General features: G+C 46.1%; 55 protein-coding genes and 1 pseudogene (2 of these 56 running past the window's edge). 16 read left to right on the forward strand and 40 right to left on the reverse strand.

Annotated elements, in window-relative coordinates:
* The 3 genes from AM1_RS35160 to AM1_RS35175 all read left to right on the forward strand — a co-directional run.
* Positions 1 to 44: the final stretch of a vWA domain-containing protein gene (locus tag AM1_RS35160; protein ID WP_012167930.1), read on the forward strand. The gene continues 1,405 nt to the left of window position 1, outside the view; 44 of the gene's 1,449 nt are visible here — the last part of the coding sequence; its start codon lies beyond the left edge, outside the window; the stop codon is at positions 42 to 44.
* Between the two features lie 693 nt (positions 45 to 737).
* Entirely contained in the window at positions 738 to 1,079 is a 342-nt protein-coding gene (locus AM1_RS35170; RefSeq protein WP_041661439.1) for a hypothetical protein, read from the forward strand.
* A gap of 72 nt (positions 1,080 to 1,151) precedes the next feature.
* A complete protein-coding gene (locus tag AM1_RS35175; RefSeq protein ID WP_012167926.1) occupies positions 1,152 to 1,565 on the forward strand; it encodes a hypothetical protein in 414 nt (137 codons plus the stop codon).
* Positions 1,566 to 1,796: 231 nt separating this feature from the next.
* Here the strand turns inward: AM1_RS35175 and AM1_RS35180 are convergent, their stop codons facing one another.
* Positions 1,797 to 2,060: a hypothetical protein gene (locus tag AM1_RS35180; protein ID WP_012167925.1), complete on the reverse strand. Its 264-nt coding sequence runs from the start codon at positions 2,058 to 2,060 to the stop codon at positions 1,797 to 1,799.
* Positions 2,061 to 2,748: 688 nt separating this feature from the next.
* Between AM1_RS35180 and AM1_RS35185 the strand changes: the two genes are divergently transcribed.
* The 3 genes from AM1_RS35185 to AM1_RS35195 all read left to right on the forward strand — a co-directional run bounded on the left by AM1_RS35185 (position 2,749) and on the right by AM1_RS35195 (position 4,733).
* Positions 2,749 to 3,141, forward strand: coding sequence for an AbrB family transcriptional regulator (locus tag AM1_RS35185; protein ID WP_012167922.1), 393 nt, complete (start codon positions 2,749 to 2,751; stop codon positions 3,139 to 3,141).
* A gap of 241 nt (positions 3,142 to 3,382) precedes the next feature.
* Positions 3,383 to 4,189 (forward strand): sigma-70 family RNA polymerase sigma factor, encoded by an 807-nt coding sequence (locus tag AM1_RS35190; protein WP_012167921.1) that lies wholly within the window; start codon positions 3,383 to 3,385, stop codon positions 4,187 to 4,189.
* A gap of 190 nt (positions 4,190 to 4,379) precedes the next feature.
* Positions 4,380 to 4,733: a hypothetical protein gene (locus AM1_RS35195; protein ID WP_012167920.1), complete on the forward strand. Its 354-nt coding sequence runs from the start codon at positions 4,380 to 4,382 to the stop codon at positions 4,731 to 4,733.
* Positions 4,734 to 4,831: 98 nt separating this feature from the next.
* On the opposite strand, the gene AM1_RS35200 is transcribed toward AM1_RS35195, so the two are convergent.
* Positions 4,832 to 5,419, reverse strand: a complete 588-nt coding sequence (locus tag AM1_RS35200; RefSeq protein ID WP_012167919.1) for a hypothetical protein — start codon at positions 5,417 to 5,419, stop codon at positions 4,832 to 4,834.
* A 341-nt stretch (positions 5,420 to 5,760) separates the two neighbouring features.
* On the opposite strand from AM1_RS35200, the gene AM1_RS41785 reads away from it, so the two are divergent.
* The 3 genes from AM1_RS41785 to AM1_RS35210 all read left to right on the forward strand — a co-directional run bounded on the left by AM1_RS41785 (position 5,761) and on the right by AM1_RS35210 (position 6,900).
* Positions 5,761 to 5,991, forward strand: coding sequence for a hypothetical protein (locus tag AM1_RS41785; RefSeq protein ID WP_238549388.1), 231 nt, complete (start codon positions 5,761 to 5,763; stop codon positions 5,989 to 5,991).
* Positions 5,984 to 6,154 (forward strand): hypothetical protein, encoded by a 171-nt coding sequence (locus AM1_RS42725; RefSeq protein ID WP_012167916.1) that lies wholly within the window; start codon positions 5,984 to 5,986, stop codon positions 6,152 to 6,154. Before AM1_RS41785 ends, AM1_RS42725 begins: the two co-directional genes overlap by 8 nt.
* Before the next feature lie 332 nt (positions 6,155 to 6,486).
* Positions 6,487 to 6,900: a hypothetical protein gene (locus AM1_RS35210; protein ID WP_012167914.1), complete on the forward strand. Its 414-nt coding sequence runs from the start codon at positions 6,487 to 6,489 to the stop codon at positions 6,898 to 6,900.
* Between the two features lie 243 nt (positions 6,901 to 7,143).
* Here the strand turns inward: AM1_RS35210 and AM1_RS35215 are convergent, their stop codons facing one another.
* From AM1_RS35215 to AM1_RS35250, 8 genes and pseudogenes are all read right to left on the reverse strand, one after another.
* Positions 7,144 to 7,323: a hypothetical protein gene (locus tag AM1_RS35215; RefSeq protein ID WP_012167429.1), complete on the reverse strand. Its 180-nt coding sequence runs from the start codon at positions 7,321 to 7,323 to the stop codon at positions 7,144 to 7,146.
* 711 nt (positions 7,324 to 8,034) lie between these two features.
* Positions 8,035 to 8,433, reverse strand: a complete 399-nt coding sequence (locus tag AM1_RS35220; protein ID WP_012166284.1) for a DUF1622 domain-containing protein — start codon at positions 8,431 to 8,433, stop codon at positions 8,035 to 8,037.
* Positions 8,434 to 9,052: 619 nt separating this feature from the next.
* Entirely contained in the window at positions 9,053 to 9,802 is a 750-nt protein-coding gene (istB, locus tag AM1_RS35225) for an IS21-like element ISAcma50 family helper ATPase IstB (protein ID WP_012167814.1), read from the reverse strand.
* A 664-nt stretch (positions 9,803 to 10,466) separates the two neighbouring features.
* Positions 10,467 to 11,288, reverse strand: a pseudogene (istA, locus tag AM1_RS43750) (IS21-like element ISAcma50 family transposase); the annotation flags it as partial.
* Positions 11,289 to 11,602: 314 nt separating this feature from the next.
* On the reverse strand, positions 11,603 to 12,169 hold the full coding sequence (locus tag AM1_RS35235) for a histidine phosphatase family protein (RefSeq protein WP_012167912.1): 567 nt from the start codon (positions 12,167 to 12,169) through the stop codon (positions 11,603 to 11,605).
* Positions 12,170 to 12,660: 491 nt separating this feature from the next.
* Positions 12,661 to 13,185 (reverse strand): hypothetical protein, encoded by a 525-nt coding sequence (locus AM1_RS35240; RefSeq protein ID WP_148216102.1) that lies wholly within the window; start codon positions 13,183 to 13,185, stop codon positions 12,661 to 12,663.
* 853 nt (positions 13,186 to 14,038) lie between these two features.
* A complete protein-coding gene (locus AM1_RS35245; protein ID WP_049783907.1) occupies positions 14,039 to 14,803 on the reverse strand; it encodes a pentapeptide repeat-containing protein in 765 nt (254 codons plus the stop codon).
* A 952-nt stretch (positions 14,804 to 15,755) separates the two neighbouring features.
* Positions 15,756 to 16,256 (reverse strand): GNAT family N-acetyltransferase, encoded by a 501-nt coding sequence (locus tag AM1_RS35250; protein ID WP_012167906.1) that lies wholly within the window; start codon positions 16,254 to 16,256, stop codon positions 15,756 to 15,758.
* 79 nt (positions 16,257 to 16,335) lie between these two features.
* Between AM1_RS35250 and AM1_RS35255 the strand changes: the two genes are divergently transcribed.
* Entirely contained in the window at positions 16,336 to 17,460 is a 1,125-nt protein-coding gene (locus AM1_RS35255; RefSeq protein WP_012167905.1) for an SMP-30/gluconolactonase/LRE family protein, read from the forward strand.
* Positions 17,461 to 17,561: 101 nt separating this feature from the next.
* Here AM1_RS35255 and AM1_RS35260 read toward each other — a convergent pair whose 3' ends face one another.
* From AM1_RS35260 to AM1_RS35275, 4 genes are all read right to left on the reverse strand, one after another.
* Positions 17,562 to 17,822 carry a hypothetical protein gene (locus AM1_RS35260; RefSeq protein WP_148216103.1) on the reverse strand — a complete coding sequence of 87 codons (261 nt, stop codon included), beginning with the start codon at positions 17,820 to 17,822 and terminating at the stop codon, positions 17,562 to 17,564.
* Positions 17,823 to 17,910: 88 nt separating this feature from the next.
* Positions 17,911 to 18,459, reverse strand: coding sequence for a hypothetical protein (locus AM1_RS35265; protein ID WP_012167903.1), 549 nt, complete (start codon positions 18,457 to 18,459; stop codon positions 17,911 to 17,913).
* Positions 18,460 to 18,462: 3 nt separating this feature from the next.
* Positions 18,463 to 18,831 carry a hypothetical protein gene (locus AM1_RS35270; protein WP_012167902.1) on the reverse strand — a complete coding sequence of 123 codons (369 nt, stop codon included), beginning with the start codon at positions 18,829 to 18,831 and terminating at the stop codon, positions 18,463 to 18,465.
* A complete protein-coding gene (locus AM1_RS35275; RefSeq protein WP_012167901.1) occupies positions 18,815 to 19,948 on the reverse strand; it encodes a hypothetical protein in 1,134 nt (377 codons plus the stop codon). Before AM1_RS35275 ends, AM1_RS35270 begins: the two co-directional genes overlap by 17 nt.
* Positions 19,949 to 20,341: 393 nt before the next feature.
* On the opposite strand from AM1_RS35275, the gene AM1_RS35280 reads away from it, so the two are divergent.
* The 3 genes from AM1_RS35280 to AM1_RS38115 all read left to right on the forward strand — a co-directional run bounded on the left by AM1_RS35280 (position 20,342) and on the right by AM1_RS38115 (position 26,624).
* Positions 20,342 to 20,623, forward strand: a complete 282-nt coding sequence (locus AM1_RS35280; RefSeq protein WP_012167900.1) for a hypothetical protein — start codon at positions 20,342 to 20,344, stop codon at positions 20,621 to 20,623.
* Entirely contained in the window at positions 20,623 to 24,657 is a 4,035-nt protein-coding gene (mobF, locus tag AM1_RS35285; protein WP_012167899.1) for a MobF family relaxase, read from the forward strand. The genes AM1_RS35280 and mobF overlap by 1 nt, the downstream gene beginning before the upstream one ends.
* A 575-nt stretch (positions 24,658 to 25,232) precedes the next feature.
* A complete protein-coding gene (locus AM1_RS38115) occupies positions 25,233 to 26,624 on the forward strand; it encodes a pentapeptide repeat-containing protein (RefSeq protein ID WP_012167897.1) in 1,392 nt (463 codons plus the stop codon).
* Between the two features lie 103 nt (positions 26,625 to 26,727).
* On the opposite strand, the gene AM1_RS35295 is transcribed toward AM1_RS38115, so the two are convergent.
* From AM1_RS35295 to AM1_RS42730, 21 genes are all read right to left on the reverse strand, one after another.
* Positions 26,728 to 28,365, reverse strand: a complete 1,638-nt coding sequence (locus AM1_RS35295; RefSeq protein WP_012167896.1) for a hypothetical protein — start codon at positions 28,363 to 28,365, stop codon at positions 26,728 to 26,730.
* Positions 28,366 to 28,407: 42 nt separating this feature from the next.
* Positions 28,408 to 28,830 (reverse strand): hypothetical protein, encoded by a 423-nt coding sequence (locus AM1_RS35300; RefSeq protein ID WP_012167895.1) that lies wholly within the window; start codon positions 28,828 to 28,830, stop codon positions 28,408 to 28,410.
* Between the two features lie 42 nt (positions 28,831 to 28,872).
* Positions 28,873 to 30,666 carry a type IV secretory system conjugative DNA transfer family protein gene (locus AM1_RS35305; protein WP_012167894.1) on the reverse strand — a complete coding sequence of 598 codons (1,794 nt, stop codon included), beginning with the start codon at positions 30,664 to 30,666 and terminating at the stop codon, positions 28,873 to 28,875.
* A gap of 68 nt (positions 30,667 to 30,734) precedes the next feature.
* On the reverse strand, positions 30,735 to 31,103 hold the full coding sequence (locus AM1_RS35310; protein WP_012167893.1) for a hypothetical protein: 369 nt from the start codon (positions 31,101 to 31,103) through the stop codon (positions 30,735 to 30,737).
* A complete protein-coding gene (locus AM1_RS35315) occupies positions 31,100 to 33,706 on the reverse strand; it encodes a hypothetical protein (protein ID WP_012167892.1) in 2,607 nt (868 codons plus the stop codon). The genes AM1_RS35310 and AM1_RS35315 overlap by 4 nt, the downstream gene beginning before the upstream one ends.
* A gap of 222 nt (positions 33,707 to 33,928) precedes the next feature.
* A complete protein-coding gene (locus AM1_RS35320; RefSeq protein ID WP_071820034.1) occupies positions 33,929 to 36,412 on the reverse strand; it encodes a tetratricopeptide repeat protein in 2,484 nt (827 codons plus the stop codon).
* Between the two features lie 48 nt (positions 36,413 to 36,460).
* Positions 36,461 to 36,889 (reverse strand): hypothetical protein, encoded by a 429-nt coding sequence (locus AM1_RS35325; RefSeq protein ID WP_012167890.1) that lies wholly within the window; start codon positions 36,887 to 36,889, stop codon positions 36,461 to 36,463.
* A gap of 549 nt (positions 36,890 to 37,438) precedes the next feature.
* Positions 37,439 to 38,254, reverse strand: a complete 816-nt coding sequence (locus tag AM1_RS35330; protein ID WP_012167888.1) for a hypothetical protein — start codon at positions 38,252 to 38,254, stop codon at positions 37,439 to 37,441.
* A gap of 353 nt (positions 38,255 to 38,607) precedes the next feature.
* The gene (locus tag AM1_RS35335) at positions 38,608 to 39,006 is read right to left on the reverse strand and encodes a hypothetical protein (protein WP_012167887.1); all 399 of its coding nucleotides are present in this window, start codon (positions 39,004 to 39,006) and stop codon (positions 38,608 to 38,610) included.
* 158 nt (positions 39,007 to 39,164) lie between these two features.
* The gene (locus AM1_RS35340; protein ID WP_012167886.1) at positions 39,165 to 39,587 is read right to left on the reverse strand and encodes a hypothetical protein; all 423 of its coding nucleotides are present in this window, start codon (positions 39,585 to 39,587) and stop codon (positions 39,165 to 39,167) included.
* Positions 39,584 to 41,020, reverse strand: a complete 1,437-nt coding sequence (locus tag AM1_RS35345) for a hypothetical protein (protein WP_012167885.1) — start codon at positions 41,018 to 41,020, stop codon at positions 39,584 to 39,586. The genes AM1_RS35340 and AM1_RS35345 overlap by 4 nt, the downstream gene beginning before the upstream one ends.
* Positions 41,021 to 41,022: 2 nt before the next feature.
* A complete protein-coding gene (locus tag AM1_RS35350) occupies positions 41,023 to 41,745 on the reverse strand; it encodes a hypothetical protein (RefSeq protein ID WP_012167884.1) in 723 nt (240 codons plus the stop codon).
* Positions 41,746 to 41,747: 2 nt separating this feature from the next.
* Positions 41,748 to 42,797 carry a hypothetical protein gene (locus AM1_RS35355; protein WP_012167883.1) on the reverse strand — a complete coding sequence of 350 codons (1,050 nt, stop codon included), beginning with the start codon at positions 42,795 to 42,797 and terminating at the stop codon, positions 41,748 to 41,750.
* Complete coding sequence (locus AM1_RS35360; protein ID WP_012167882.1) at positions 42,794 to 43,801, reverse strand: hypothetical protein; 1,008 nt, start codon at positions 43,799 to 43,801, stop codon at positions 42,794 to 42,796. Before AM1_RS35360 ends, AM1_RS35355 begins: the two co-directional genes overlap by 4 nt.
* Positions 43,794 to 46,895, reverse strand: coding sequence for a hypothetical protein (locus AM1_RS35365; protein WP_012167881.1), 3,102 nt, complete (start codon positions 46,893 to 46,895; stop codon positions 43,794 to 43,796). The genes AM1_RS35360 and AM1_RS35365 overlap by 8 nt, the downstream gene beginning before the upstream one ends.
* 10 nt (positions 46,896 to 46,905) lie before the next feature.
* On the reverse strand, positions 46,906 to 47,364 hold the full coding sequence (locus AM1_RS35370; RefSeq protein WP_012167880.1) for a hypothetical protein: 459 nt from the start codon (positions 47,362 to 47,364) through the stop codon (positions 46,906 to 46,908).
* A 42-nt stretch (positions 47,365 to 47,406) separates the two neighbouring features.
* Complete coding sequence (locus tag AM1_RS35375) at positions 47,407 to 47,685, reverse strand: hypothetical protein (protein ID WP_012167879.1); 279 nt, start codon at positions 47,683 to 47,685, stop codon at positions 47,407 to 47,409.
* 30 nt (positions 47,686 to 47,715) lie between these two features.
* Positions 47,716 to 48,618, reverse strand: a complete 903-nt coding sequence (locus AM1_RS38120; RefSeq protein WP_049783908.1) for a M23 family metallopeptidase — start codon at positions 48,616 to 48,618, stop codon at positions 47,716 to 47,718.
* Positions 48,615 to 49,577: a hypothetical protein gene (locus AM1_RS35385; RefSeq protein ID WP_012167877.1), complete on the reverse strand. Its 963-nt coding sequence runs from the start codon at positions 49,575 to 49,577 to the stop codon at positions 48,615 to 48,617. Before AM1_RS35385 ends, AM1_RS38120 begins: the two co-directional genes overlap by 4 nt.
* 128 nt (positions 49,578 to 49,705) lie before the next feature.
* A complete protein-coding gene (locus tag AM1_RS35390) occupies positions 49,706 to 51,136 on the reverse strand; it encodes a sigma-70 family RNA polymerase sigma factor (RefSeq protein WP_012167876.1) in 1,431 nt (476 codons plus the stop codon).
* A gap of 223 nt (positions 51,137 to 51,359) precedes the next feature.
* On the reverse strand, positions 51,360 to 51,530 hold the full coding sequence (locus AM1_RS42730; protein WP_012167875.1) for a hypothetical protein: 171 nt from the start codon (positions 51,528 to 51,530) through the stop codon (positions 51,360 to 51,362).
* Positions 51,531 to 51,931: 401 nt separating this feature from the next.
* On the opposite strand from AM1_RS42730, the gene AM1_RS35395 reads away from it, so the two are divergent.
* Positions 51,932 to 52,225 (forward strand): type II toxin-antitoxin system Phd/YefM family antitoxin, encoded by a 294-nt coding sequence (locus AM1_RS35395; RefSeq protein ID WP_012167874.1) that lies wholly within the window; start codon positions 51,932 to 51,934, stop codon positions 52,223 to 52,225.
* Positions 52,209 to 52,502, forward strand: a complete 294-nt coding sequence (locus AM1_RS35400) for a Txe/YoeB family addiction module toxin (RefSeq protein WP_012167873.1) — start codon at positions 52,209 to 52,211, stop codon at positions 52,500 to 52,502. The genes AM1_RS35395 and AM1_RS35400 overlap by 17 nt, the downstream gene beginning before the upstream one ends.
* Before the next feature lie 168 nt (positions 52,503 to 52,670).
* Here the strand turns inward: AM1_RS35400 and AM1_RS35405 are convergent, their stop codons facing one another.
* From AM1_RS35405 to AM1_RS35420, 5 genes are all read right to left on the reverse strand, one after another.
* Entirely contained in the window at positions 52,671 to 53,129 is a 459-nt protein-coding gene (locus AM1_RS35405) for a hypothetical protein (RefSeq protein WP_012167872.1), read from the reverse strand.
* 192 nt (positions 53,130 to 53,321) lie between these two features.
* Entirely contained in the window at positions 53,322 to 53,576 is a 255-nt protein-coding gene (locus AM1_RS39400) for a DUF1830 domain-containing protein (RefSeq protein WP_071820035.1), read from the reverse strand.
* Between the two features lie 279 nt (positions 53,577 to 53,855).
* Positions 53,856 to 54,764: an alpha/beta fold hydrolase gene (locus AM1_RS35410; protein WP_012167870.1), complete on the reverse strand. Its 909-nt coding sequence runs from the start codon at positions 54,762 to 54,764 to the stop codon at positions 53,856 to 53,858.
* A 24-nt stretch (positions 54,765 to 54,788) separates the two neighbouring features.
* Positions 54,789 to 55,835 carry a PDDEXK nuclease domain-containing protein gene (locus tag AM1_RS35415; RefSeq protein WP_012167869.1) on the reverse strand — a complete coding sequence of 349 codons (1,047 nt, stop codon included), beginning with the start codon at positions 55,833 to 55,835 and terminating at the stop codon, positions 54,789 to 54,791.
* Between the two features lie 189 nt (positions 55,836 to 56,024).
* Positions 56,025 to 56,270: a helix-turn-helix domain-containing protein gene (locus AM1_RS35420; RefSeq protein ID WP_049783909.1), complete on the reverse strand. Its 246-nt coding sequence runs from the start codon at positions 56,268 to 56,270 to the stop codon at positions 56,025 to 56,027.
* Positions 56,271 to 57,121: 851 nt separating this feature from the next.
* Here AM1_RS35420 and AM1_RS35425 point away from each other — a divergent pair.
* On the forward strand, positions 57,122 to 57,671 hold the start of the coding sequence (locus tag AM1_RS35425; protein WP_012167867.1) for a sigma-70 family RNA polymerase sigma factor. Its footprint extends 734 nt past the window's final position; only the first 550 of its 1,284 coding nucleotides appear in the window; its start codon is at positions 57,122 to 57,124; its stop codon lies off the right edge, out of view.

The raw sequence follows: 57,671 nt of genomic DNA on the forward strand, positions 1-57,671 counted from the left end.
ATGGAAATTTTGAGGAATTGGGGGCTGTGTTTACGGCTTGTTAGCGAGTGTACGGAGTCAGAAGTAGTAGGTGGTTGAGATGGCTGAGGTTTTGGGTGAGGCAGCGTAATCTTTTGATTTGCATTGGAAAGCAGATTACCAAGAGGCCGTTAGGTAATCCGCTATTCAGCTTTTTCTTGAATAGAGATAACCCTGTACATAGCACTTAGGGGTGATGATACAAGAGTTGCACAAATGGCAACCACCCAAGGGTTAATTAGGACTGCTGGCCTAATCACAATTGCGGTCAGGACATAGCCCCAACCAACTACGCTTGCTGTCCACGAGAGCCAGGTGATCCATCGAATCAGATGGCGTACTATAGTTGCCTTTCTGAGTCTGATTACGACCTTTCGTTGGACTTGCGCGTATAACATGAAAGCAAAACTTAGAAAGGCGAGAGCCCCCAACGCGAAAGCTACTTCATTGGAGCCCAAGCTATATCTTGGCATTGAGTCGTCTCCGCTAGACAAATAAAGCAGACTTTTGATAGCTATTGTTAGCCACACGGACCAAAATGGCAAAGAGTATCACCGCTAGTTTGAACAGCACGACTCTTGAAATTGTCTTGTTTAGCTTGCTCACCTCATCTAGGGAATCTTAAAAGGTAGAAATCAAGATTACACCTTCTGGCAGTTAAGGGAGATGCCTGAAAGGTGGTTTTTGACCATCACACTCTACCTCACCCGATAATTTTAATGGACGCAGATTTTGACTTAGACTCCCTATATCAGCAGCTTCAGGATGAAGATGTCATTGAGTTAACCATCCTTGACGGAGACTTGGCTCCCGGTCAAACAGCCGAAATTACCGTTGCCAGTAAGTGGCTGACCAGATATCACCTTTATCTATTTTTTGAGCATCACTCACAGAGCTTCGACTTGGCAGGGGTCAAAGAGGGAGCCAGTAAGACAAAGGTGAATTTAATCATTGACCACATGGATGCCATCAGCTCGGAGAAAGCTTATATCTTTACCTATGGCAGTGAAACGTCTTGGAGTATTCAACTGGTGCAGTGGAAGAAACTCACTAGGGCTTAAGACTTTGAGTAGAAGTTGAGTGTTGGTAAACCCCGAATCAATACACTTGGACAAGACAAGTGAGATTCAACCATGACTCAGATTCCATCCCTGACTCACCAACAGCTAGAGCTGCTGAGAATAGCCAAGAAGAATACTGTGGGAGAACTACGGCTTTCCTATGAGTATCCAGTGCTCGATGACAATGAACCTCAGATCGGCCATCCACCGTTCATCCAAGAATTGATTGATCACCATTTCATCCATGTGCAAGTCAAAGAAACTTCTCTACGTGCTTCAGAGTTTCAGCAAGAAAATTGGATAGAGCACTGTGATGGGATTGACTATCCCCACCAAGCCGATTGGGACCGATGGCGGCAGGGATTCATCACCCAATTAAGTGAAGAGATTGAGAGCCTGATGATTCCAGGGAAAAATCTAGGACAATTCACGCAGGTGTGGATCCGTGAGATTAGCGTTCGAGCAGTTCAGCCTAGTAGTTTGTGAGTTGGGGTTGTTGCTGAAAGTGCACTGCACCTAGTGAAGAATGGGTCTTCGATGGCCAAAGGTCGGTCGGAGACCTTCGTACAGGCAATCCGATATTAAACCATTGAAACTTGGCTAGATAGAAACGACCAAAAGTTAAGGTTTTAGAGATGCTGCTATGGTTGGAGACTTTGGTTGATGAAAAACACGAAACTCCTTTACTTAACTGGTGGCTACATTCGAGGACATCAGTTATCGATGGAGATGACGAACAATCGCTCCAAGTTGGTGCATTTTAGGGTTAATTTCTGTGGGAACCCCATGCGGAAGTTGCTCGCTAGTTTCAGAGTGACAGGCTTGCCAAGCCTTATACATCCCATTAACTGCAACATCTAAGGGAACTTGCCCAAGGGTCTCATGGTGGTGATGCTTAAGACTGATTACTAATTGATTACGCAACTTATGTTTCTCTTTAAATTTATCTTTTAGTAGAGGATTTCTATTGATATCTGCCATGAATGCCCTCCTCACACATTTCACTTGATGGCGATAGATTATCAAAGACTTTTATTCAATGAAAGTATCGACAACGCCAAATCATGAAGTATAAGAATATCTTCAGGATCTGCTAGAATCATAAATTCAGATAATTATCTTCAAATGAATAATATTGATTCAAACCTGGCTGGACCTGTCCATGGGTTGTTGATTGACATTTGCGATGTTCAAGTCAACCGTGTGGAATACTTGGTTATAGAGATGGCGAAGTAACTGGGAGGATATGACTATGCCCAGTAATACTGAATCGATCAAAGGCATAGCCTTAACTGAAAAACCCGCTAGCATTTCAAGGTGTGGTATGTCTTATGCGAAGTTTGCCCAACATCGAGCCTCCAAAAGGTGGTACCAACTTTCTAGCCAGGGGAAAAACCTTGGTTCACCTATCGAATTTGATTTTTATAAGCAAGATTCCCCAAACCGTCCAAATAGACGCACAAGTGTTGAGACTAGAGAATTAACAGGCGTTTAGAGTATTTTTCATAATAGTCAATATTTCCTGATTAATGCATTAAATTCCTAGATAAAGCTCCAGTATCTGACTATACACTTAGTATTTTACTGGCATTATCTATTGGTATCAAAGAATAGCAATATGCCATGATTAACCCATTCAGGTGATATTTCATGAGGAAAATATTAACTTATGCCTAGGAAGAGAAAACAGTCTAAACCCATAACAGGTAAAGATTTGGTTGCAAAAGTAAAACAATTGGGTGATTTGACCCGTGAAGAGAAGGCAAAAGCTTGTGGTTATTATTCGACGGATAAAGATGGCTCGGAACGGATCAAGCTCATGGCGTTCCTGAATGCGCTGTTGGATGCAGAAGGGATTAACTTAGATAGTCACTCCTCCAGTGGCAATGGTAATGGCAGAGGAGGGCGAAAAGCGAGCTATCGGGTCAGCGTACAATCCAATGGAAATTTGCTGTTGGGGAGCGCCTATACCAAAGAACTGGATGTTAAGCCTGGGGATGAGTTTGAAATCTCTTTAGGTCGGAAGCATATTCATTTGAACAAGGTTGCCGAACCCAGTTGAGGGAAAAGCACTGGTCTCTTAGCAGGATCAAATAAGGTCAAAACCATTTAGTGATATCGGCTTCTGGGTGGTTGATGAGAAAAGATTCAAATGCCTATTAAATAAGGGCAACGGAACTATAGATCCTCTTAAGAGATCAGCGCTGCAGAATATGCTCCATACTTTAAGAAATACGAATAAGCTATTCCATTTCTCCGGTAGGTGGGGTATTCCTCTAGCAAAGGTGTTTGGGGATTTAAATATGGCGACTCAGAACGACAGCGTTCAAGCCTATTTGAAGGAGATGGGCCGTTACCCACTCCTCTCCCATGAAGAAGAAATCAGACTGGCTCGACAGGTTAAAGCTGGTGATCTCAAAGCCAAACAACGGATGATTGAGTGTAATCTGCGCCTGGTGGTTTCCATTGCCAAGAAGCATCAGCATCTCGGTTTACCCCTAATGGACCTAATCCAAGAGGGGAGTATTGGCCTCAATACCGCCGTTGACAAGTTTGACTTAGCTCAAGGCTGTAAGTTCAGCACCTATGCCTATTGGTGGATTTCAGAGGCGATTAAGCGGGCGTTGAAATCCCAGTCCCGCACGATCTATATCCCTATTCATCAATGGGAACGCGCCCACAGGATCAAGAAGGCTGTTCGCCAATTAACGCAAGAGAAAGGGCGTACTCCCACCCTCAAAGAACTCTCAGCAGCGACTGGCATAAAGTCTTCACTGATTCGGAATACCCTGCAATCATTCCAAGCGATTTCTTCCCTCGATCAGCCCGTGGGTCCTGAACAGAAGGATGCTCTTATTGATTTAATCCAAACAGAAGACGCTGCTCTCTCGATCATGGATGGGCTAGAAATTGAAGATGCTCTAACCCGATGCATGGCCTACTTAACTGAGCGGGAGAGATTCATCGTTGATCAGCGGTATGGATTAACGGATGGTCAGCCCAAGTCAATGGGAGCCATTGGCAAACCAATTGGCATTAGCCGAGAGCGAGTCAGGCAAATCCTCAATATCGCCATGAAGAAGATGACTAGGCAAGTTCGTTCTGCTTAGGAAAATTTTTACATAACAGGATGAGTTCAACAGTAGGAGAATTCATGATCGAAAATATTAACAATTTACTCAAATTTCAGCGTTCCTACTGAGTGATTTAGTATCATTTTTGCCCACTCTAGACTTATATAAAGTCATCAATCTTGGATGATAAACCTCATTTTTGAGGTGCAAGTCGCTTAGTCTAACCATGATCGCAGATAATATCACCGATTATTATTTAGAACATTCTCAGCCCACACTAACGGCCTCAAACACGGTGTCGCTTAATGTGCCAATCATTGAATCATGGCGTTGCTACGATATCAGCAATAATGTGATTATTCGTGGACAAATCTTTAACCACTCCAAGTACCCCGCAGGGAAATCGCTTAAATCTTCCCCTATTCAAGGATGCTTGACTAAAGCAGGTCGGGTGTATGTGACCACGAAGAATTCCATGTATGAACTGGGCATTCCCCATCCTGATTTTGCAGGGGATGCTCAACTATGGATGGATGGAACAGACCATCAGCAATGGGCCAAGCTTACTTTCTGTGGGTGATCCAGCCATGGTGGCTATTATTTAATTTGCTCACTAAATCGTTTTCTAGGCCTGATTGGCCTATTTCTCAACTAAAGTGAGCTATTGAACTGCCAAGTTTATCGCGTAAAAATAACTTGGGCTAACTTCAAGGTGAATGCATTGCTTGCTTTAGGATCATGAATGTAGCTAGCTAAAGCTTCAATCAGTTTCTCAGGTTTATTCTGCTCAATTTGAGTTAGAGCATCTTCGATAAGAATTTCAGCCATTGGACCAATATGAACGGCTAACTCTGCTTTACATTGTTCGATAAATTCACTGTCAATGAGCGTAGGAGAGGCCTGATCAGCTTCGAGCTTTTCACTATACTTGGAATCCTTTGATTTTATTCCTTGCTCTGATGGTTTGGCTGAAGTTGGGGATAACTTCTCATCGGGAGGTGAAGAATCCTTAGCGTAGACTTTATGAGAAGGCGCAGCATCTTTGGGAATGAAGCGTCGCCAAGCCATGAAATAAGTTGGAAATTCAACCAGGATATATTGACGCCCTTGTGTCCGTGCATCTTTACAAAACTCGATAGCTGCCTGGCGTAACGATTTTCTGAATGATGGTCCAGGCTTAAACCATTTTCCTTGGATAGTAAGGGAGGAAGACTGATCATGCAGCAAACCTTTTGCTTCTAAATCCACTGATTGGATAATGGACACCCTATTCCCCCTGACCTATATCTTTTCCTATTCAAGATCAAAGACTTGCTCAACTTTAGTATTCCCTTCATTCGAGGCTAACCAAAGCTTTGGCATTTTACTTGCATTATCATTAATCGGTATTTCAGAGCTTTTAATTTGTGATGATTAAGATAGCTATTCAGGTGGAAAGATAGCGTGGCAAGCATACTTTACCTGCATCTGAACCATTCGCATCTACAAAAGTCCCTAGGTCGAACGACTTAGGCATTGCGTCAAACCGTACACTTAAACCTCAGTTTTTTTAGGGTGGGTTATTCTAACTGGTACCTTCTATGAAAAGTAAAAAAGGGTATAGAAAAATGTTCGATTTCGAGGTACAAAGAGAAAAGCTAGAGCATTTGTACTATTCATCACCAAGCTTTCTATCCGACGAAATGATTGAAGCTGAAATAGGGTACATCCCCTCAGAAGTCATTGAGGAGGGGGATGATCTCGACCCCCGAAACAACATTGAATCGTCTCCAACGGTCCTTGACCTGATCGGTGAAGCCGTTGAGCTATGGGTGCTTAAGCGAGGTGGGGATGACTGAGCTTCGCGAGTTTTCCTTCCTCGTCTTGCACACCAGCGGCGAAGAGACCGTTCAGACAGTCGTGAGTACTAGTAAGGATCTCGCCGAAAGTGCGCTGCATCGCTGGATCACAGATATCAAATCTCTGCAACCTATGACTTCCGGGGATGAGGAACAGCATTGACCAGCATTGACTCAAATTAACTGGACCGTATTGAAGTACTGGTATATCCCAATTGCTCAGATCATCCAGTCTACCGCCCGATCCATTGAGACGATGAGGACACAATTTAAGGAAACCAAAAGACTTGCTGATAGAGTATTTCAGCGTATGGACTCTCTAACCCAGTAGCTAACGGTCAGTATGAATAGTCGCAACGAGGATCGTGATTTACTCCGAGCAATCAAGGCTGGTATCGATAAGTTGCTGAGACGTTCTGAGTAAACATCTATCAATTCACAGATATATATTTAACGCTGGTTCAATATACATGAACTGGGCGATGGAGATAACCTATGGCCGATATCCCATCTCTTTCTCTCCCACAACTAGAACTCCTCAGACTTGCTAAAAAACATTCTGTGGAAGAACTTCGGCTTATCTATGAGTTCCCAGTGCTGGATGATAATGAACTTTCAAGCGGCCATCCACCGTTTATCCAAGAATTGATTGATCACCATTTCATTCAGGTGCAAGAGAAAGGTACTTCTTTATGTGCTTCGGAGTTTCAACAAGAAAGCTGGACTGAGTACTGTGACGAGATTGACTATCCCAAGCAAACCGATTGGGACCGATGGCGGCAGGGATTCATTGTCCAACTCAGTGAGGGCTTTGAAAGCCTGATGACTCCAGGAAAAAGCTTGGGGCAATTCTCTAAGGTATGGATCCGAGAGATTGGCCTTCGAGGGGTTCAGCCAAGTAGTCTGTGAGTGGGGCTTGGGGCTTTAATTCGGTTTAACGAAATTAAAGGCCGGAGTTGAAATTCAACGAGTGATAGGTATCTCTACGTCTATGGTTCAATAGCCATCATTCCCCTCATAGCTGTATGCAACACAGCTCAATGACATGGGGGATGGAGACAGTCTCAACCTGAATGTTTTGAGTAATTATTGGGTATAACCGACCGTTCTGTTGGGTGTTGAATATAGAATCTCCAAGCAAGTATTGAAGGGTTAAGCAGACTTGGACACTTTTCTTAATTGATAATTCAGCAAATCAGTATAAGACAACAAGGGAGAGCCATGATTCCATTGTGCAGGTAGCTCTCCGTTGTAAATAGCTTGGCGAATGTCAGTCAGGGTGAGACCGAATAGAGATGTGGCTGCTTCAGGCGAAATTCGGGAGGAAAACATGATGTCTCCACTAGATGATTGAGGAACGGATACGAGGAGAACATTCAATGCCAAAGAAATTATAAATATTTAGTTAAAAAAGTATAAAAAAATTAATGTTGTTTTTATGATTAACGGCGGCTTAAACCGATATTGGACAATCTTCCCTCCTAAATTCTAGGTGTAAGTTTTTAGTCTCGATGTTAGATCTTGAGTCCCTTTGGGCAAAATCAGTCTAATCAGCTATTACGAACCTGATTACTTCATCAAGGAAATAGGAATATCTAGCCCCTATGACGACAAAGGTAGGGGCTGTTTTCTTTCTTAATCGAAAAATGGCTCATGAAGCTTGCGCCTTAAAAGAAAAAACACCACATTCTTCCCCAAGAGCGGTGTTTTTTCTTGAATGACAATGAATGCCTCAATCAGACTTATTGTTCCCATAGAGGAGAAAAGGCAAACATCACAAGAATGCCAATGAACAAGACTTAATCATCACAGGGTTATTGGAATTGGGGTGAACGTGGTTAGGAAGCTTTATCACTTCAGATAAATGAAATTTGAAACGACGTAATTATGTTTGGGGTGAAGCCAATCATCAGGCCAAGCACTAATGTAACTTCAAGCCTACAGATACTCTTCTACCAAAGTGATAAAAGAGGGCTAAGCAGAAGTGAAGATGCTAAACCATCCTTACTCAACTAGAATTATCCAACTCACATCCAGGTCTGGTTAATTGGAGTTGGATAAATCCGTCTCGTCCTCATCAAAGCGCTTTTGCATCTCAAAGACCTCGATCAGTTCTTTGTTCAGAAAGTAGTTGAGAAAGGTACGAATGATTGCGATGGCACCCAGTTTCCCGAGTGCCTCAAACGTAGGAGCAACGGTCGTGGCTAAGACATCTGCCCCCAATTGAAACTCCAGAGCTAATGCTAACCATCGTCCAAAAGTTAACCGCAATCGTCCCAATGGGAACTGTATAGTTGAGCGACGACGGCGCAAATTAACCGAGAGCTTGATGCTCACGAGCAGGCCCAACACAATACAAAAAGCCGCTACTGCTTCCAGTACTACTTCTAAAAAAGATACGATGATTTCCAAGTTGCCTTGCAAATGGTGGACGACTTCCATCAAGCTTCAACCTTGACCAGCACAACACCCTGCCAAAGAGACTACCCTGTTGTGTACCTTTATTGAGTTATTCTTGCTGGAGGATTGGCAATTCAAGGCCATACCTCCGATTGCTCGGGTGTAGGGAAGTGACTTAATTAGGTAATACAGATTCTCAGCGGAATCTGAAAGTTTAAGTATGGGGTGCAAGCGGCCACTTTTAGGTGCAATATTGAGTATTGGTATCAGGGATGCGATCTCGGCCTAATCCCTAACCCAGCATACCTTCATTCTCTATACCGATCTGAGCCTGCTTTCTTAGTCATGCGGTTCACTCCCCTTTGCCTTGATACCTTTGAGGGAATGCATCATAGGTGTTTAATGTCAATTAGATAGGCCAAACTTTTTGGTTCTAACTTCATACTTTTAATAGCGGCTCGTGAGTCGATTTAGATCTTTGCAATATCATCTTGAGATGCCCGAAGAGCGGTCGGAGACCATCGAAAATCATGGTTTTTACCTCAGGTGATCGCGCCATGGACAAAATGACAATTATCAATAAAGCCACTATTAATAGAGTTGCTTATAAGTAAGCAACTCTATTAATAGTGGGGTACAGAGGTTTTATTCTGACTAGAGATCAGCTGTCAGTCTTTTGAGACTTGGCTGTGTGTTTGGCCGCTTCTTGTTTGCGGAAGCTTTCTGCTTGCATCTCGAAAATGGTGGCGTGGTGAATTAAGCGATCAATGGCAGCCACGGTCATCATTGAGTTAGGAAAGATGCTGTCCCATTGACTGAAAGGTTGATTAGCCGTGATGAGTAGGCTCTTTCGCTCATACCGGTGAGCAATCAACTCAAACAGTACCGAGGTTTCAACATCGGACTTTTGGACATAACCGAGATCATCAATGATAAGCAGATCATAGCGGTCAAGTTTGGACAAGAGACTCTGCAATTCCAATTGAAGTTTGGCCAGCTGTAGTTGTTGCACCAGGGTTGTGGCTGTGACAAATTTTACTCGCTTACCCAACTCAATAATAGAAGCTCCTAATGCAGAGCTGACGTGTGTTTTCCCTGTTCCGCTCGGCCCAAAAATTAGAATGTTGCTACCGGACTCTAGCCAGTGAGTCGTTTGGGCAAACTCCATGAGAGCAGCTGGATTAAGGGTGGGAACATGGGCAAACTCAAAATTGGTCCAGGACTTTCCGTAAGGCAGCTGCGCTTCGGTTAGAGCGCGTGAAATCCGATTCTGCTCCCGACGGCTGGCTTCGCCTTGAGCTAAAGCCAACAGAAACTGGGCGTAGGACCAATTCTCCTGAGTCGCTTGATGCTCGATGCTCTGCCACTCGTCGAGGAAATGCCTCAACCGCAACTGTTTTAGGGTTGTCATCAGCAACTGGTATGGGTTGTCCGGGTCTGCTGTGGAGGAGTTGATCATAGTCAGATAAATCGTGCTGTTGTGAGGTGACGTCAGGATATTGCTCAGTCGAGAGCTTGAATTCAAAGGCTTGTTTTAATCTGCTCAAGGTCAGGGTGGACTGTTCCAGTTGAGTTTGTAGGTAGTCAGCCACCTGAGATTCTTGATCTTGAGTTGCAGCGATATAGAGGGCTTCGGTGATTAATCGTGCGGCCTGGTCCTGCTCAAAATTAGCTTTGAGTGATTCCCACAGCTGATGCCACTGAAGATTGGGCAGTAGCTCTGATTGCCATTGGCAGTAGAGAAACGCGTTTGGCTTTCTCCTGAGACTTTCTGCCACATGCTTGTAATCGATGCTGCGAGCGCGTCTTTTCTTCTCAGAGCCATGGACATGGACCCGCGCCAATTCCACTACGGGAGTGGTGCCTAAGAAACCGACAAGGCGGTCATGGTATAGGTGTAATTTCAAGCGGTGGCCAATTAAGCGAGAGGGGACTGTGTAAAGGACACAGCGGACGGCAATCGTGCTATTGCAGCTGACTTTGGCACTGCGCACTTCATAATCAGGAGTTCGGTATCTGGGCAAGGGCTGTAAGGTGGGCAGCTCCAGTGCAAACTTTTTTTGGCACTTGGCATTCAGCTTGGCGATGACTTGCTCGATGAACTGCTGATACTCAGCTACCGAGTCAAAGTCAAAGCTGCCTCGACGATACAGGGCTTGGCACAGGCGTCGTTTGAAATAGCCATGAGACCCCTCTATTCCGCCATTCTCATGAGAGACACCCAGATTGTTGCGTGTTGGCTGCATCCGGTAATGGTCACACAGAGTCGAATACAACTGGGTCAGCTGGGGATTGCGGCCGCCAGTATTGCGATAAGCCGCACTCAGACTATCGGTACGATGAATCTTGGGCACGCCACCACAGGCGGTTAGAGCATTTTGTAGCCCTTGGGATAAGCCGATAAAACTTTCTCCGCCTTGAATCACCTGCACGTACTGCCAGCCGCTATAGCTCAGTCGATAGTGATACAAGATATGGTGAAAGGCTTCACCCTGAACCGTCACACTGAAACCTTTGAGCTGAGCGAAGTCTGACTGTCCCATCTCCCCAGGATGATGTTGAATTTTGAACATCACTTCTTTGGGCTTGCCATGAGCTGCCTTCCATTTAGCGGTTCGGCGTTGCACGGTTCTGATCTTGTCATCATATTGCCCAGGATGGTTCTCTTGTAAGGTCTCAAATAGAGTAGTCGCTTCTAATCGAGGCTCACGCTCTAACATCGGCTCAAGTTCTAATTCCCATAATCCATCCAGCGGATCTTCACGGGTTTTCCAGTCATGAGGGCGGCCGCGTTGGGGACGATGAGTACCACTATCAATGCGGTGGGCTGTGCGGGTAGAAATGCCAGCTTTAGCAGCTGCTGTTTCTTGAGAAGAGCCGGATTGTTTTGTCTGCATATAAAGATGAACCTGTTGAGGTTTAATAGGAGCTGGCACTAGAGGTTCCTAATTGCGTAGGAGTACAAACCCTAGTGTCTTTCCTGTATGGGGATATAAAAAATCGAAAGTGACTGATGCTCTCTCTGCAGATGTGATCTCTGGATTGAACTAGATCCTGATTCCTAGAGAAGACTATGCAATTGACAACCTCTGTCTACGTAATTGTCACTCAACTATCATAGGCGCTCATCTCTAAGCGCATGCCTATCGTTTTGGATAATTCTTCTTCAGTATTGTCCTCTCTGGGAATGGGTTTGAGATAATTTTATCAGTCAGCCCAGGCTATAACTTGTGCAACCCCAGTGTTCCATTTTCGGTATTCGGGGACCACACCATCCTCGTTTTTTTAATTCTCTAGCAATAAACAGATTGGTGATGCCATGGCCAACTAAAACAACAGAGCTAGCTTCATAAGATTGCTGTTCTAATAATTCGGCAGCTTTTTTCACTCGTTTTTTGATGTGGGCTTGAGATTGAGCATGTGATGAGCAACCCAAACTCAATAGCAACCTATCCAGAAAAAGCCATATATGAAAGGGTAAACGAATATTGATGGGACACTCAAGCCAAAAATCTACTTCACGAAAAATGGGATCACTGACAGGAGGAATGGTAGGTTCAAGGATTTGGGCAGAGTGCATCGAACGAGGAATATCGCTTGTGAACACTAGTTTTGCTGATTGAACGAGTACTTGAACATCACCTGTAGGAAAGGAGTCACTGGCAATCTTAGCTGATTGAATTCGATTAATGACCTGTGGTAACTCGTGACCACCTATCCACCCTTGTGGAGTGATGGTAGGTTTCCCATGTCTTATCAAGGATATGGTTCTGCTCATATCTCAGAAGTCTATTGTTCATCACTAAAGATAGGCTAGCTCACAATGGAAGATGCCAAATTTAGTTACCAAACTTAGTAGGTAGGCTTGGGAAGCGTTACTAGAGGGATGCAAGGCTAGTCGGAAGCGGCAGGTGGTTGAGCTACCAGCCGATCTATTGGGTGTAGCAGCTTAGCCCTTGGTCTTATTCACAAGAGTCCATATCCCCTTAGCTATGAAGCTTAAAGGGTTACTACTTTCGTATTGTCTTGCGATCGCAAAACCGCTCATTCCACATTCCCTCCATATCAGACCTTAACTAGTTAATATAAATCCCCTGTAGAATCTGAGATTTTATCGCTTCAAAAGCAGTCAACGGTATTTCACAGGTAGAATTGCAGAGCTTTCTAAGCAGCATCTCCAGCAGTCATGTGGATTGTCGCTGCATAAATCATCTCTACCAAGGGTTCGGAGTCTTTTAACTGGAGAAATTCTAAGGAATGAACCACTCATCAGTTGGCTTTAGATTCCTTAGTAGCTGCATGATAAAGAGGGGTGGCGATGGTTCCAAGTACGTTCAATACGGAAAGTATACTAATCAGCTTCCATGATGTTGAAAAATTATCTGGAGCCATAATGTTTCCCAAAAGCACCATGGAAAACATGGCAATAATGCCAAGGGTCACATATCGCACATTCTGGACAGTCTGATTGGTTGTATGGATCCTTAATAACAGAGAACAGTGAGCAAAGGCGACTGCAACAACGAGGAAAGAGAAACGAACCTGGAGCAATTCTCCCCAGTTGTTGATTTCTTGATTGGCTAAGATAGCCAGATTATTCACGAAAGCCCAAAATCCGCTAAATACTGATACTGCAATACCTATCTGACCAAATCTATGGTGTTGTGGATGACCAATTAAAGTCGAGCAACACAAACCAGTCATACTGTAGGTTCCTAGAGATACTGTCGTAAGCAAGATAGTGGCTTGGCTGGTATCAAAACTAGATGTAATCAGGGAATAGATAGCGGTCAAAGCGCCAAAAATCAAGCACCCAATTAGACTAATTAAAAATAAGCGTCGATAAACAAACCCCTGTGTCGGAAGTGAGTCAGACTTCTTAAGGTTAGCCTTCGACTTTGCAGAAAGTTCTGAAATCGGTGGAGGTGGTACCAAGATATCTGCGCTACAGCTGGGACAGGTCATCAATTGTCCAGATTGCCCATTGCTTGTTTCGATTTTGTAGCCGCAATAGGTGCAGTGAAATTTCATGTTGACCTGCTCTGAGGTGCGGTTTTCTGGATTCGTTCTTTATAAGCAGACTGAGTATAAGGATCATTCCTAGACCCAATGTGCCCACATGATTGGAATCTATGATTGTTCAAAGACATCCCATTATCATCAGCTTGCCCTAAGAATTGACATAGTTGATCGTTGGGCTAGTATTCTATATCTGCTGTTTAGACATAGAAAACCCACTAAATCCCCTTCTGAATCAAAAATCTCATCACCCTAGGCTGTTCACTGAAATGAGATTCATTGAGTACCACTGTGAAATCTTTGCCCGAAGTATTAGAGTAATAGGCCAGTTCAAACAAAAAAACTATCGTTGGTGATGCTAATTACGAGATTTACTGACCCGAAGGGTCACTCTAGATCAACGGTCATGATTCATCCACAATTACTGAGTAATACAGAATCCGCAGAGATTCCAAAAGTTTGAAAGTCTGGGTGAAATGAATAGGTGTAATGTCGGAGTGTTGGTATTGTTCAAGAGTTCGCATTGCCTCACTCCTAATCCCCAACACCACTTCCCCAAAACCTGCTCAATGGGCGAAGACACAGCCGCATCCTACCCAACAGTCAAGGCATATGTCATGCTGTTTTTTTAACAATCACGATCAGGATTATGCTTGGAGCCTTTTGGAAGTTTAGTTCTACATAAGAGTGCTTTACCAAGCTGCTGATCAGTCCATTCAGAAACGTTTGTAAGAATAGCATTTGTCAGGTTAGCGGATTCAAAATTAGCCCTACCAAGAGAAGCTTTACTCAGGTTAGCTTCGCTCAAATTTGCTTTACTCAGGTTAGCTTCAAGAAGGTCGGCTTCAGCAAGGTTTGCACCCCGCAAATCAGCATCTTCAAGATGGGCCTTATACAGTTGAGCATTGACCAGACTAACATCTTGCAAACCGATAAATTGATCTACCGGATCTTGGCTTACTTGTCGCGCAATAATCACCTTGATGGCTGCCTGTATATCTTCAGAAATGGGTTCGCTCTGAGCCTTATCCCTATCTAGGGGTGATTCTTTGGCAATATAACTGACCAGAAATTCCATAATTGTCCAATGATCACTTGGGGAATCCTGAGCTATTTTTTCCAAAGAATAAATCCCCCCAATTCGTACCAATGGATCTGGATTGCCGAACAGTTTAATTGCTTCTGCAAATCGATCTGAAACACTTCTTTGTTCTGAAACAGCAAGTTGCTTTGTTGCAATTGATCGATCGAATACGGAATCTTGGTAATTCAGAAACAATCCGAAAGCAATAGCAGTGCTCCCCACTAAACCCAATAGAGAAATAAGAACCTTAGCAGCTTCTCGATTATCTTCCTGGAGCAAAAAGTTCCATACTTTATTAAAAGTCATCATTCTTTTATTGTTATATAGTCAAATAGAAAACAGCCCCCCTTAAAATAGTTTGATGAATTGTCCATTAGTCAGTTTTAGCGGAGAATGGCTGTAACAGCCGCTTAAGGCATTTACTGCCAATCTTGATTAGGACTAACCACACCAACCTGACAATCTCGCCAAATCTAAAATATCCTCTTTTGGGAATATAAGGCTGGTTCGATTGGTAACTAGATGCAGCCAGAGCAATGATCTGGATACTGACGATTGCCAAAATCCTATAGATCAATGGAACTGACTTAACCTTGATCAAGCAGCCAGCTTAGGCTTTGAGAATAGAGCACAGTTATTCATCTCTACCTCCATAGTCCAGTCTGGATAAGAGTTTTTAACGACTTTTAAAATAGCCTCGCACTGATTTCAAAAAAAAGTGTATGTGAGTCATAAAGATGAAAGCACTTCTGTACATTTCTCTATCGCTTCGGCAAAAGTTCGCAAAATTTCATCTATTTGTCTGTGAATAGACCAGGGGGAACAACACCTTCCCATTTAGCGTTGAATTAGAGTTTGGCATTTGTTGAAGTCCTGGCATAGGTGTGGGTTATTGAATAATCTTGCCTAAGCAATATGAATTCTCTAGGGATTTCAAAAGACTGAGTTGTGTTTAGGTGGATAGGTGAATGATCGAGATAGGTAATACAAAATCCGTCGAGAATTTGAAAATGTGAAAGACTGAGTGAATTAATAGGTGTGATGCCGAGGTGTTGGTATTGAGTTGCGATAGCGGGGCAACACTCGGAATGAGATCCCAACACGAAACTCATCTTTACGGTTCCAGCGGCTGATACAACAGCGGTAGCAGCGAAGAAAAGTCAAGGGTCACCTTGAAGTACAAGCCACCTAAAAGGAAGCCAATCAAGACACCGTTGCTGGTGTGTCCAATACTAAATGGCCTATTTTAGGCCAGCCACATTTAAAGTTTTTGACACAGCCACACACTTGGAATCTGGACTGTAAACCCAGATTTCTCATAAGCTCGACGAGCTGGGGCATGACTTGGGTCTCCACCCGTAGCCACCGTTGCAACTTGCATCCCTGCTTCTTTCATTTTTGAGATCACAAAGTCATACATGATGGTGCCAATGCCCCTTCCCGCATGGTTGGGGTTTACGGCGTTAAGTCCAATCTCACCAACTTTCCGATCTAAGTTGAGTTGGAAAGAGATAAAACCAACGACTGAGCTATCAATCACAGCAGTATAGACTTCCCAATCAGAGTCAGGTGCGAGTAATGAGGCAAGAAGTTCGCCTTGTGCTTCATCTTCATGCGCTTGAGCCAAATTGTAGATCTCATCCCCCAAAATTTTACGGAATGAGGCAAAGACAGGTGCGAACGCTGCCTTTCGTATATTTTCTAAATAAGGGAGATCAGTTGAGTTCGCTGAGCGAATTACAACATTTGGTTTAGAGCCCATATTCGCTATTTCTCGGGTTCTTAGACAATACCCCTAGTTATAGCTATTGTTCTTCACTTTTTACTAACCAGCCCCTACTATGTCACGAATATCAGTCACTACGAAGCGAGGCAAGTTCAATAAGTCTCTATGGCTACTACTAATTATTGCCCTTGTTGCTCTTTACCTAATTGCCTGGCCTGTACCCATTGAACCTGTCGCATGGGAGGCACCATCCAACCCTGGCTACAGCGGAGCATTTGAATCCAATCAGCGTCTCAAAGATATTCAGAAATTACCTCTAAGGGACAATCATGGCCCTGAGGATATTGCCCTAGATAGCCAAGGACGTATTTATGCCTCGACCCATGAAGGTCGGATTGTGCGACTGCTACCCGATGGTTCAAGCTCACAGAATTGGGTCGAAACGGGTGGTCGCCCACTGGGCATCGATTTTGACAAGAGTGGTCATTTGATTATTGCTGATGCGTTTCGTGGCCTTTTATCCATAGCAGAAGACAAAACTATTACAGTGTTGGCCACTGAAGCGGACGGGGTACCAATTAGCTATGCAAATGATGTAGACATAGCCGATGACGGCAAAATTTACTTTTCAGACGCTTCTACAAAATTTGGGGCAAAGGAATGGGGAGGCACCTACGAAGCCAGCCTTCTGGATCTGATGGAACATGGAGGTCATGGAAGACTGTTAGTTTTTAACCCTACTGATGGAAGTGTTCAGACACTATTAGACGATCTGAACTTCGCCAATGGCGTTGCGCTCAGCCACGACCAAACGTATGTGCTAGTCAATGAAACGGGGAATTACCGAGTGATTCGTTATTGGCTCAATGGCCCCCAGAAAGGTCAATCTGAGACCTTTCTCAAAGACTTACCGGCTTTCCCCGATAACATATCCACGGGGCTAGGCAATCGCTTCTGGGTGGCACTGGTTTCTCCTCGAAGTGCGGTATTAGACCAACTATCGAATAAGCCATTTATGCGCAAGGTGATACAGCGTCTGCCAGCATTCCTACGACCTAAAGCACAGCCATATGGTCATATTATTGCTGTTGATGGCAGTGGTAACGTTGTTCAGAATTTACAAGATCCACAAGGGACCTATCCCCTGAACACAGCCATAACTGAAACGGAGGAATATCTCTATATTGGTAGCCTGGTAGCACCAAATATCGGACGTTTATCAAAGCCAGATGATTTTTAATCCTAAGGAACTTTCAATGAGTTAGTTGCCAAACTCAACCTGAAATTTCTTAGGTAATACAAAATCTATAGAGATTCTGAAAAATTGAAAGACTAGGTGATTTAATAGGTGTGATATCGGGGCTTGGGTATTGGGGCTGCGATCTCAGCCCCAATACCCAGCTCACAAACCTGCGGCCTTATCATTGATTGGTCAACACCTTGCGCTCCGAACCACCGAACCGCAACCACCAGCAAGGATTGAGTGGGTCGGAGCAGATGGCATACTTGGGCAGGTTCACTCCCACGATCAAGCCAGAGCCAGCTAGGAACACAACCAAGAGGATAAGGATTGCTGACGAGTTCGCCATCAGGGATAGGCACCGATTAATTTGGTTGATAGTTCGCTCATGCCCCAGAAGCTTCAGCTCCCTGGCTTGGATGATAGATACCTCGTCTAAGGCAATCGCTCTCATTCGGTGGGCAATGTCTCGGTAGATGAGTTCGTCGAGGCTGGCAGCGCTGTTTGCTTGGCTTGAGCCGCTAGCCGCTCTCTTAGCCTGGAGGTGAACGGCCCAGGCTTTTTTGCTAACTCGTCTGGATCCTCCACAACTGCTTTTTGCACACGGGCATTTGCAAAGACGTGGTTCAGCCGACTCATGTAGGCACCCAAAACAGCCTTTTGCAGATCATCGCCATAACCATCAAGGGTCTGCAGCACCCTTTCCCCATCCTCATCCGCGATTTTCTCGGCGCGCTCCAAGATATGGTCGGTGCCATCTGACTTTTCAGCAACTGGCTCAGCTTCAACGGGCACCACCTCTGCCTGTATTTGCTGCCATGCTTCGGTATAGGTGATTGCTCCGCTTTGCTTGTGCTGCACCACCTCCTTCAACATCTCAATATCTGATTCAGAGAATTCCTCTGTCTCCCCTAGCCCACAGATACCGCGAAGTTCAATGAGGTCTTCTTTGCTAATCTGTAAGGTCTTGAGGGTCTTGCTAAAACTTTGATTACTCATTTTCTAGTCAAACTCCAATTCAGGTTCATCTTCGTCTGGTTCACAATTTTGAGGGGACATATCAGCAGAGGTTGTTGCTTGCACCACCTGGCTAGCAGAAACATACCCATTTTTTTGGCATTGGTTCAGGGCTTCTCGATGAAGATCCCGTATTTCATGAGCTGATGATTCGATAGCATTTTGGATATCTGCCGCACTCCCTCCCTCAATCGCAATATGAATCGGTTCAAAAAGATCCACTAATGCCAGCTCAACTGTCTTCTTGAACTTAGAGCCATAAAAACTCCTTGCACTTTTAATGATCAGCTCTTGCTTAGAGCCTGAAATCGGTTGGCAGCGAATAATAATGTTTGTCCTATTTGGCTTGGGCATATTCTTTTACTCCTTTGGGTGTCCAGGTGCGCCCGGTTACGTGTAGATGCAACATCCAAACATCGATGGCTCTATAGGCCCACTGGGTATTAATCTCTTCAAACTCATCCGATAGCTGCTTGATAGCCCCATTGAGGGGTTTAAACGCACTACCAAACAGGGCCTTGAATCGGCTTTTGTAAATGGGGGCATTCCCACCCACCAAGTAAAACGCTTGGGCCTGCTTTATCCCCCGGTCGCTATCAATACGTTGCTTAATCTCACCCCAATTTTTGTTGAACCCTTCCCTTGTCTGAGTCAGTTTCTGCTCTAAGCGGTGGGGCTTGATGAGTGCGGCTAATTCTTTTCTGGCCTGGTCTTGCTTGTTGGGTTTATCCATCAATGCCAGAAACCGGAAGACGGCTTTTGCCCCCTGCACATCATCCGTAAAGTGCATCACTGAATTCACTATCGAAGACATCCCCAACCCTTCAAAGGTTTTGGACTTCGGGTATGCCAGGGGTCGGCCATCCTCCACGGCAATAAAGTTGGCATCCTTATGACCGCAGACTCCGACATAAGCTGTGATATCCGGTGGGGGTATCGTTGCCATCCCTGCCCCCTCCATATACCCCTTGGCATCTACAGCCGCAAAATCAATATGGCGACCGTTGTACCCAAATCCACCCAGCAGGCACGAGAGGAGGTCACTCTCCAAGTCTGCATACTCAGTCCACTCACTGATCGGTAGCATAAAGTTGATGACGAGCTTGACCCGATCTGGGGATAGCTCTGGGACGCGATCCAGGGCCAAACCCACGAAAGCAAGAACCTTGGGGACCAGCAGATCGGCCTTACTCATGTTTGGGTCAGTCTTCGTCCCAGCATGGCCAGGGATTTCCCCCACAATGCGGAAGACCCAATCGCTACCCTGCCTGAAGGTCACCCGTGACGTTTTGGTTGTACTTCTCCTCTTGTCGTTTTCATAGTTGCTCTGCATTAAGAAGCCAACATTAGGAGGTTGATTGATAAATCCCTCATGGGTTCCTCCATCAAAGTCAGCTAAGAAAAATCCACGGGTTGATGATGACCCGGTGTCAATGTTGAGATGCAATATTGCACCCTGAGAAAAATTCATTGTGACGCTCCAAAAGTTTCAAAAATCTTTCACGTCACAACATTACCCAGAATAAAAAAAGTTGAACCCAAAGCACTGCACTGAAAATGCATTGTTGTAGTCAAAAAATGCACTAGATTTGCAAGGTTTTGCACTAGGAATACACTACATAGCTTCAAAAATGCACTAGATTTGCATGGTTCTGCACCGAAAATGCACTCTAAAAAAATCCTGGAAAAACACCCCTCAAATGCAGTCTAGGAGTGGATTACAGCGGATGAAAACTGCGGATCGTCGGAAAAAATTTTAATATATGCACTACGCCCACCTTTTGGGCCATCGCGAAAATTCCGAAAAACAGAAATTCTGGGTAATGTTGAAGTGTGGAAATTTTCTTAGTGAGAGGTGATCGACATGAGCCAAACTCGATATAAGACAAAAGTTATTTATCAAACTTGTAAATATGATCATCAAGGGCAGAAGTATTGCATCAACCCGAAAGTGGTCGAAGATAAAACTCAGCCCATCAAGGGTGTGGAAGTGCCAATCTTAGGTGAAATCATTCCGCCTCCTCCGTTTGGTCTAGAAAGCTATAGCGATCTGTTCTGGCTCCTCATCGCTAGTGTGTTCTTCCTGAAAATCTTCCCCAACCCAATTGCAATCATGATGGTGTTTTTCTCTCCATCCCGACGATAATGTTCCGCCCAACGCTCATCAACAAAGGCAATGCTGCAATTGAGGAGTATTACACCGAAGACGAAGCCCTGAAGAACAGTGAGGACGAGTACTACGCACCTGGCAAAGATCCGGTCATCACTCCCTGCAAGTGGTACGGAAACGGCGCAGACAGTCTGAATCTCAAAGGTGTCATCAACCAGAAGGTTTTCAAAAAACTGTTCTATGGGCACCACCCTGAATCAGGCAAACGCCTTCGCAAGAAACCCACGAACGGCCAGGAACGGTTAGGGATTGATCTCACCTTTGGACCGGGTAAAGAAGCCTCGATCCTCGCCTTGGTCGGTGGGGACCGTAGAATCATCGATCTGCATGAGCAAGCCTTGCAGAAAGTCTTCGATATCTTCCAGGCCCGGTACACTCAAACCCGTGTCAGATATGGGAATGGGCAGCGTTCCTTAGTCAACACCAACAGTTTGATTGGTGCCTTCATCAATCACGCCACTGCCCGCCCAGTCACCATTGACGGTAAAACCTATTCAGACCCAGCCCTGCATACCCATATCGTGGTGATGAATGCCACCCAGATTAACGGGAAATGGCAGTCTCTATCGAATGAAGCGATATTTAAATCCCTGTCTCTTGGTTCCATCTACCGTCACTTTATCGACAAGGGTCTAGCAGAGCTGGGGTATACCGTGCGGCCTGATGGCAGTATTGAGGGACTTAGCCCTGAGACAGTTTGGCATTTTAAGAAACGGACTCAGGAAGTTGAGCGGTATCTGAAGAAGTATGGTCTAGAAGATACCCAGGAAAACCGCCAGAATGCAGTCCTGCGAACCCGCAACAAAAAAGAAGACAACACCAATATCCCTGAAAAGATGAAGGGATGGGTTGAGGAGCTGGTTATCAATAGGTTCAGGCTTCCCAAGCCTGCTAAGAAATCCACCTGGGTTCATCGGCCTGAATTAGCGCGTAAATATGTGGATAGCGCCATTGCCCATCTACAGGAACGCAACGCCGAGTTTTGCCATGAACTCATCGAGCAGTGGGTCTTCGATCAGCGTCCACCCTTCACCTATGAAGAGTTGCAGACTGAGATTGCTAACCATCCTCAACTGATCCGCACAAAGAATGACACCTATACCACTCAGTACGCCTTGGATCGGGAAGAGAAAACCCGGCAACTTTGGGCTGCTGGTCAGCATAAATTCACCCCCATCACCACGGGTAAGATTGAGTTCAATAAGATGCTGAATGCAGACCAGCGTATCGCTGTACGCAGTACTCTCGCTAGCAGCAATCGGCTGATCATCTGGCATGGCCTGTCTGGAGTGGGCAAGACCACGACCCTCAGCGAACTCCAAAAGCATATCGAAGCGATTAACCCTGATATCCAGATCAAAGGCTACAGCCCCACCACTAAAGCAGCAGGGGTGTTAGCCGAAGAATTGGGCATTGAAACCACCACCGTCTCTGGGTTGATTACTCGCAGGTTAGACACTACTCCAAACCAGTGGTGGATCATTGACGAAGCCGGGATGAAATCAGCGGAGCAGGGGCTTGAAGTCTTGAAGCGGGCTGAAGCCGTCAATGCTCGTGTGCTTTTGGTCGGAGACATCAACCAGAACAGCTCTGTCAATGCGGGGTCACCTCAGCGTTCTTTGATGAAAGCTGGAGCAGAAACCTACCACATCAAAACAATCCTGAGACAAAAACGCATTGTCCAGCGGCGGGCAGTCGAGCTGGTCAGCATTGGAAAACCCCTGGAAGCTTTAAAGCTACTCAATGAGTATGGTCACGTCACGGAGGTCGCAGATCGCAGGGACCGGGCCGCTCAAGTCGCCCAGAAATATCTAAGCCTGAAACCCAAGGAGCGCAAACAAACTCTAGTGGTTACGGGCACCCATCGGGAACGAAAGGCAATCACCACCCTGATCAGAGAAGGGCTACGTGCTGAAGGTGTGATCAAGGGGGAAGACCAGGCGCTTCGGCAGTTGGTGGACAAACGGTTAACTACAGAACAGACCCATCATCTCAGGTATTACAAGACCGATGATTATGTCATTCCCAATGATAATTTCTCTAGTCGGCTCCAGAAAGGGAAGCTCTACAAAGTAGTTGGCGTTGATGAAGCCTCTGGGGTCGTCCGTGTCGTCTCTCAAGGGGGGCAATACTCCAGCTTCGACCCAGCCAAGTTGGAGAATAAAACCGTCTTTACCGCTCAGAAAATCAATGTCTCCGTGGGGGACCAGTTGCGGTGGACGAGAAATAACCTGCATGGCAACAATGGCGACCAGTTCAAGGTGACAGCCGTCGAGGGTCACAGAATCCAGATTAATCACAAGAAATGGATAGACACCTCCAAACCTTTAGAGCTGGATTATTCGATCACCTCAACCACTCATGCAGCCCAAGGCCAAACGACCTACCGAGTTATCTTCAGTGGAACGATTGATCCCACTTCATCAAGAGAACCCTTCTACGTTGCCATCAGCCGACAGAAGCATGAGCTGTACATCTTCACCGAAAACTACGAGGGCTTATGCCAACAGATTCAACGGTCAGCCGCTCAACTTAATCCCAGAGAACTACTAGGGCTAGATGGAGAACTGGAGCTACCTGAATTTACTCGATCCGCATTCTGGACACCTCAAACGGCAATGGCCGAGCCTCCCAAGTCAGGCATTGCCCCTCACCACTGGGAGGAGCTGATCGAAGGATCAGGGATTCACCCTGATTTCATTGAGCTAAATTGCCACAGCTTAAAGGGTGATTCAGTTTATGAATACCTGCTAGAAGACAAGATTGCAGGGCTGGGAGCAGGCCAGGTCTGGGTTGCTGACCAGCAGAAGGCGAGGGCAAGAATAGAGCATTGCTGGGATGGAGGATTTTGGATCGGGGCGGGAGTGGAGGCCCAAAGCCTGGATGATCCAATACTTTCCACCTGGGGCAGCTTCAAACCGGATCATCCCCGCTATGACAGCAGTAGAGAACGCTTTCAGAAATATGAGCATCCCCAAGGCAGAAGCAGGGGGATTTTCCTGACTGAGGTTCCAGACTGGTTTAAAGAATATATCTGCAAGAAGTACGACATCACCTCAGCTCTTGGCGATCACTTCTGGAAAATCATTCGAGACAACCCTCAAATTCCCATCAAGATTACTGAGGGTGGCAAGAAAACCCTATCCATTACTTCTCAAGGCCATGTCGTCATTGGTCTGCCTGGAGTCAATGCCGGGTATCGCTCTAAGGATGACGAGGGCATCAAATTGCCAGAGCGAAGGCTAAACCCAGATCTTGCTATCTTTGCCGTGCCAGGTCGAGAGATTAAATTTATGTACGACCAGGACACCAAACCCTCAACCGTGGCGAATGTTAGGCGTGACATGGTTCGCACGGGAATGCTGTTAGAGGACAAAGGCTGCACGGTTAAATTCAGTAAGTGGAGTAGCCTCTACAAGGGAGCTGATGATCTAATCGTCGGAGCTAGCCCCGAAATGCTGGAGCTTGCCATCGATGCCGCTCAACCTTTGGCAGTAGCAACTGCTAAGCACTACGAACATGAGTATCAAAAGCTCTATGAGTTTGTGGTGAGAAGGGATGGCGAACTCCCCCACAAGGTGATGAACCTGGAGATCTTTATTGAGGCGTATACCAGAGGAACGACGAAGGATGCCTACAAAACCATCGAGGCCATAAAGCCAGAATTGAATCGCGAAGAGCTGATGAAAGCTGCGCTCCAGCACCAAGACAAAAAGCGCAATGCTGCTACCACAGTTGTCCCCATCCTTGAAGAATTAGCCAAGACAAAAGGCACCAAGTACCGCCATACCTACCAATACCGTGTAGACAAGTGGCTGATTGCTTCGGGTAAGCGTGGGCTGACAGTGAGGGACACTGCTACGGGACGCATACTCCTACAGACAAAAATGGGCCGACTCACAAGAGTATCGGCCCGACCAGGGGTAATTAAGTTGTTTAAATCCACCGTCAAACAGGCTAAGGTTAAGCCCATTCAGCAAGTGCAGAAGGGCAGGAAATATAGCGCCTAAGAGCGATAGCTTTCTGTTTATGAGGCTATATTCATAAGCTGCTGTCGATTTAGTCAACTGCCCCGCTGCAAGCAGACGGGGTATGGAATACGATTTGCTCCCTAATCGTAGATTTGGATTGCAATCCCATTTCTTCGCTGCAAGCAGCGGGGAATCTACCCTCACTAGATTGAAGCGGAGTTTTCCCAGGTATAACTGTGAATACCTGATGGAGAAAACTTTTGGGCTTTAGCAGTAGAAGGCTACAATTGGTCAGGTAATGGTTTCCCTTGCTCAAGAAACAATCCAGTAATCTGGTACCAAGCATGGCCAAATGCGGGTCCACTTCACTCCCTACCCAGCCATGACACACGGAACTCTAACCATAATGATTCGTGAGTAAGAATCGAATGTGCCTTGTGTCAGCTTATCTGCAGTTCTTAACAAAGTTCCAAGACAATTACTTTGTTTAAAAGAAGGTCAACGACCGCAACGGGTAAAGAATCATGGGTGGAAAGGACAAAGGAGCAAATCCAGGGGAATGCGAAGGAAGGTGCTTATATACTTCGAGTCGGATAATAGCTTGAGGATAGTTGATGCAAAATCAAGATAAACCAACTTTAAAGCTCCCAATTAAATCTATATTTTATATATTTCTATTAATTGGGGGAATACAACTTATTTCTCAACTTGACAGACTTATAAGGTGCAACTTTATTAGCATACGAAACGTAAATCAATGTACGTTATATGGCCAAACAACTTGGGAATGGCTAAAACTTTTAATTGGTCCATTAATAGCCATAACCGGAGGTTTCATTCTTAATGGATACTTCAAAAATCGCGATGAAAGGCGCTTAGATAAAGCTAAAGAAACTGAATTAGATCAACTAAGACATGAAACTCTGATTACTTACTTTAATGAAATATCAAACTTGTTGTTAAACAAAAATTGGCCTAAGTATGGGAGAAATACAAACATCGAAGAAAATCCTAACTTAACGATAGTTGCTTTAGCTAAAGCAAGAACATCATCAGTATTAAACGAAATCAATGGAAAACGAAAAGGTTCATTATTACTCTTCTTACTTGAGTCAAAAGTATGGCAGATCATTACTGATATTGATGGAAATTCTAGTTGGGCAAATTTAAGTTTTTGCGACCTAAACAAAGCCAATTTAACTAGGATTAATTTAAGTGGAGCAAATCTTTCTGAAGCAAATTTAAACTTATGTAATCTATCTGAAGCTGAACTTAGCAACACTATCATGATCAACACTAAGCTAACGTCAGTTGATCTTAAGAAATCTAATCTAAGTGGAGCTAAGCTGATAAAAGCTAACCTAAGAAGAGCGAATCTCAGCGATGCCGTCCTCGAAAATGCAAATTTTAAGGAAGCAAAACTTACTGGTGGGATTCTTCTTTCAGAAGGCAAAGTTAAATTTTTTTTATTTTATTTTTCCTTGCGGTTTTATTCACTTCTTGTAAGAACCTATCCCTTTAGAATATCGAAATACGCTACCTATAAATCTGATAAAATACGTGTTTATATAAACTATCTTTTTGGGGCCAATCTCAAAGGGGCCAATCTCAAAGAGGCTTATTTAAGACATGTTTCTCTTCTTGGAGCTAACTTAGATAGAGCTGATCTTGAAAGTGCTAACCTATCACAAGCAAATTTAAGTTTCGCTAACCTTAGAGGGGCTTCCCTTATAGAGGCCGACCTTAAAGGAGCTTCTCTTATAGGGGCCGACCTCAAAGGGGCTGACCTTAAAGGGGCCGACCTCAAAGGGGCTGACCTTAAAGGGGCCGACCTTAAAGGGGCAAATTTATGTGACAAAAATATTATCAAGCCTATCAAAATCACGACAGGTCAAATAAAAAAAACCTTTAACTGGGAAACAGCCCTCTATAAGGAAGATTTCCGTAAAAAACTAGGACTCCCCCCTACCCCATCATCTAACCCACCAAAAGAAGAATCAGAGTAAGCACACCCAGGATATTCCTCCCCTATCCCTTCCCGAAACCAACAACCAAAACGGGTCATCTACCAAAAGACAACCCGACAATGAACCCAATATTGCTTGCCCCTCAACGCCTAGCCGCTGCTGCAACCTTCGGCTTTGGCTTATGAGCCTGAGCTTTGACCTTGGCTTGCTTGTGAGCTTGCTGTTTCTCCAAACCCTGCTGAGTCGTTTTAGCTGCTGATATAAGCTTGTCTTTCACTGCCTGGGGAGCCTTCTGATTGAACTCTCCATTTTTATACACGGGCTGCTGAGTGGTCTTATCGACAATCAGCAAAGAGTTACCCTTGCTTCTATGAAAATCGAAGTTTTCACCCTCATAGATGGTGGTGCCTTGGGGAGTTTGTTTTCCTTGTTGGGCCAAAACATATGTTGCAGTGGCGGTTAGAGCTTGAGCCTGCCAGTCCATCGCTTTCTCACCCACAAACTGTTTAGCCTTATCAACATTCTCGCCAACAGTCGCTTTGACTTGGTTGATCTGATCACCCGCTTGTTGCTTCAATGCCTGAGCCTGATCATAGACAGGCTGAAGTCTGTCAATCACGGGCTGTAAGCGTTCTCTCACTTTTTGCTTGAATGTCTCAAATAGCTCAGATACCTTGGCCTTGGCCTGATCGATTTTCTCTCCGAGGTTCTGTTTGATTTTCTCGAAACGATCTTTCATAGCTGATACAAGGTTTGATTGCCATTGGTTGAGACGAGGGTTACTGAGCTGCGGTTTAGGGGCTTGCAGTGCTGCGATCATCTCCTGAGCTTTCGCTTGTTGTTGTTCTAAATGGGCAACATTGGACTCTAACCCCGAAACGGTTTGCTGCAAGTCCTTGATCTCGGTGGCAAACTCGGCTTTGATAGCCGCACGAATCTGATCCGTGCTAGTTTCCAATGCGGCTACTCTGTCCTTCATGGAAGGCTGGTTTAACCGAGCTTGCACCGCTTCTGTAGCCGAATCCAAAGCACTTTTCATCCGGTCTTGGGTGTTCTTAACCGTCTGGGAAACCCGATCAAATTGCTGAGGGGCTAGATTTCGCATCTTTTCTTGGGCGGCTTGAGCATATTCACCACCCGCTAACTGCATCTGGGTAAGCAGGGATGGCGTATCTACGGCTAAAGCCAGGGAACCATCTTGTTGTGGAATGGGTTGATAATCAACCTGAATATTCTCACGCAGGTAAGCATTGGCCTGAGCCACGAAGTTACTAGCATTCTGTTTAGCTCGTTGACCCGCTTGCTCAATAAATTCATTGACGACAGGGCGGATAGATTGGTTTGGGGAGGGGAGTTGATCTGGTTCAACTACAACTGCATCTACCTCTATGGCTTCTGGCTCAAGGGATTCCAATTGACTCATAGCCTGATCGACGACTTGATCAGGCTCCATGTCCCACGGATCTGCGACGGGTTGGCGAACGACTTCTCCTTGTTCAGTGGTTGCGATCGCATTCACCTCTACCTTGGCATTCTCTGGATCTTGGACTGCTGTTTCAACGGCTTCCAGATCGTCTGGGGTCGTGGTTTCGGGAAGCAGTTTCTTATTGCCAACTTCCAGGTCCTTGAATGCAGCCCTCCCCCATTCATCCCCCTTCTTGACGAGCTGCCATGCAGCTTGACCCAACTGTTGCAATAGCTCAAGGGGAGTCAGAAGGATTGCCTCATTGGCCCGCTCAACTTCCTGTTCATTGCCACCATTCTCTAAAATGTCTGCCATTATTCTTTATCTCCAAAATTGCTTATATCGAGAAATATGGATTTAGGCTGCGACTAAAGCCAATACATCCTTTTCAGTGGGCATCGGGGGAAGCTCAAGCTCTCCCGTCAGATCTACGAGGATTCGCCCTGCAACCTGGATATAAGCCCACAGGCCATTGATGCGGAAGCTTACACATTCACTATCAGCGGGTTGAGCGTAGGCATTCGGATCAAAGCCGATCAGCTTGCCCCCTCGATATTGGATAGCGGGGGAATAGGCAACATCCCCGTAGTAGATCTGCATCTCATCAATGACGGTATTTTTAGGCAATGCATCACACCCCCGTTGCTCCAGGGTTTCAATAGCATTGTGATGAGAGTTGGGATATTGGGCATACAACTCAGGAGTGCTAATTCCCAAGCGTGTTAGTGCCTGTAACTGCGTTTCCGTGAACGTTATTTGTGATTCGGTTTGTTCAGACATAGATGTAGGTTTTGAATGCTATGTCAGAACATTACCCAGAATTTAAAGGGCTGAAATTCCAATCGCTAAGATTTCACTGCCGTCGTCTTGGGGAGATGAGGATTGCTGCTGTTCGGGTTCAGGCTCTGGCAATGCTTCTCTGGCACGGGTTTGATATCGGACCAACTCTTCATCGGTTTTAGCGAGGGCTTTGCTGTTCGCCCGTGCCACTCTGCGATACCGATACCATTCACTAATCCCCTGTTTGATTTCCTGTTGCTCCCACTGGGGGATCACTGTTTCATAGAGGACAGGGATTCTCGCCATCTTTTTATTTCTAAAAGCTCGGTTCAAGTAGTAGAACTGTCCTTGGGGGAGACCCAGTAATTCTTGTAGTGGCACCAGATCCTTCAGATGAGGCTGATTACTTTCGGAGCTGGATGAATGCTTACCTTTTGATTTGGATTTACTCTGAGACTTGATTTCTTTTTGACCAAACTGTTTGCTGTAGTATTCTGCGGGTTCGTTGGCGTTGAGCTGACCAATGACCTGTGTTTTGCAGCCCTCTATCAGGCCCATTGCAGCCTTCTCTCCATAGGTGCCTTTCAAGAAGGAGAACCCTTGGCTAGCAAACACAAAAAATACGCCATTGGAACGGGTGACGGTCTGCATCTCTTGGACACCGCACAGTTTAATCATTTGGCATTCATCCAGGAAGAAGCCAAGGGGCTGCGTTCTGGCCCGGTAAGCGTTAGCTAACATAAAGCACTGGATCGTCGTCGCGATCATCGGCCCCACGCTGGCCTTCAGTTCTGGGTTGAGTCGGAAGATAACGAGGGTCTTACCTTTAATTTCTAAGTCAACGGTGGAGTCACCGCAAAACGTAGATACATTCGCGGGAGTGAACATGCGGTTGAACTGAAGGAGGGTTGTACCCGCAATGCTGGCCCCCGTCTCCGCTGATTTCTCAGATGCCAGATATTGACTGAAGGAGGATCTGAGATATGGGGGAAGATCTAAGGATCTAATCCCCGCTGCTCCAATTTCGACAATTCGTTCCAAGAGGTAGAACGCCAAGACAAAATTAGCGTTGGGGTCTAGATAGAGTGCCAGCAAGAATACGGATTGCAAGAGCTGCTTCGCGGCCAGGGGGAAAAACTCATCTCCATTATCAGCGGCTGTTTTCGCTAAGTTCTCGCTAAGGACTTCGGCAACGACTCCAGCCCCATCTTTATCTTCATAGGCTTCTCGGCCAAACCGAGAGCGGATCATCTGATAGATATTGAAGACATCCGAGTCGTCGTATCCTGGTGCAATTATTTTGACTTTGTACCCGTGAAGCCTGGCATAACCCGCAATCTCTGAAGAGGGGCAAGTGGAGGTCTCTGACTCTTCATGACCTTTGGCATCAAACACTGCCAGAGGATAGCCCAGCTTGATCATGCATCGCTGGAGAGGATTGAGAAGTGAGTAACTTTTACCTGACCCCGTTGAACCTAATGCAACCAGATGTTCTTCAAGATGAGATAGTATCCACGAATTGACATAATCTCTGGGAATGAATATCTCTCTAGCTTCCTTATCAACCACCACCCCTTTAGGTTCTCCCACCCACAAGGCAACTTTGTTGCGCTTGCGCTCCTCCATCATGTCAAAGCCATAGGTCTTAGCTTTCTTTACCTCTTTCGGAGTCGCTTTACGGGCATCGCCAAGCTTTTGCTTTTTACTGAAGCCGTCTTTGAAAATCAGCAAAATGATGAGTATTAGAAACAAACCACCCATCAAATAAACCTGGAAGTCAATCTGAGGCCCAAATTGTTGAGGGGGCTGAGGGGGTTGCTCGGTATGTTGTGGCATAGGTGAAATTTCCGAAGGATATCTCTATCGGAAACTTACCCAGAATTAGTATTACTGGTCTTGATGTCTTATCGCTGCCATTGTCGCCATTTTGGATTAAAAGCATCAAACAAAGCTTCAGCTTCCTCAACTGTCATACCGTTCTCACGAGCATAAACATCGACAGGAGGCCAACCTCGCATTGAATCAGTAACAACAACCCAACCTTGATCTGAGTTACGTAGCGTTGCTGAACTACCAGCATGTCCATCAGTCCAACTTACTAATGCAAAATTCCCTACAATTGCAACTTTATTAATTACTGCTGAAGGAGATAACGCAGAACTGGCAGTAGCAATTACTTCCTCAACTTGATCATTTGATTGGACTTGCGCGATCGCAACTGGAGAACTCAGAACAAACATTAAGACAACTGCACTCAATATTTTCCCAATCATCTTGTTACTCTCCATATTTGTGTTTGAGGATTGTCAGACAAGTATCTTGAATTATCATACGTTCCATCAAAATTCCTATCTGAAACCCAACTAAACGATGCACGACCAGAAGAATTAGACAGAATCTGACTACAGCCTACATTCATACATACACCAATGTGTTGATAACCTTTTGAAAGGGCAATATCTCCGGGTTGTGCTTCAGAAGGATTGACTTGCTTACCTCGGCCAGCAGCAAACTTATCAGCCCAAGTCGGAACCCAATCAGTCTGCATAGGCTGAATTCCTGCTCTAGCTAGTACATGATCTACAGACCAAGCACAAGCTTGATTCCCACCTTCAGGTCCACCTGATGTATCAAATCCCCGCATTTGCTTAGCCGATTCAAAGATAGCGTTATTGATTTCTCCCGCTTCCGGTGCTGGACCTTGAGCAAAAGTGGCTGAGCCATTGGTGGGCTGGCAGAAAGGAACCCCAAAAGATGCAGTGGCACCCGTTGGAGTAACCGGAGCATTGCCATTAGGACCATAGACTTCAAGGGCAACTGGATCATTCCACTTCACATCTTCCGCTCCTCCAGGGAGACTGGTGAACTGATTACGCCCCAACAAATAATCAGCAGCCTCAAAATTACCTGAACGAATATAGCCGATGATGTCATGGCCGACTTCCTGACCATAGATATCAATCCAAGCTAATGCAGCACGATCACGCTCTTCTTTGCTTTCAGACCAAGCATCAATACCTGTCCTAGTAAAAAGCGTATTTCGACTCTTCTCGATGAATTGATATTCACCATATGCACCCGTATCAGGATGTGGCCCAATATCAGTTCCTCCAGTAGATTCACCATACGCAATGCGGGCTAGATATTGATTGATATGATGTTGTTCACTGTTTGGAGGTGAGCTACCATCAGCACCACCAGTCGTCTGATTTGAATCGGTGGTATTGTTCGTTTGTGCTGAGGCAACCAATGTAGGTTCCCGGCAAAACTGCTGTTGACTGGGCTGGAGATTACGGATTGCATCAGGAATGCCCCCAGATCGAGCTAGAAGCAACATGATTCCACCTTCTTTAATGCGCCAGGGGGTTGGAATCCTGATGAAATGAGGGGTGTAATGACTCCCAGTAATTGGATCTGAATAGCCAAACTGCCATGCCGTGGACAACCGGGCAGATCCCACCTCATCCCCTGACCCTTCCCTCATGTCTTCCAGGTACAGCTTGACATTGCCTGCCACCCAAGGCTTAATCCCGGTGACCTCCTTGCCATTGGCTATAATTCTCAACCAGCCTTGCCCACCGGGCACCATCTGATCTGGCCCTTGAATCCAGGCTTGCCCTGATAACTTCGTGGGTTCGCCACCCCCATCAACATTGTCCAACTCAAAGTGACGACAGTTCTTGGTATCTTTCCCATCGATTTTGCAGGGTGCAGGTTTAGGAATTTGGTCTTTGGTCCCACCACTGATTACATAGTCGATGTTATCGACCACTGCGGCAGCATCGGTCGTATCAATTCGCCCCAGCAAATCCAATCGAGTGAAGCTCAACGCTAACGCTAAATCAATCTGGTCAAGCGGTACATCTTTGAGGCCAGGGACTTGATTGAGGGTCTTATCTTCAGAACCGGGGATATCCTTAATCGCTGTCTCTCCCACACCAGGAGCATCAGCCAATCCCAGCTTATCGAGGGGCAAGGTTCCAAGGGGTAAATCCTTTATTGCTTTGGCGATTTTGGGATTCTTCATCAACTCTTTGATCAGAACTTTGGACCCTTCTTTGATCGCTAAATCCTTAGCCTGCTTTTTGACGGTATCCCAATCCCCGTTGATAATCCCCTGAGTTAATGGGATGAGCTGCTTTAAGGGCAGTTTCCGCAGACGATTATTGACCTTGCTTAAAGTCTTCGCTAGCTTGCTCCGTTCCTCTTCTGTGAATACGTCACCCCAGTCTCCCTCTATTAAATCTTCAGCAGGGATATCTGAAATCTCTGGGTTAGACGCTTTCTGTTCGATAAAAACAATGTCTGTTTGATCAATGGGTTCATGTAGAAGCGGTTCGTCCTCGTAGTATCCAAATGCAGATTGCACCACTGCGGGGGCTTCTTCTAAAGATTGTTCAGCCGCACCAGGATTAATTTGCAGATACTCTCCCACTGTCATTGTTGATGCGATTGGAACCTCAGACAGGGTTACGGTTGCGGGGTCTTTGCCACTGGCTTTCAAAACCTCATTGATATTCAATTCCGTAAACTGCTTAAACTGCGGATGATTTTTCAGGTGTCCGATCTTGAGAACTTGATCTGAGCTTGCGTTTGCGGGCCATGCCCCATTGAGATAGGAGGGTGCTTGGGAACCTGCGGGCAATCGAATACTCCCCGCTGTTTCAGAGGCTGGACTATTGGCAAAGGTCGGTGCGACGACACCAGATGGGTCATAGTACAGGCCTGGTATCGTGCCTTCTTCCTGGGTTTGAGTATTTTGATTAGCAGCCTTTATGGACTGCTGGTTGATAATCTGTGCTACTGCTGGGAACGATTGTAGGGTGAGTACAGCAGCAGGTAGTAGGCTGAATATTCGTTGGGGATATCGAGGCATGATCAACAGAGTTGAGTGACAGTCTGTTGAAACTTACCCAGAATTTTGGGATCAGGATTGGTTAATTTAGTCTAATTTTTTAGCCCAAATGTACAGTACATCGCTATTTGCACAGATGTACAAAATTAGTGCTCCGATTGACGAATCTGCTGGGTTTCAATTTTTGCCAAATTCCAGTTATTCAAAATTACTGCACACCTAAGTTCATTATTCATCAAACAGTTAAGTATCCAACTCCTTTATTTTTTTACAGCAATCGTCAAAATTGCTCTGAACTTTAAATGTGTATGGATGTTCATCACCCAAGAGGTTCTGGAGTATATTCAGGCTTTGTTCGTAGAGGGATTTCGCTTTGCTGTACCGTCCTTGGATATCGTAGAGTTCTGCCAGGTTATTGAGGCTACGAGCAACATTGGGGTGTTCGTTGCCCAAGAGTTTCTGGAGCATCTCCAAGGATTGCACATAGAGGGGTTTCGCTTTGCTGTACCGTCCTTGGATGTAGTAAAGTTTTGCCAGGTTATTGAGGCTTTGAGCGACATCGGGATGTTCGTTGCCCAAGAGCTTCTGTCTCATCTCCAAGGCTTGGTCATAGAGGGGTTCGGCTTCGCTGTACCGTTCTAGGGTGTAGTAGAGGAAGGCCAGGTTATTGAGACTTTGAGCGACATCGGGGTGTTCGTTGCCCAAGAGCTTCTGGCACATTTCCAAGGTTTGGACATAGAGGGGTTCGGCTTCGCTGTACCGTCCTTGGCTTTCGTAGAGTCCTGCCAGGCTATTGAGGCACACCGCGACATCGGGATGTTCGTTGCCCAAGAGCTTCTGTCTCATCTCCAAGGCTTGGTCATAGAGGGGTTCGGCTTCGCTGTACCGTCCTTGGCTTTCGTAGACTGTTGCCAGGTTAATGAGGCTTGTTGCGACATCGGGGTGTTCGCCGCCCAAGAGCTTCTGTCTCATCTCCAAGGCTCTGTCATAGAGGGGTTCGGCTTCGCTGTACCGTCCTTGTTTGTAGTAGAGTGTTGCCAGGTTATTGAGGCACATCGCGACATCGGGATGTTCGTTGCCCAAGAGCTTCTGGCACATTTCCAAGGCTTGGTCATAGAGGGGTTCGGCTTCGCTGTACCGTCCTTGCCTGTCGAAGAGTGATGCCAGGTTATTGAGGCTTGTTGCGACATCGGGGTGTTCGCCGCCCAAGAGCTTCTGGCACATTTCCAAGGCTTGGACATAGAGGGGTTCGGCTTCGCTGTACCGTCCTTGCCTGTCGAAGAGTAATGCCAGGTTATTAAGGCTTTGAGCGACATCGGGGTGTTCGCTGCCTAAGAGCTTCTGTCTCATCTCCAAGGCTTGGTCATAGAGGGGTTTGGCTTCGCTGTACCGTCCTTGGTTGTAGTGGAGTAATGCCAGGTTATTGAGGCTTGTTGCGACATCGGGGTGTTCAGTACCGAATCTTTTTTTTGCCTGTACCAGGCATTTTTGTCTCCAGGGTAAAGCTAAACCATAGTTTCCTTGCCCTTCATAATATCGACCGATACCTTGAAAAGGTAGGATCAAGTCATCATCACTGAGATGGTCAATCCATTTTCTGATAAGTTCCTCTAGATGAGGAATGCAACCTTTTATCTCAGTAATTACATCAATCGTTGGACGTTCATCAATACCCTGTTCAATACCCACTATTCCTCTGCAATAAGCCGTTTTGAGGGATTCCCCCTTGTCAGTGCGCTCATGCAACTTAATCCGAAAGAACTCCTTTACAATTTGATGGAGTTGATAGGTACTCTCTTCCACTCGTTTGAGTAAATTTCTATCTCTTAAACCTTCATCTCTAAGGTCTTCCAGATCATCATTATCCTGATCAAATAGACACTCTTCAACCAGATGCCAAGGAATCGGTGCAATCGCAAACATGCCTAATAAACAGGCAAGTTCTTGTTCTACCTCACTTAGTTCTACCCAGCTCAACTCCAATGCAGAAGCTACCCCTAACTGAGCCGTCATCCCTGATTCTTTGGCAATAAGAGCTTTCGCTGTTAGTTTCTTGGATTCAAGACGCTCAACTAGTTTTTCAAAGGACCAGTCTAATTTTCTCGCTAGAAATCGTCCCAACAATTCTAATCCTAACGGTAGGTTACCCACCCAACCACATAGGGTTTTAGCAGCTTCTAGCTGTGAATAAATCCGGTCTGGTCCCACTAGCGTTTCTAGAAGTGCCAAGGCACTTTCATCATCGAGTTCTTCAATGGACAAAGACTGCACAGAGCTACCCAAGTTCAAACGAGTTGTCAGCAACACTTTGAACTTCGGATCTGAGGGAGGCAGATAAGGCTCAACTGCATCAAACTCAGTTACATCATCGAGAACAACTAGCACATCCCCCTCTCGCCAATGTCCCCAGGAATAGTCAACCTGGCCTTTTTCATCTAATCCATCTGGGAGAGTAATACCCAGCTTGGTCTGAGCAAACGACACAATTTGGGTTGCGATCTCTTGGTCCCTGGCTCTTAGCCAGCAAAATCCACCGGGGTATTGCTCCTGTTCTAATTGAGCTATGGCGTATTGCAATGCCAGCTCTGTTTTACCAATGCCCCCCATCCCAGCGATGGCTGTAATCGCAATCCGCTGGTTGTTTTGTAATTGCTCGCGAAGGTCTTGAAGCTTTTGGTTACGGCCAACAAACTCCTTGACACCACTTCGGGGAAGGTTAGAGGGAATGCCAGTAGGAGGATTTAACTTTGCCCAGTCCCGCTCAGGCGACTCTAGTCAAACGGTCTTATTGATGGTGATGTTTTCACCTTGAAAAACCTCACCACCTGAAATGCTGTTTTGGAAGTTGGTTCCACCGTAGTTATTTTGAACTTGGGTGTTTGTGTCCTTACTGATATGAAAATTAATTTCTTGGGCTATCTGCCGTAATTCCCCAGCAAAGGCTTCATCTAGCATTTCTACGCCTAGCAGAGTAGCGACGGTTTCAATTGCCTTTTGATTACCTTGTTCTGCCTGGGTTAAAGCCTGTCCTGCCGCGTCATGCTTACCACGCAACCTATCCCAAATCTTCTGACGGAGCTTTCCCATCAAGGTAAGGGCATCAGCAGTAAACTGTTGTGCTGCTTCACCAGCGCTGGATTTTAGAAACTCTTGAAAGGCAAGATTAGCAATTACAGCGGCTGTTAGGGTAACTGGTTCAGTCATGGCTTTTTGTCTGGCAGATATCGTTAAATTATCTGGGGAAAGCCATAAAATTACGCGGCCCTTTAGCAAGTTTTGATAATCGATTGACTAATAGAGAATCGACTGATCGGAAGAAATAGTGCAACTAATTCCTTAAAGAATTTAATTTTCTCTCAGAAACAGTGCATCCATCTCTTGAAAAATCATCCTTGAGTATCATTACCTATAAATCAACAGAATACTCTCTGAGTTCAGTTTGTAGCGATTCAAAGTTGTGCAGCTAATTCTATAAATTGCTCATTCTTGTGCATACAAAGGGGTCTTGTCCTCTTTTGGTGAAACAGAAAAAAGTGTTGTAATTCTGCTCACAGATAAGAACTAAACAAGGCTAAAACCCTTGATATAGCGTTATATTTCTCACTCAATTTGGCAAGTAATGAGGCGTTAAATTGTATTTCCTACGCAGATCACCAAAAGAGGACAAGACCCATACAAAGAAATAATGGACAAAAGCTCAAAGCGAATTGTTCATTCAAAGAGTAGTTATACTCTTTGAATTATTTTCATTATTTAGGAATTAAATGCTGTCAATACTAATATAATTCCAAGCACGACAACAATTTGATTGAAGCTTAAATATATAGGTTCTATTTTTGGAAAAGTACTTTCTCTTTTGGCAGAATCAACTCCATAATCCAAAGAAAGAATTTTTTTTGCCTGAAGACGCTTTTTCCTCATCTGAAGGCGCACTTTCCTCATCTGAAGGCGCACTCTCCTTATCTGGTAAAGCACTTCATTTATTAGAATATTGATTTTTCCATTTGAAAAATACTTGGGAAAGTTTGAAAATATTTCGCGGATTCCGGAACAAAGACTCGACCAAAATCTATACCGGAATGGATTTCTAGGTTTGCTCAAAGAATAAAATTTATTTACTATTTTTTTTCTAAGTTTACTTATATGCTTAGCCTTTATCGATTTAATTTCCTTTTCAATCAATTTAATGTCTTCTTTAATAGAATCAATTTCTTCCTCCTCTATTATTTTTTCCAATAAGACAATTTCTTTTCGTGCTTTACGGGCACGAAGTATATGCTTACGAGCAGCTTTTTCAATTCTTTTAACAGCGCAATATCCAACTCCTCCAAGCAAAATCATTATAGCCCCGAGGAAATAGAGCAAATATTGTCTAGCTATAGTATTTTTTTCCAATTCCCAAACTGAAATATAGGCAGCAACAATGGCAGTAGCAGCGACTAAGATTTGAAATGTCAGAGATGATCGAAGTGATTCGTGATGCCGAACGTGCGTCCATTGATCTTCGTAGTATCTAAAATACAGGTCATGATTATTCGATTCATTCTGATTTTCAGTAGAGTTAGCCATTTAAATATCCGTAAAATAAAGAATTACAGTGAAATCATACATATCAAATATTCATGTGATTTTATCTATCTTCCTTACACTTCACAAAGTTTCCATCATTAACCAGAACTCAATCTATCAATATACCTGGATAACGTGATGTGCAACTTAGATTTTGGATAATCACTTCGCTTGTAATGCTATCTATACAAGGACTACAGGCTCATTAGAGTATTTAGAAAGCCCTTTTATTTCTAAGATTTATAACCTCTAATGAGAATATTCGCATTTGAATTTGGAAGAAATATGAACCTTACACTAATTTAAAGGGCTGAAACAACGTAAACCGGTTGAAATTATAGCTGGACATCCCGTTAGATAAGAATCAGCAGACTAGTTAAATCATGCCAGCACCCTCGACCCAAATCATATAGGGTGTCAACAAATATCCTCCTAGCTTGCCTCTCAAGAATATCTTCGACTCCAGCCCGATAACGGTTCCACGAATCTTCAAGACTCGTCGCTGGCCGATCAATGAACTCCATTGGAGAGTATCTCATCGATAAATCAATAGGTTCTGCTTGTCTCTCTTTGACATAATTGGATACAAATTCTGACCGTTGCTCACAAGTCGGATACTTCGCCCTCAATTCATCAATTGTTGGAAGACCTACATGCTGAGAACTGATATAAAAAAATCCGATGATTACAATGGCGAACGGCGTCAGAAAAAACAAAGCAAAAAAGGCTGGGATACCTAAAAATTTCTTCATCAGTTTTCTCTAAGAACCCCTGTACCCCAGGCCAGGGTGGATCAATTGATTGATATTGTTATCATGCTGTAATAGTTCATTTGTAATATAGTAGATTTTTACCTTGATTTTTCAATTTTCAGAGATAAAAGCCCCCTGCGTCACAACCTATGCTTAATTCACTGAATATTTACAACCTGATACTTGGCCCGACTCGTAGGCACCACAAATAGCACATGCTTAGCCCCAGAGTTCGTTACGATCACGAGCATTGATGACCCATCAGAGTTTGAGAGTTTACCCTTGATATTTTTGGGTCTGACCCTCGTCAATTGCAGCATGGAAGGAGCCTGCCCTTGGCATTGCTGTACCCCAGTACAAAGCTGACCATCCAAGGGATAAAGCTCAATTTGATTCGGTGGCTGAAGGCTCAAACCCTGAATCTTGTCACCATTGTTGAGGTGGACAATCACCCCGGATGGATCAACGGCAATGGGCCGCATATTGGTTGTTCCTTTGAGGTTCAACTCTCTAACTTGCTGTGCTGAGGCGACCGTTGACCAGCTCAGTAGAAATAGTAGTGGAACTAATAATCCCTTCACAGACGCACCTCTCTTACAAAATAGAGCTGAACTCTTTTACCGCCAAACCGAAATACGCCAATCTTGGTTTGCGTTAGGCCATTAACAGATTGTCTTAGTCGTTCCCCAATCCGTCCAGTGGCTCCCTCAACAAAAGCAGCGGTGCTATTGAGATCGCTGTTGTTCGTGGAAAGGAACGTTTGGTTCCCATTGGTAAAGGAGGTTTGGCTAGTAGGATTATTCCGGTTACTGGCCCAGGTCTGAACCCCACCTATCCCGATATCCAGAGCCGTCTTCAACCAATTACTATTCCCTCCTTTCGTCTCCAGCTTGGCAATCATCGTCGGATCGCCATCTTGATGGATTTCAACGGCTCCTGACTGGACAAACTTAGATCCAATCTTAGTGAGATTGACGGAGATTAAGCCTTGCTCTGTGGCCTGGGTGACAAAGCCAAGGGCTATCGTGCCTCGACTCGCAACGACATCCCCTGCACCATCCTTCAAATCGTCCTGAAGCTTCAACCGTACAACTTTCCCTTTAGCTAGCTTTGGATTTTCCGGTATCCATGAGACACGATTAACCACCTGAGCAGAAACAGCGGTATCCACGGGAATCACCGCTTGGCTAGCCGTTGCCACAATCTGATTCATGTAGGGGTTTTTGAGGTTACCAGAGAGGTTTCCAAGCTGCCGGGGTTGAGGCTGAGGAATGGACTTAGACGCACTCGCGATCTGGGTAGGAGGATTAAACAACTTAACGGGTTTCTGAGTTGTCTTAAATCCTTCAGACTTGGTTAGCTTCAACAATTTCCGTTGACCAGATACAGGAGACTTTCGGGTTGCAGCCAAGGGAGCCGTAAAGTACCCCGCATTCGGATCGTCCACTTCAGCCTGTGCGGCCACTGCCACCGGGCGTTGGACTGAAAACTGTCGTTGAGGTTGCTGAGGGGGTGGAGCAACAGGTCTCGGTCGATAAATCACCCGTGGAGGGGTCACGGTTCTTTGTGGCGTCACGGAGACTCTAGACCGTGAGGGTTGACCCAGTGTAGAGGGTGCAGTGACGCCTTTGTTCTTGTTAGCCAACCTTCGACCTTGCTGATCCTGGCGGTTAAAGGTTTCCCGCTTTAAGACCTCTTGCAAGAGCTGCTTATCTTCGGGTGACAGGGCGGACTGGGCAATAGCTTGGGAGGGATTGAACTGCTGCTGCTGTTGAGCCGTGATAGCGCTGCTGGAGTTCATGATCAGCAGTAGCCCCCCTCCCAGAATCAGAACGATGCTCACACAGGCACCCACGAGGATAATTTTAGTTTTGGGATTTTCGGCAAAGTTGTATTGGGTACGGACGGTATAGTCCTGATCCCCATCATCAATCTCTACCGTCGTGTCAATCAAAGACTCATCTTCCAAGCCGTCATTAACGGTATCTTTCCATTTATCTAAAACAGCGGCCATTACTAGCTCCTCTCGTTAAACGCTTCAATTCGGATAATCATCAATCCCCGTCGCCTCACCTCGGCATAGATTTGCTCAATGGGCGTAAATGCTGCCCGCTTTTTGGGGGCCTCAACTTCAACGAGGTGGATGACGTTGTTGAAGGGGGTAGAGGCATAGGCATCGTCATTTTTGTCCAGGTCAATCAACTCAGCGAACACCAAGACTTCCCAGCCCTTCTCGGTTTTCTGAGGGGGTGCAATCCGAGTGATATTGAGTAATCGAGCTTCACCCTGATTAAACTTTTTAGGCTTATAGTCACTAATCCCTTGTCGAAACGCTTCCCGGTAGGGAGAGGCCAGGGCATTACTGTAGACATCAATCAGGGTGGGAAGGGGGCCATATCGCGTATTGCGACCTGGATCAATGCCCGTAGGATGAACGTCTGGACTCACCCGCTGACTCCAGGCAAACAAGGCAGGTAGGGCCTCTTTGATAAACTCTTTGGCGTTCGCGTCTGGATTCAGCCGTTCGGCGGAAATCAGTTTGGCATCTTGACCCACCTGGACCACGGGTGGACCCGCTTCAATCGCCGTCAGGCGACCATTGATGGAGGCCAGTTGCCAAAACAGGGGGGATAGGACCACCAAGCCCCCCGTCGTCGCAATCAGAGCTTTGAGTAAAAAGGGCGTCAGTCCTGACGGGGTATCCCTCGCCACCTGTTCAAAGATAGAGGTTTTCAGCATATTTATCGTCTCCTAAGTAATCCAAGGGCAGACAAGCCAAACCCCAGTCCACCACCAGGGGGGCGTCGTGCCAGATAAACGACAGCGGGAATCATAACGATCACCAGGAAGATCGGCAGCAGCAGCGGATCTTCCCCAGGCAGCAAAAGCATGACCCTGGCAATTAACACGAGAAAAATCTTGAAGACCAACTCGATTAAGAACAAATCCATAAACAAGCCCATGCCAAAGACGATGGGTGGGTTGTCACTCGGGACAAAGGTCAGTCCCACATATAGGGGCATAATCAGGGCCACAATCGGCTTGGCAACCCGCAGCAGAATCATAAATGCTGCGGTGATTAAGAACAGGATTGAGGCAATTAGCTTCCTAGCGGTGTCGGCGATAAACAGCTTGATCTCCTTCTCCACGGTCTGCCCAATCACCTTGTCGCTATAGGCGACATAATCATCCGTAATCTCACCAAACAAGGCGATTGAATCTTTCCTGAGCTTCTGCGCCCATTCCACATTCCCAAAGGGTGCCGTGGCAGAGGTCACCCGCTGCTGTCCCTCGATGATGCACTGCTCTCGCTCCTCCCCAGAGGGCAGCTCCGAACAACGCTGGAAATCCTCTTGCATTCGGGCTTGAACTGCCCGCTGTACCTGGAGTTCATTCAAGGAACTGTTCGGTCCCGTTTCCAGCTTGTCTAAAACCATCTGAGTCAGGGCATTGCCGAGGCGATCCGCATTGACCACCACATTCCCTAACAGCTTGCCGCGATTCGTGGGGGTGCCCAGCAGGATAAGCAAGAGGATGGCAATGAGAAAGAGACGGATGCTATCTGGGGCTTGGTTCATTTCTGGATCAAGCCAGTGACGCACGAGGCGAAAGAACCAAAACGCCGCAAACAAGAAGGCGATAATCGCCCCCAAGTTGGCAATCTCGATAAATAGCGGGGTATTGAGGACATCCCACAACACTTGCACTGCCGCTTCCACTCGGTTCGTGAGTTCGTTGGCGTTATCGATAATGTCTTGGGGATTATCGGTGATGGCAGCTAGGGTGATCATCGGTTATTCGCCACAAAGGGAGGGGCTTGCTGAGTTTGAGCCGTCTGTAGGTTGGGATTGACGGGATCAGTTTGCTGGCCGGACTGGGCGACGCTAAACACGAGGTTCTGGGCATTGGCGAGGGAGAGGTTCTGGGCCGTGCGTTCAATTTCATCCTTCCAGTCCTTTTTCTGGTTAATCTCCAGATTGGCGAGGGTTGTATCGTGAACTCGATTCACGGAAAAACGGGTCTGCTGTTGCTCAGAGAACTGGAACTGTCCCAGCAACTGGCCGTTGGCCTCAATCTGAGCGCGGATCTTCTCCACATCCTGGGTGGAGTTCGCGTCATGGGCCTGGTCCACCATTTCACCGGAGGTGCGGATCACATTGGCCACAAAGTCTCTCGCTTCCTTGGCAAAGGTCTGACCATCCTCCCCAAACAGAACCTCCAAATTCTTGCGTTGGGCACGGGTGACGGCCAAGTCACCCACGAGGGTCTGATAGGCATACCCGCTCAGCCCCAGTGGACCCGTGGGATCTGGGACGGAGGCGAGGACCACGGAGGCGATCTGCTCTCTGACTTTTGCGGGATCGATCTGACCATCGACCCCATAGACATCCCCAATCGGCGCGCCATCAACGGTAACCCCGTTTTCCTGCTGCTGCCGAGGCACTTTACCAAACAGCCATTCTCCGTACGCTAGGTTGTTATCAATATGCTTAAGGAAGCTGAAATGCTTGCCAATGCCAAACAGGCCCCCGACCAGATCAATCACGGGCTTGGCCTGCTGATAGATTTCAACCCCCTTCTTGAAGTCCTTGGAGATCTGGGTCTCTTCCCCGGTTTTCTTATCGACCTCAAAGAGTCCTTTGTTGTTGATGGGCTGATCTTTTTTGAAGACGCTGTAGTCCACATCGGTTGTACGCCAATAGTCATTCTCTCCTTCCGCAACGTTTTGGGCGGCAACTGGTGTGGCGATCACCAGAAGGGAGATGGGGAGGAGTTTTAAGTATCTATTACACATGATCGATCACCTTTTGATCTTCAGATTGCTGCTGGAGGTATAGGGCCAAAGCACTGGCCTGCTCGTATTTATCCGTGGCGTTGCTCTCGGCAAAGATGCGGTCGCGCAGCTCCACCTCATCGAGGTTGTTCATCGTCAGCCCGAAGCTGGCAAAGTCGGGATAGTGATAGCCAAAGTGATATCGTCCCCCCGTGCGGATCAGCCATTGAGAGGCAAATTCTAAGGGGGGATTGTCCCGATCTGGGTTAAAGTCGCTGTCGGTGCAGTATCGAGCAATCTCAGGGTTAAAGCCGATCTCCGTTAAATCTTTTACGGCAGTGTCCTTAATCGCCCCGACGAGATAGGTGCCGACGTTGTCTAGGATGGAGCTGGCTTCATCCTTATGCTGGAGCAGGATGTTAAGGGATTGACCCACCCAACAGGCCCAAACCCCGGATTTGGCTTTCCCCGTAAACCACTCCGCGACAATGCCCCGATAGCTTTCAAAGCGCCAGAGGTTGGTGGATTCCTCGGCCACGACCCAGGTCCGTTTGCGGGTAAAGGTCTGGTTGAGCATACTGGCTTGAGCGGCCAGCAAGGCGGGAACCATATCTGCATCATCCTGGACAGACCCCAAGCCATAGACCACTAGGGGCTTATCGACTTGGAAGGAGGAGGGTTCAGAGATGGCTTTCCCGGACTGGCGCTGCATCAGGGCCACTAAGGACATCTTGATCCGTAAAATGGCTTGCTCTGCCTCATCAGACTGTAGCTCTGCGGGCAGACGGGCGAGGGCGATATAGTCCACGAATTTGCGTAGGCAAGGCATCTGACGCCATGCCTGAGTTCCATATCCTTCCGCATAGGCGTTGGCATAGGCGGTCTGGACGGGTGGCTCAGACAGGTAGGCCGTGACTAAGTTGGTCAATATATCCGTATAGAACTTGATCAGGGTGGCCGTATCATCACGGGTGGTGGTTAGGTTCTTGAGGGCACCCACTAGAAATTTCTTAAACAACCCTTCGGCGATATCCCGCTGCTCTGGTCGCATAATTCTGGGATCTGGTTTCTGGAAGATATTGAAGAAATCCGACCCCGCATCAAAGTGAGAAGCGTCCACGAACTGGGTATAGGCATCAAAGCTGCCTGTGTTATCCTCCCGGCCCGCGTCAATAATCACGACTTGGGTATCGGGTTGCGAGAGGACGTAGGTGGAGATGGCCTGGACGATAAAGGACTTCCCGGTACGGGTCGTGCCCATCAGGATCATATGGTTATGGGGCTTACGGCCAAAGGGGTCCACCTTTAAGGGGGAACCTGCCTTGGAAATAAATTCAATCCCCCGCTGGTCAGGCCGTCCGTCCATCACCAAGGGCATCATCCCAATGGCCGCAGCGGTGGTCTCTCGCATTTGCCGATTAAACTTCTCGGTGAGTTTAGCCAAGGATCCTTTCAAGAGAACGCTGGTGGTCACGGGCTGGGCTTCCAGAAATAGGGAATCAAAGTAGCCCGTTTCCCGTTTGGCTTTCTCCCCAGCAAAGATGGGGATGGAAGAGAGGCGCTGAATGGCTCGGTCTAAGGACCGCTTATCTTTCCGGTACACAATCGCCATCCATCCCACTTTGAGGGTATGCCCCCCTTCCCTGAGCTTCATTTCTGCTTCTAGGCTTTTGCGAGTGTTATAGATGGCCCCTCCATCCAGGCGCTTACGGTTCTCCGTCATCACCAAGGACTGGTTGGATTGACCCGTATTCCGCTGGGAGGTCTTGAGGACCGCTTTTTGTGGCTCCGCTTCAAAGGTGGCGATGATCTCTAGGTTAGAGAGGGCATCGGGTTTGACGGAATGCCGATCTCCGAGGATGGGGGAGCTGGCATCCAGTAGCTGGTCTAGTCGTCCCGTGTGGGGATGATACTCTCGGTTGGGGCGTTGGTTCAGGACCAGGCCCCCGGCATACATTTGCCGACCGGGAAGCCAAACCACGGATTTACCGTAGTCCGGGGTGTTCTGTAAGAGGACTGAGGAAATGGCCCGGCGACCATTGCGATGGGCCGTGATGCTCTCTCGGGTGACGACAATCACCTGGGGAATGGGGGGAACCTCACCGGAATTAAAGCGACGGTAGACCGCAGCCCAGACTTGTTCAGGAGTCATGGGCCGAGCGGACAGCCCACATTTATTGAAGAAATTTCGGTAGTGGATAAAGGATTCATCGTAGGCAGAGATCAGCAGCTCATGTAGCCGCTGGTCGAGCTGCTGGCCCTTGCGTCGCTCATCCCACCAATCCACGATGCTTTGCACGGTGGAGGTGAAGGGATCTTGATGCCGCCCCATTGCCCCTAAGTCATGGTGGATATAGAAATGCAGAAATTTGGGTTGATATTTCCCCCGCTTCTGTAAGGCTCTGACCCGTCGTCGAATCCAGTACAGAAGAAATGAGATCGGTTCACTGGGGCACTGTTCCCCCTGGCGATTAATTTCCCGGATGCGGTCCTCGCAGTTGGCAAAGGCCCCCATATGCATGGTCAATGGATCGCCGATGCGCAGGTCTCTAAATCCTTCTTGGATTTTCTCTGCGGTGACGCGGGCCTGTTCTCGGGTGCTGGTGGAGGGAATGCCATCTGAATCCTTCATCCAGACGGCCTGCAATTTCCCCTCACGCTGGAGCAGGAGGGCACCGCATCTAGGATCTGGATCAAGCTGGAAGTCAATCACCGCTGCGATATCGATATCATCCTCTGCGGGGCTAACTTTCCGCTGGGCCGTTTTGGGGCCAATGGTCTTGGTTTTACCGATTCGCTTCTTAAGGCCCGACCCAATATCCTTCTCTGTTTTGAGGTTGGCATTGACTCTCAGTTTGTCTGGGTGGAGTGCCCCCATCACCTTCCAAGGCTGAGACCCCAAGAGCATCCAGTAGCTGACGGTCAATCCCAGCCATAGACCCAGAACGGGAATCCAGGGCAAGGATAGGTGCAGGGTGGCGATGATCGATTGGAGGAGGACGATCAGGACCAACACCACGACCCCAAAGACAAACACCTCACGGGGAATCATGAGGATATGGGGCCGCTCGTCCAGGGCGGGCGTATATTGAATCGACTTTACTTCTTCTGTCATTAGACCCCCCTTAATTGGTTCCTGGATTCACAACGCCACCGATGGGTGTGCCACCAGTGGTTGTGTTACTGGCAGTTCCAGTCGTTCCGTTCCCCAGGAGATACCCCCCGAGATAATTAATGCCAATAATCAATAACAGTGCGGCCAGGATGGCTACGAAGGGGGCCATATAATCTTCTTCCCGCCGAAGTTTGTGAACGAGGGGGACGGCCAATGCCACAAGGATGGCCATCACCAGGATTTGCACGACAATGAAAAAGAAATCAATCATGGCGACTGCTTTGGTGTCCTGGGATAACACTGCATTCCCCCGCAGTACATCTTTCGGGCCGCACAGCCAGCCCACGCACTGCGCGAAGGTGGGTTCACAGAAGGCGAAGGCTAGACCAATCGCGGCAAGAATGACCCACTTATATTTATTGAGAAATCGATAGAGTTGACGGCGCTGGATGGGATTGAGTCGAGACATAGGAAATATCCTCTAAAGTATTGCTGTGTGGGCATTGAAACGTTATCGATAGGCTTTCCACCAAACGACCCCAGCCGTTAGGGCAGTGGTGATCAGGATAAAGACGGCCAGGGAAGCACAGATCCCAGATAAGGTACCGTTACCTGCGGTGAATGCCCATGAACCGATGTGGCTAATTCCCACGGTGATCAGGAGCAATCCAGGGCAGAACAACAGGAGAACTCGCCACGGATGGGCTTCTGTCTGATACACCATCTGCTTAATCAGGGGAAGGGCTGCTAACCATTGAATGAACACATCTGCTTTAGCTATCTTTTTCATGGCATTTGAAACCTTTAATGACGTGAGTAACTACCCAGCCCAGGGGTGGAACCGATTAATAAGAACGGCTTGACGGCTGGCCTGAGCTAGATACGGCCAGGGATCTACAGGCTGACCGTTCATAATCATCTCGATATGAGCATGGGGGCCTGTGACTAATCCCGTTGCCCCGCTATCCCCGATATGCCAACCTTGCTCCACCCATTGACCGGGCTGAACATGAATCTTGGACAGGTGTGCATAGCGAGTCTTCAGCCCCGTACCGGGATGCTCAATCACCACGGATTTGCCATAGCCCCCTTCCCAGTCGGCATGTATAACCCGTCCGCTCAGCATGGTTAGGGTAGGGGTGCCGTGGGGTGCGCCTAGGTCAATGCCAGCGTGGAAACTGGTATTACCCTGGACCGGATGTTCTCTCCAACCAAAAGCACTGGTAACGGCAAATATTGAGGTCAGGGGATACCCTATCGTTTCTACAATGGTTGTGGGCACGGGCTGACGATAGGCAACACCGGAAGAGGGCTGAATCTGTTGTCTTGGCTGAGGGGGAACGGATGTCTGAGGTTGCGGTGCTGGCGTTGGTAAAGGGGCCTGATAGGGAGGTTCTAGAGGCGTTGAAGGTATTTCTCCATAGGGTTGATTTGTTTCCTCTAATGCGGGTTTAGGTTGCTCCAATGGAGGAGCGAGGACCGCTGAATCATCTGCTAATGGCTCTGGAACGGGAATATCGATAGGGACTGGGGGAACCGTGGCAGTCTCCAATGGGGCATCTGTCTGAACGGCTTCGGGTTCAGGGTTTGGCTTGGTAACGACTGGCTCTGTTTCGACGGGCTTGGGTTGCTCTCCAATGGCAGGGGCAATGTTCCCCTCTCCAATAGATGGAGCTACATTGAGCTGCCCAAGGAGTGACAGGAGGATTAGAGGCTTGATCACTTCCCCACGCCTCCATGTCCCAAAAGATTATTGAAAGTCACGGGCGGTAAGCCCGATAGCTCTAGCGCTTCTTCAATGCTGCGCCCTCGTCTAAGCCAGATAGCGGTGTCTTGAGCTTGTCCAAATTGGGGTGTGTGGGTGTTGATTTGATTCAGCCGTTCAGCCTGGTACAACCCTCTCAGGAGATAGCGGGCAATTCCATAGTTGTCCAAGCCAGAGCGCGCGATCAGTTGCTTCTGAGTCGGCGTCTCAATCGTCGCTTTGGCCTGGAGCGTCTTGGGTGCGCGGATCAGGGGCAATGGTTCAGACTGGGCTGTTTCAGCCTTCTCTTCAGTCGTTGGCTCAACTGAATCGGGTACGTCAGACTCCTCTGTCTCTTCAGGTGCAGGCTCCTTTGCCCTTTTTGCTGGTTGGGGTTCATCGACTGGCTTGGATGCTACAAAACCAGATGAGAAAGCACTACTGAACTCCTTGGAGACCTTTAGTTTCTTAGGCTTTTTGCCTTTCTTCTCTTTGTGGATCTGCTTAACGGGCCTGGGAGGAGGTGAAAATATGTTTGTGACAGATTGAGTGGGCTGAGGCTGGGCAGCATAGACAGGTTGATTTCCAATCAGGGTAGTGGTCTGACTGGGAATCCCCTTCACTCGCTTGAGGACATAAGATTTAGTTGTTTCCTTGCCCAGACCATCATCAATAATCAGGGTGAGGGTGGTGCTGTCCAACTTGGCCCCTGGCTTGAGTTTGACGAAGATAAATTTGGCATTGGGAATCTGGGGATGTTCACCAAAATCAAATGCCTCAAACTGTCCAGGCCAAGCTTTGACGATCCGGGCTTGGGAGCCTTCCAGGGTAAAGGTATGCCCATGTCCTTCAGAAATTTCGACAACGGGTGTCGTCTGCGCCCGCACCATAGCGGGTACAGCGGCCATCAGTAAGGCCAAGGAGATAGATTTGTACATGATAATTACTCGGAATGAACGATGAGAAATAGTGAGTCAATTAATCAGTTTTCAAGGACTTAAGCACTAGAAAATATATGCCAATAGTCAAGCTAAATAGCCCAAGTTAATTAGCTAAGTACATTGAATTAACTAATTTGTAACTGATTAATTGAAAGTCTTAAAAATGGTCTAATCGAATTGAAATATTCTATTTTTGGCTTTGTCTTTTTCCTTGAGAACTGACAGTGGTGAACTAAAGGAATCTTTAAACGAATCCTCAGTTTTACCTTCTTTTTTGAGTAACGTCCTTGAGTTTTGCCCCGACATCTCCAGCGATCTCCGCTGCGGCATCGGTATTGATCACTTCCGCGAGGCGATCCGGGCCAATACCCCAGGAATTGAGCAATACAGTTAAGAACATGCCAAAAAGAGTCCAAAAGAAATTTCGGGCCATCCCTTAAACCTCCTGAATCAATCTGATGAGTATTTACTCGTGAATGAGTTGGTTTATCACGATTCACAAATTGCCATAACCGCTGATACCAAACAGAGTATTGAGTTGAGGGTTCTACTGGTGCTTGAATGGCAATTTCAGGATCTGATTCTGGCAATACCTCTGTAGAGCTTTGAGATACTGTCAGTTGTGATTGGACAGGTGCAGTGTGGTTATTTTGGTGGAGACGCTTCAGTCGTTTTAGTTGAGCAACGACCACATTAAATATCTGAGACAATCCAGTTGCTAGAAAGAATTTAGCAAAGACAAAATTGCGCCATTCCAATAGGGGGAGAGGTGGAAATTCGTTAATCTCGCCTTGAAGGAACTTCCGCAGAAGGTCTAAAGCTTGCTTGTAGAGTTTCCGTACCTTTTTTGCGGGTAGACCCAGATAATCACTAATCTTTTGAAAAGACAGTTCTTCCCAGTGATACAGGTGCAATATTTCCCGCTGGCGAGGATGCAGCTTGTCCACTAAATCCAATAGTTCTGATGAGAGAGCGGGATCTAGGCTTCCTTGGCAATCATCTGCTTGCTGATCCAATAGCTCAAGATTCTCGCGAGTACCCGTGACACTGTTGAGGGAAACGGGCTGAGATATCTCTTGTAATGTCCTGATTCGCTTCTCTTTTATCTCGGTTCCTTCTGCTAGCTGGGCAACAGTGGCATCCTCACCCAATACAGCAGTAGCTTTCTTTAGTTTAGAGAGCTGCTCATAGGTCGATTTAGGCAGTCGAATATGGTTTTTCTGATGAACGGCTTCAGATTGGAACTTGTAAATCTTGTCTCTACTGAAGGTACGTATATTGGCACCTTTCTCAGAACTCCATTGATCAATGGCCTTATTTAACCCAAAGTATCCTTCGCTGATCAGCTCACCATCTTCAATGCCTTTGCGGGACAAGCTTCCCCCCATAGAGCAGATCCAGGCAAGATTTGAGTAAATCACGGTTTGCCTTGCGTCGTTATCACCATCCTGAGCTTTCAAGATCAGCTCAGCTTCTTGCTCAGGTGACAAGTTAGGATGTCGGGCGATGGTGGCGATGATATCGGGTGAGGGTCGAAGTCCAGTGCCTTTGATCATGAGTCGGTACTCCGAATGAAGGGGTGGAGTGAATGAGAGAGTGCATTAAGAGATTGAGGGGATACTCGGTTCTAGCGAATATCGGGTAAATGTAAAGTTCGATCGCAATACTGGCCATCTTTGCGGTACTGCTTGGTGTCCAGGTCAATACCATTTGCTGGTTGTTACTTGCCGTCAGCTAAACACCAGCAAACTGGTTGGAATTTCTGGAGTACGCTTTTTATTAGTTGTGCTCAGTATCTGAAAAGTCTAAATAATGAGACTCTTCTTGAGAGATGGTCAGTTTTTGGATTTCCCCTACGGACCGATCTATCGGAACCGTCGCAGGATTCGTGAAGGCTGACGTGGATTTGATCGCCAACAGCCCAAGTGGTAAGAACGTGGTTTTAAGCATTTTATGTCTGGTCGAATACCTATACAGGGAACATAGGCAGAATGGCACTTGAGGTGCAAATTTGCCTTAACGATAGGTGTTTCAGTGACCGACGCCCCCGTGACATACGACCAGCACCACTAGGTTCGCCCTCTTTACCAAGTTGCTGAATTTCATTACTGGATAGGCGAAGCACCAAAGAATGCTGGGGGTTATTGAGAAAACTTGTTCGATGTGAATGGTGGCAAAATGAGCGAGAGCTGACGTGGATTTGATCGCCAACAGTCCAAGTGACAATAATGTGGTTTTGAGCATTTTCTGTGTGGCTGATGAGCTACACAGGAAGGGTAGGTAGGGTCGCCCTTGAAGTGCAAATTGGAATAGTGGGTATACTGTTTAAGTACAGACACCTTGTACTTATCATGCTCTCCAAAGATATAAGCTATACCCAAGCTAGAGCGAATCTGACTGACACTCTCAATGATGTGGAAGACAATCGTTCCATTGTTGTCATTCGTCGTCGAGGGCGGCCCGGTGTAGCTTTAATTGCGGAAGATGAACTGACCAGTCTCATGGAAACAGTTCACCTATTGAAATCACCCACCAATGCTAAGCGCCTTTTCGAGGCATTGGATGAAGTACAATCAGGGGATTTCGAAGTGGCTGATAGCATTCACGAACTGGCTGAGGAGCTAGGGCTTGAGCAAGAAGCGTAGTCTATCAGCCTCGAAAGACTCTACTGAAATCGCTTTCTCGCGTAAGTTTAGAGAAGACTTGCAGTATTGGGTTAAAACGGATCGAAAGACTGCCCTACGATTACTCGATATCGTGGATGCAATTGAGCGTGATCCCTTTAAGGGAATCGGTAAACCTGAGCCATTGAAGTTTGCTGGATCCGATTTGTGGTCTCGGAGACTGACCCAAGAACATCGAATTGTCTACTTAGTCGAACACGAGAAAGTCTATTTCTTAGCTGCCAGATTCCACTATTAGTCAGGAACATCAATATGATGAGATACTTTCCAAGCTGAGTTCCCAGAATGATCCTTTGAATAGGAGTATCCCTGCATTGAGACACATCATCAAAGGCTCGTGACTATTGATGGTGTCGATCTGGACTCTAAGTTTTCTAGGTTGAAAGTCTGAGTGGATCGAGTATTTTTAGCAGCCTTGAAGATTCAAGGGTTGTTCATCCTGCCTTGAAGGATAGGTCAAAGCGGTGAAGAGCAGGAATACAACATCAAAGACAAGATGCAAGGCCACTTTTATCACATCCCTGAGCATCACTAAAACACCCATCAACAGGAGTCTCATTAGCGTTAATCTTGTCCGGGAGACTGAACGGGACTTGAAGGTAATCAGCTTCCCAGGTAAACAGACGAAAATCGATAGGGCGATCACGTTGACGATCAATAAGCCTAAAAGCAGGTAACCTCCAATGCCAGCTAGAAAGGAGCCTTTTTCAATGGAGGGTATCAGCTTAATCAAGGCTGCTAAGACTCCCACCATACTTAAGGGAGCTAGCCAGCTGGGAAGGTTGATACCTTGGGTGAAATCCTTTAGTAGATGTAACCCTTTATTGAGGGCAAACCCAAACCAATCAATCTGGCAATCTGACATCACTTGCACCCAGAGACATTGCCGATATTCTAGCCACGCTTTTAGCGTTGTCAATATTGGATTCAGACCCCAGGTAAGATATGCCCCAATGGTGTAGCTCTCGTCAATTCATGAACAGTTTTCTCACTGAGTCAAATCAGAATCAACGATCCAGAATAAAACCAAGTGCAGCCTGATCAGCGTGGCCTAAGCTCAAGAAGCAGATTTGACCTGTAATTGATTGCAAGGAATACTGTCTACTTGAAGTGCCGTTGCTAGTTCACTGGAATGGACTTCAAGGTGCGCTCTTGGCGGTGCATGGAATAGTAATTTTTGGAGTGGAAAAACGACCCGCTCAAAATACCAATTCTCAATATTGGAGATGCGGACGATTTGTACCTGGTGAGTTGGATTTCGATAGCAGCACAAGAGCAAATCTGTCTGCTGTGACTCAAGAGTAGTATTCATAAGAAGGTATAAAACAACCTTTAGAATCAAGATTCTAAAGGTTGAGCTGAGGATTTTAGACGAAAGTGATGCGCACGCTTAACGATGGATTTATGTTCTATGGGAACTGTCTAAGCAAGAACAAAATCACGCGAATTTTCAAGTCTTGCTGACAAGAACAACATTAACAAACCTAAATTTTATTCTCTGAATCGTTATATTAATTTGCAATTTTATCCTTTCTGTGTATTAGGTATCTTTGAATACTTTGATTTCTATACAGGATGGTTTTTGTGATGACTATGTACCGACCTGCAGAAAATCGAGAATAGCTTCGTTGACTTGCTGCGGTTGGGCTAAAGGTAAGTCATGCCCTGCGTTCTTTACGACTGTAACTTGAATATCGGGAGCAACTTTCTGCAGCCTGTTGAGGGTCTTGGGAACTGAATAGATGATTTCATTCTCACCTGTTATGAACAGGGCGGGAATCTTCAAGGCTTGAAGTTCGGCATCTTTGAATACTTTGGCAAACACAATTGGCTGTGCTTGGTGGCTTTGAATGCCTAAGTAGATAAACTCAAACCAATCCTCAAACTTTTCCTCACCCTGACTTTGTGTTTTGATAAAGTCTTCAAACATCCACCTCGTCAGCTGCTTAAATAACAATTTGCTGCGAAATTGGAACAAACTTAAAAAGAGTGCAAACGCTATAAACTTGACTGGAAATGGAGAAATACCAGCGGGGGCAATCAGGCAAATCTTATGGAGTCTTTGGGGGTACCTCAAAGCATATCGACTGACCAACCACCCCCCATAGGACAATCCAGCGAGGTTAATCCCTTGCTTTAACCCCAATCCATCAAATAGCTCTTCAAGCCAGTAGTTGTAATCATCAATTCCTTTCATCACTTTCGTATAGGTACTACGACCGGGATCTGAGATGATATCGACGACATAGGTTCTGTACTGCTGAGACAGTTCTTGGATATTCGGCAACCAATTGAGCCCATTCTCAGAATGACCATGTAGCAATACCAGAGGACTGCCTTCGTCTGGACCACTAACTCTTACGAAGGTTTGACCATAAGAAGTATCGATGTAATGCTCTGTGGAAGGTATCGGCCATTTTTTTGCCCGAGCATCATAGTGAGCTAAGTATGTTTCTTTGGCCTCTGCTGACCTGAAGGGATGATAATCGCTGATCTTCATTGGTTGGGTTGTGCAATTTATTTCTCAATTTATTGGTTCTTTATCATTTGGTATTTGTTCCAGTTGCTCTTGCAATACTTCAATAGGCGGAAGTTTGTCTTGAACGGGTAGGGGTAGCTGATCACCAAGGTGATAGGTGGAAACGCCAATGGCTTGGTTCATATCTCGCAATGAGTATTCAATGATGGTTTGATTCTTAGATTTGCAAAGGATTAAACCAATCGTCGGTTGATCACCAGGTGATCTGAGCAGATCATCAACTGCTGCCACATAGAAGTTCATTTTCCCTGAATATTCAGGCTTAAACCCTGTCATCTTCAATTCGATGACGACATAGCAGTGCAGGCGGACATGATAAAACAGCAGATCTAAATAGAAGTCTTCTCCTCCAATGGTTAACGGGTACTGATTCCCTAAAAAGGCGAACCCAACTCCTAGCTCTAGTAAAAAATCTCGCATGTGATGCAGGAGAGCGTTTTCCAGATCGCGCTCTTGGACCTCTTCAGCGATACCCAGAAATTCTAAGTGGTAGGGATCTTTGAGCAATGCTTGGGCTAGGTCTGATTGAGGTTGGGGTAAAGCACGGTCAAAATTGGTGATCGCGCTTCCTTGTCGTTTGTGTAGATCGCTTTCAATTTGATGGACGAGAACACTCCGACTCCAGCCATTCTCAATGGTTTTCTGGCTGTACCATTGCCTAATCTGTGGGTCTTTTACCTTGTCTAAAAGAACGCAATTATGAAACCAGGGTATTTGTGCAGCAGCTTGCTGCACTATTTGTTGATCATCATAGGCTTCTGCAAAAGCCCGCATATATTTAAGGTTACGAGCAGAGAATCCTTTCATCTCTGGGAATTCTTGTCGCAAGTCTTTGGACAGCTGATCGATGACTTTTGCACCCCATCCCTGCTGTTGCTGACGAGTCAGGATCTCTCGGCCTATTTGCCAGTAGAGCAATACCAATTCTTGGTTAACGGCTAGTTTGGCCTTGACTTGAGCAGCCCGTATACGAGTTTTGACATCATTCAGAAAAATGTCATATCCCTCAAATGATGATAATGAACCTGCCATGAACGTCCCTAGCGTTGTCCATAGCTGTTATACCGCTTGTCTAAAGCCGTGGCAATTCGTCTAATCGATTAGTGGCTTTACTGGGGGATGGTGTTGCTGATTCAGCTTAAAACTCTTTCAAAAAAAATATTTTGAAGTTTCAGATACCTAATAAATGCACTAAAACTTCAATTTCTTTTAGGATACAAACTATTTTCTTGATTGCTGATGGGTTGAAGTTTTCATTTCTGCTGTGGTGTATGACAGAACAATCAAATCTTCTAGCTCAATTAAACGAGTCCCTGGTTTCCGCATCTGGTTGATACACATGATCAACTGATTAAGGCGTTCTCCATTGAGACGTGGCATTTCTGACTTTCTCATGTTGGATATTGAATTACTACTAACACCCATCGATTCAGCTAAGGCTGAAGTTGTGATGCCATGCTTATCCATAGTTTGTTTAAGCTTCCAAGTTATCAATGACCCATTCTCACTCACAAAATCCTCCAAATTGTAAGTTAGACAAGGTTTTACCTTATATATCAAATTGAAGTCTAGTTCATATTATTTTAAATTGTTTGAAACAAGTTTAACTTGTATGATATAAGCATAGTATCCACAAATTAGTTTGCAAAACTAACGTATAAATACCTGGTGTAAGAGCTTACAGATGGAAAATTCGACCTTACTTCTATAGTCCAAACCATGTCGATTGAAATAGTGTCCAGTGGATATTGGATATTGGAATAAAGTGTTTAATCCAACAAACAATCGATCTCGTTCAACAAAACTGGTCTGAGTCTTCCAAGCAGTTCTTCAGGTAAATTAACCATTCTGCAATAAGCCATTGATACTTCATTCACTCAAGTTGTCGATGTGCAAACCAAAAATCTATTTACAGGGAGGTGATTATTTGATAGCTTTAGTGCAAATTTATCTATCCTTAATGAGAAAGATTATTATCTAGCTACGTAATTCTCATTCCGTTCTCTGGCCTGAAGATAGAGAGAACACCAACATTAAATAAATGTCTACCGGGGGGTATGACATGAATAACCCATATAGATCACATCCTGCAACAACTTCAGAATTCCTAGCTTTTCATTCCATTCTGCCTAGATTGCCAACCAAAAACTGCTCTCTAACCGCTTCCAAACAATCAGAGAGCCATAAACCTTAAACACAACAATAGGCTGAGCAAGGTCTTCAGCCTTACATAAAATTCAAAGACCCTCTAACCGCTTCCAAACAACCAGAGGGCCATAAACCTTACACACAGATTACGGATCTGAAAGGTTTCAATTATGGTAGCCACACTTGTATCGGATCGACAATCGAATTTATCAGAATTTAATGACCGTCAGTCGCAATATACTCTGATTATCCAGGCGCAAGCTGGGGATTTAAGGGCTAGAGATCGATTTATTCGCCAAAATGAAGGTCTTGTTTTTCAACAAGCTCATAAATTCCGAGGATTAGCAGACTGGGACGATCTAGTTAATGCAGGAAATCTTGGGTTAGCCATTGCCATCCAAAAGTTTGATGTTGCCAAAGGCTATAAGTTCAGTTCCTATGCCGTCAAGGTTATTAGAACTGAAATCAGACGATTGATCCATGAGTTCAAGGGAATTAGCATTGAAATCTCCTTGCACCTCAAGGAGATTGAACAAGCCTCTCAAGCCATAAGGATGGACTTAGATCGAGAACCTACGATCACAGAGCTATCTGATGAGACGGGGTATTCCCAGCAGGTGATTTTCAATGCTTGGAATAAAGCGAACGTCGTTGAAACGGCTAGCTTGAATATTCCTTTGAATGATGATCAAGGTTGCGAACAGCTCGATGTCATTGGGG

Origin of the sequence: Acaryochloris marina MBIC11017, from assembly GCF_000018105.1 — a bacterium.
Lineage (GTDB): Bacteria > Cyanobacteriota > Cyanobacteriia > Thermosynechococcales > Thermosynechococcaceae > Acaryochloris > Acaryochloris marina.

Bases quoted from the DNA above. Each gene is read 5' to 3' on its own strand.
- AM1_RS35250 (WP_012167906.1), bottom strand. From the start codon at position 16,256: ATGGGCTCTAAACCAAATGTTGTAATTCGCTCAGCGAACTCAACTGAT.
- AM1_RS35355 (WP_012167883.1), bottom strand. From the start codon at position 42,797: ATGATCACCCTAGCTGCCATCACCGATAATCCCCAAGACATTATCGAT.
- AM1_RS35280 (WP_012167900.1), top strand. From the start codon at position 20,342: ATGAGCCAAACTCGATATAAGACAAAAGTTATTTATCAAACTTGTAAA.
- AM1_RS35180 (WP_012167925.1), bottom strand. From the start codon at position 2,060: ATGGCAGATATCAATAGAAATCCTCTACTAAAAGATAAATTTAAAGAG.
- AM1_RS35245 (WP_049783907.1), bottom strand. From the start codon at position 14,803: ATGATGACTTTTAATAAAGTATGGAACTTTTTGCTCCAGGAAGATAAT.
- AM1_RS35265 (WP_012167903.1), bottom strand. From the start codon at position 18,459: ATGAGTAATCAAAGTTTTAGCAAGACCCTCAAGACCTTACAGATTAGC.
- AM1_RS35210 (WP_012167914.1), top strand. From the start codon at position 6,487: ATGGCCGATATCCCATCTCTTTCTCTCCCACAACTAGAACTCCTCAGA.
- AM1_RS35360 (WP_012167882.1), bottom strand. From the start codon at position 43,801: ATGTGTAATAGATACTTAAAACTCCTCCCCATCTCCCTTCTGGTGATC.
- AM1_RS35305 (WP_012167894.1), bottom strand. From the start codon at position 30,666: ATGCCACAACATACCGAGCAACCCCCTCAGCCCCCTCAACAATTTGGG.
- AM1_RS35315 (WP_012167892.1), bottom strand. From the start codon at position 33,706: ATGCCTCGATATCCCCAACGAATATTCAGCCTACTACCTGCTGCTGTA.
- AM1_RS35410 (WP_012167870.1), bottom strand. From the start codon at position 54,764: ATGAAGATCAGCGATTATCATCCCTTCAGGTCAGCAGAGGCCAAAGAA.
- AM1_RS35300 (WP_012167895.1), bottom strand. From the start codon at position 28,830: ATGTCTGAACAAACCGAATCACAAATAACGTTCACGGAAACGCAGTTA.
- AM1_RS35310 (WP_012167893.1), bottom strand. From the start codon at position 31,103: ATGATTGGGAAAATATTGAGTGCAGTTGTCTTAATGTTTGTTCTGAGT.
- AM1_RS35270 (WP_012167902.1), bottom strand. From the start codon at position 18,831: ATGCCCAAGCCAAATAGGACAAACATTATTATTCGCTGCCAACCGATT.
- AM1_RS35275 (WP_012167901.1), bottom strand. From the start codon at position 19,948: ATGAATTTTTCTCAGGGTGCAATATTGCATCTCAACATTGACACCGGG.
- AM1_RS35385 (WP_012167877.1), bottom strand. From the start codon at position 49,577: ATGTACAAATCTATCTCCTTGGCCTTACTGATGGCCGCTGTACCCGCT.
- AM1_RS35415 (WP_012167869.1), bottom strand. From the start codon at position 55,835: ATGGCAGGTTCATTATCATCATTTGAGGGATATGACATTTTTCTGAAT.
- AM1_RS35215 (WP_012167429.1), bottom strand. From the start codon at position 7,323: ATGTTTTCCTCCCGAATTTCGCCTGAAGCAGCCACATCTCTATTCGGT.
- AM1_RS42730 (WP_012167875.1), bottom strand. From the start codon at position 51,530: ATGCTTAAAACCACGTTCTTACCACTTGGGCTGTTGGCGATCAAATCC.
- AM1_RS35375 (WP_012167879.1), bottom strand. From the start codon at position 47,685: ATGAAAAAGATAGCTAAAGCAGATGTGTTCATTCAATGGTTAGCAGCC.
- AM1_RS35235 (WP_012167912.1), bottom strand. From the start codon at position 12,169: ATGAGCAGAACCATATCCTTGATAAGACATGGGAAACCTACCATCACT.
- AM1_RS41785 (WP_238549388.1), top strand. From the start codon at position 5,761: ATGTTCGATTTCGAGGTACAAAGAGAAAAGCTAGAGCATTTGTACTAT.
- AM1_RS35345 (WP_012167885.1), bottom strand. From the start codon at position 41,020: ATGGCCGCTGTTTTAGATAAATGGAAAGATACCGTTAATGACGGCTTG.
- AM1_RS35370 (WP_012167880.1), bottom strand. From the start codon at position 47,364: ATGTCTCGACTCAATCCCATCCAGCGCCGTCAACTCTATCGATTTCTC.
- AM1_RS42725 (WP_012167916.1), top strand. From the start codon at position 5,984: ATGACTGAGCTTCGCGAGTTTTCCTTCCTCGTCTTGCACACCAGCGGC.
- AM1_RS35325 (WP_012167890.1), bottom strand. From the start codon at position 36,889: ATGACTGAACCAGTTACCCTAACAGCCGCTGTAATTGCTAATCTTGCC.
- AM1_RS35175 (WP_012167926.1), top strand. From the start codon at position 1,152: ATGACTCAGATTCCATCCCTGACTCACCAACAGCTAGAGCTGCTGAGA.
- istB (WP_012167814.1), bottom strand. From the start codon at position 9,802: ATGACAACCCTAAAACAGTTGCGGTTGAGGCATTTCCTCGACGAGTGG.
- AM1_RS35420 (WP_049783909.1), bottom strand. From the start codon at position 56,270: ATGGATAAGCATGGCATCACAACTTCAGCCTTAGCTGAATCGATGGGT.
- AM1_RS35185 (WP_012167922.1), top strand. From the start codon at position 2,749: ATGCCTAGGAAGAGAAAACAGTCTAAACCCATAACAGGTAAAGATTTG.
- AM1_RS35295 (WP_012167896.1), bottom strand. From the start codon at position 28,365: ATGGCAGACATTTTAGAGAATGGTGGCAATGAACAGGAAGTTGAGCGG.
- AM1_RS35405 (WP_012167872.1), bottom strand. From the start codon at position 53,129: ATGTCAGATTGCCAGATTGATTGGTTTGGGTTTGCCCTCAATAAAGGG.
- AM1_RS35330 (WP_012167888.1), bottom strand. From the start codon at position 38,254: ATGGCTAACTCTACTGAAAATCAGAATGAATCGAATAATCATGACCTG.
- AM1_RS35395 (WP_012167874.1), top strand. From the start codon at position 51,932: ATGCTCTCCAAAGATATAAGCTATACCCAAGCTAGAGCGAATCTGACT.
- AM1_RS35390 (WP_012167876.1), bottom strand. From the start codon at position 51,136: ATGATCAAAGGCACTGGACTTCGACCCTCACCCGATATCATCGCCACC.
- AM1_RS39400 (WP_071820035.1), bottom strand. From the start codon at position 53,576: ATGAATACTACTCTTGAGTCACAGCAGACAGATTTGCTCTTGTGCTGC.
- AM1_RS35350 (WP_012167884.1), bottom strand. From the start codon at position 41,745: ATGCTGAAAACCTCTATCTTTGAACAGGTGGCGAGGGATACCCCGTCA.
- AM1_RS35170 (WP_041661439.1), top strand. From the start codon at position 738: ATGGACGCAGATTTTGACTTAGACTCCCTATATCAGCAGCTTCAGGAT.
- AM1_RS35335 (WP_012167887.1), bottom strand. From the start codon at position 39,006: ATGAAGAAATTTTTAGGTATCCCAGCCTTTTTTGCTTTGTTTTTTCTG.
- AM1_RS35365 (WP_012167881.1), bottom strand. From the start codon at position 46,895: ATGACAGAAGAAGTAAAGTCGATTCAATATACGCCCGCCCTGGACGAG.
- mobF (WP_012167899.1), top strand. From the start codon at position 20,623: ATGTTCCGCCCAACGCTCATCAACAAAGGCAATGCTGCAATTGAGGAG.
- AM1_RS38115 (WP_012167897.1), top strand. From the start codon at position 25,233: ATGCAAAATCAAGATAAACCAACTTTAAAGCTCCCAATTAAATCTATA.
- AM1_RS35190 (WP_012167921.1), top strand. From the start codon at position 3,383: ATGGCGACTCAGAACGACAGCGTTCAAGCCTATTTGAAGGAGATGGGC.
- AM1_RS35220 (WP_012166284.1), bottom strand. From the start codon at position 8,433: ATGGAAGTCGTCCACCATTTGCAAGGCAACTTGGAAATCATCGTATCT.
- AM1_RS35195 (WP_012167920.1), top strand. From the start codon at position 4,380: ATGATCGCAGATAATATCACCGATTATTATTTAGAACATTCTCAGCCC.
- AM1_RS35255 (WP_012167905.1), top strand. From the start codon at position 16,336: ATGTCACGAATATCAGTCACTACGAAGCGAGGCAAGTTCAATAAGTCT.